This is a genomic window from Vibrio sp. ZF57 (assembly GCF_001691235.1).
Classification (GTDB): Bacteria; Pseudomonadota; Gammaproteobacteria; order Enterobacterales; family Vibrionaceae; genus Vibrio; species Vibrio crassostreae_C.
The window spans coordinates 1-57671 of record NZ_MAKD01000076.1; the positions used below are offsets into that span (position 1 = coordinate 1).

At 45.4% G+C, this 57671-nt stretch carries 49 protein-coding genes and 2 pseudogenes (1 of these 51 running past the window's edge); 17 read left to right on the top strand and 34 right to left on the bottom strand.

Features of this window, described 5'->3' with window-relative positions; translation table 11 throughout:
• Positions 1 to 66 precede the first annotated feature (66 nt).
• The 7 genes from rpsA to A6D97_RS10730 all read right to left on the bottom strand — a co-directional run bounded on the left by rpsA (position 67) and on the right by A6D97_RS10730 (position 8854).
• On the bottom strand, positions 67 to 1737 hold the full coding sequence (gene rpsA / locus A6D97_RS10700; protein ID WP_010439921.1) for a 30S ribosomal protein S1: 1671 nt from the start codon (positions 1735 to 1737) through the stop codon (positions 67 to 69).
• A gap of 106 nt (positions 1738 to 1843) precedes the next feature.
• Positions 1844 to 2524, bottom strand: a complete 681-nt coding sequence (gene cmk, locus A6D97_RS10705) for a (d)CMP kinase (RefSeq protein ID WP_017060237.1) — start codon at positions 2522 to 2524, stop codon at positions 1844 to 1846.
• A 292-nt stretch (positions 2525 to 2816) separates the two neighbouring features.
• Positions 2817 to 3563, bottom strand: a complete 747-nt coding sequence (kdsB, locus tag A6D97_RS10710) for a 3-deoxy-manno-octulosonate cytidylyltransferase (protein WP_065584347.1) — start codon at positions 3561 to 3563, stop codon at positions 2817 to 2819.
• Entirely contained in the window at positions 3563 to 3742 is a 180-nt protein-coding gene (locus tag A6D97_RS10715; protein WP_004736429.1) for a Trm112 family protein, read from the bottom strand. Before A6D97_RS10715 ends, kdsB begins: the two co-directional genes overlap by 1 nt.
• On the bottom strand, positions 3723 to 4730 hold the full coding sequence (gene lpxK, locus A6D97_RS10720) for a tetraacyldisaccharide 4'-kinase (RefSeq protein WP_029235494.1): 1008 nt from the start codon (positions 4728 to 4730) through the stop codon (positions 3723 to 3725). The genes A6D97_RS10715 and lpxK overlap by 20 nt, the downstream gene beginning before the upstream one ends.
• Before the next feature lie 13 nt (positions 4731 to 4743).
• Entirely contained in the window at positions 4744 to 6492 is a 1749-nt protein-coding gene (gene msbA / locus A6D97_RS10725; protein WP_065584348.1) for a lipid A ABC transporter ATP-binding protein/permease MsbA, read from the bottom strand.
• Positions 6493 to 6523: 31 nt separating this feature from the next.
• Positions 6524 to 8854 (bottom strand): DNA internalization-related competence protein ComEC/Rec2, encoded by a 2331-nt coding sequence (locus A6D97_RS10730; protein ID WP_065584349.1) that lies wholly within the window; start codon positions 8852 to 8854, stop codon positions 6524 to 6526.
• 17 nt (positions 8855 to 8871) lie between these two features.
• On the opposite strand from A6D97_RS10730, the gene A6D97_RS10735 reads away from it, so the two are divergent.
• On the top strand, positions 8872 to 9384 hold the full coding sequence (locus A6D97_RS10735; protein ID WP_017065303.1) for a DUF2062 domain-containing protein: 513 nt from the start codon (positions 8872 to 8874) through the stop codon (positions 9382 to 9384).
• Positions 9385 to 9608: 224 nt separating this feature from the next.
• Here A6D97_RS10735 and lolE read toward each other — a convergent pair whose 3' ends face one another.
• From lolE to lolC, 3 genes are read right to left on the bottom strand one after another with little or no spacing between them, the layout of a single operon-like run.
• Positions 9609 to 10853, bottom strand: coding sequence for a lipoprotein-releasing ABC transporter permease subunit LolE (gene lolE / locus A6D97_RS10740; RefSeq protein ID WP_065584350.1), 1245 nt, complete (start codon positions 10851 to 10853; stop codon positions 9609 to 9611).
• Positions 10854 to 11546, bottom strand: coding sequence for a lipoprotein-releasing ABC transporter ATP-binding protein LolD (gene lolD / locus A6D97_RS10745; protein WP_017060230.1), 693 nt, complete (start codon positions 11544 to 11546; stop codon positions 10854 to 10856).
• Positions 11539 to 12747, bottom strand: a complete 1209-nt coding sequence (lolC, locus tag A6D97_RS10750) for a lipoprotein-releasing ABC transporter permease subunit LolC (RefSeq protein WP_065584351.1) — start codon at positions 12745 to 12747, stop codon at positions 11539 to 11541. The genes lolD and lolC overlap by 8 nt, the downstream gene beginning before the upstream one ends.
• A gap of 227 nt (positions 12748 to 12974) precedes the next feature.
• Here lolC and A6D97_RS10755 point away from each other — a divergent pair, with 227 nt between their 5' ends.
• The 4 genes from A6D97_RS10755 to A6D97_RS10770 all read left to right on the top strand — a co-directional run bounded on the left by A6D97_RS10755 (position 12975) and on the right by A6D97_RS10770 (position 18526).
• Complete coding sequence (locus A6D97_RS10755) at positions 12975 to 13544, top strand: hypothetical protein (RefSeq protein WP_017065300.1); 570 nt, start codon at positions 12975 to 12977, stop codon at positions 13542 to 13544.
• Between the two features lie 6 nt (positions 13545 to 13550).
• Complete coding sequence (gene mfd, locus A6D97_RS10760; RefSeq protein ID WP_017066779.1) at positions 13551 to 17012, top strand: transcription-repair coupling factor; 3462 nt, start codon at positions 13551 to 13553, stop codon at positions 17010 to 17012.
• 63 nt (positions 17013 to 17075) lie between these two features.
• On the top strand, positions 17076 to 17843 hold the full coding sequence (locus tag A6D97_RS10765; RefSeq protein WP_065584352.1) for a peptidoglycan binding protein CsiV: 768 nt from the start codon (positions 17076 to 17078) through the stop codon (positions 17841 to 17843).
• A gap of 137 nt (positions 17844 to 17980) precedes the next feature.
• Positions 17981 to 18526: a GNAT family protein gene (locus A6D97_RS10770; protein ID WP_017060225.1), complete on the top strand. Its 546-nt coding sequence runs from the start codon at positions 17981 to 17983 to the stop codon at positions 18524 to 18526.
• 111 nt (positions 18527 to 18637) lie between these two features.
• Here the strand turns inward: A6D97_RS10770 and A6D97_RS10775 are convergent, their stop codons facing one another.
• The 7 genes from A6D97_RS10775 to hinT form a co-directional block, all read right to left on the bottom strand.
• A complete protein-coding gene (locus A6D97_RS10775; protein ID WP_009847154.1) occupies positions 18638 to 19927 on the bottom strand; it encodes an NAD(P)/FAD-dependent oxidoreductase in 1290 nt (429 codons plus the stop codon).
• A gap of 512 nt (positions 19928 to 20439) precedes the next feature.
• Positions 20440 to 20979, bottom strand: coding sequence for an alpha/beta hydrolase YcfP (gene ycfP / locus A6D97_RS10780; RefSeq protein WP_009847155.1), 540 nt, complete (start codon positions 20977 to 20979; stop codon positions 20440 to 20442).
• A 108-nt stretch (positions 20980 to 21087) separates the two neighbouring features.
• Positions 21088 to 21942 (bottom strand): phosphotransferase, encoded by an 855-nt coding sequence (locus tag A6D97_RS10785; RefSeq protein ID WP_017060224.1) that lies wholly within the window; start codon positions 21940 to 21942, stop codon positions 21088 to 21090.
• A 185-nt stretch (positions 21943 to 22127) separates the two neighbouring features.
• Positions 22128 to 22718, bottom strand: coding sequence for a penicillin-binding protein activator LpoB (gene lpoB, locus A6D97_RS10790; protein ID WP_017060223.1), 591 nt, complete (start codon positions 22716 to 22718; stop codon positions 22128 to 22130).
• 86 nt (positions 22719 to 22804) lie between these two features.
• The gene (locus tag A6D97_RS10795; protein ID WP_017060222.1) at positions 22805 to 23188 is read right to left on the bottom strand and encodes a YcfL family protein; all 384 of its coding nucleotides are present in this window, start codon (positions 23186 to 23188) and stop codon (positions 22805 to 22807) included.
• A complete protein-coding gene (locus tag A6D97_RS10800) occupies positions 23188 to 24579 on the bottom strand; it encodes a hypothetical protein (RefSeq protein ID WP_065584353.1) in 1392 nt (463 codons plus the stop codon). Before A6D97_RS10800 ends, A6D97_RS10795 begins: the two co-directional genes overlap by 1 nt.
• 296 nt (positions 24580 to 24875) lie before the next feature.
• Complete coding sequence (gene hinT / locus A6D97_RS10805) at positions 24876 to 25226, bottom strand: purine nucleoside phosphoramidase (RefSeq protein ID WP_017060220.1); 351 nt, start codon at positions 25224 to 25226, stop codon at positions 24876 to 24878.
• Between the two features lie 277 nt (positions 25227 to 25503).
• On the opposite strand from hinT, the gene A6D97_RS10810 reads away from it, so the two are divergent.
• Together A6D97_RS10810 and A6D97_RS10815 are read left to right on the top strand one after the other, a co-directional pair.
• Positions 25504 to 27495, top strand: coding sequence for a methyl-accepting chemotaxis protein (locus A6D97_RS10810; protein WP_017060219.1), 1992 nt, complete (start codon positions 25504 to 25506; stop codon positions 27493 to 27495).
• A 197-nt stretch (positions 27496 to 27692) separates the two neighbouring features.
• Positions 27693 to 28859 (top strand): DUF1887 family protein, encoded by a 1167-nt coding sequence (locus A6D97_RS10815; RefSeq protein WP_017065293.1) that lies wholly within the window; start codon positions 27693 to 27695, stop codon positions 28857 to 28859.
• Between the two features lie 213 nt (positions 28860 to 29072).
• Here A6D97_RS10815 and udp read toward each other — a convergent pair whose 3' ends face one another.
• The 4 genes from udp to A6D97_RS10835 form a co-directional block, all read right to left on the bottom strand.
• Positions 29073 to 29831: a uridine phosphorylase gene (udp, locus tag A6D97_RS10820; protein WP_065584354.1), complete on the bottom strand. Its 759-nt coding sequence runs from the start codon at positions 29829 to 29831 to the stop codon at positions 29073 to 29075.
• Between the two features lie 282 nt (positions 29832 to 30113).
• Positions 30114 to 32471: a zinc/cadmium/mercury/lead-transporting ATPase gene (locus A6D97_RS10825; protein WP_065584355.1), complete on the bottom strand. Its 2358-nt coding sequence runs from the start codon at positions 32469 to 32471 to the stop codon at positions 30114 to 30116.
• A gap of 153 nt (positions 32472 to 32624) precedes the next feature.
• Positions 32625 to 34088 (bottom strand): MATE family efflux transporter, encoded by a 1464-nt coding sequence (locus A6D97_RS10830; protein ID WP_065584356.1) that lies wholly within the window; start codon positions 34086 to 34088, stop codon positions 32625 to 32627.
• A 195-nt stretch (positions 34089 to 34283) separates the two neighbouring features.
• Positions 34284 to 34700, bottom strand: a complete 417-nt coding sequence (locus tag A6D97_RS10835) for a CBS domain-containing protein (protein ID WP_017060213.1) — start codon at positions 34698 to 34700, stop codon at positions 34284 to 34286.
• Between the two features lie 302 nt (positions 34701 to 35002).
• Here A6D97_RS10835 and A6D97_RS10840 point away from each other — a divergent pair, with 302 nt between their 5' ends.
• Positions 35003 to 35236 (top strand): hypothetical protein, encoded by a 234-nt coding sequence (locus tag A6D97_RS10840; protein WP_017060212.1) that lies wholly within the window; start codon positions 35003 to 35005, stop codon positions 35234 to 35236.
• 167 nt (positions 35237 to 35403) lie between these two features.
• Positions 35404 to 35700 carry a hypothetical protein gene (locus A6D97_RS10845; protein WP_029235295.1) on the top strand — a complete coding sequence of 99 codons (297 nt, stop codon included), beginning with the start codon at positions 35404 to 35406 and terminating at the stop codon, positions 35698 to 35700.
• Between the two features lie 97 nt (positions 35701 to 35797).
• Here the strand turns inward: A6D97_RS10845 and A6D97_RS10850 are convergent, their stop codons facing one another.
• Positions 35798 to 36784: a glycosyl transferase family protein gene (locus A6D97_RS10850; RefSeq protein WP_081324522.1), complete on the bottom strand. Its 987-nt coding sequence runs from the start codon at positions 36782 to 36784 to the stop codon at positions 35798 to 35800.
• Positions 36785 to 36951: 167 nt separating this feature from the next.
• Here A6D97_RS10850 and A6D97_RS10855 point away from each other — a divergent pair, with 167 nt between their 5' ends.
• A complete protein-coding gene (locus A6D97_RS10855; protein WP_017066785.1) occupies positions 36952 to 37560 on the top strand; it encodes a TetR/AcrR family transcriptional regulator in 609 nt (202 codons plus the stop codon).
• Positions 37561 to 37683: 123 nt separating this feature from the next.
• Positions 37684 to 38178: a peptidylprolyl isomerase gene (locus A6D97_RS10860; protein ID WP_017060208.1), complete on the top strand. Its 495-nt coding sequence runs from the start codon at positions 37684 to 37686 to the stop codon at positions 38176 to 38178.
• Between the two features lie 130 nt (positions 38179 to 38308).
• Here the strand turns inward: A6D97_RS10860 and A6D97_RS22355 are convergent.
• Positions 38309 to 38431, bottom strand: a pseudogene (locus A6D97_RS22355) (cytochrome c); the annotation flags it as partial.
• Here A6D97_RS22355 and A6D97_RS22030 point away from each other — a divergent pair.
• Positions 38423 to 38548, top strand: a pseudogene (locus A6D97_RS22030) (MarR family transcriptional regulator); the annotation flags it as partial. The pseudogenes A6D97_RS22355 and A6D97_RS22030 sit on opposite strands and share 9 nt — an antisense overlap.
• A gap of 100 nt (positions 38549 to 38648) precedes the next feature.
• Here A6D97_RS22030 and A6D97_RS10865 read toward each other — a convergent pair.
• The 4 genes from A6D97_RS10865 to A6D97_RS10880 form a co-directional block, all read right to left on the bottom strand.
• A complete protein-coding gene (locus A6D97_RS10865; protein ID WP_017060207.1) occupies positions 38649 to 39515 on the bottom strand; it encodes a DMT family transporter in 867 nt (288 codons plus the stop codon).
• A 110-nt stretch (positions 39516 to 39625) separates the two neighbouring features.
• Positions 39626 to 40723 (bottom strand): alkene reductase, encoded by a 1098-nt coding sequence (locus A6D97_RS10870; protein ID WP_017065285.1) that lies wholly within the window; start codon positions 40721 to 40723, stop codon positions 39626 to 39628.
• 14 nt (positions 40724 to 40737) lie between these two features.
• Positions 40738 to 41115 (bottom strand): lactoylglutathione lyase, encoded by a 378-nt coding sequence (gloA, locus tag A6D97_RS10875; RefSeq protein ID WP_017066787.1) that lies wholly within the window; start codon positions 41113 to 41115, stop codon positions 40738 to 40740.
• Positions 41116 to 41319: 204 nt separating this feature from the next.
• Positions 41320 to 42255 carry a LysR family transcriptional regulator gene (locus tag A6D97_RS10880; RefSeq protein WP_065584357.1) on the bottom strand — a complete coding sequence of 312 codons (936 nt, stop codon included), beginning with the start codon at positions 42253 to 42255 and terminating at the stop codon, positions 41320 to 41322.
• A gap of 690 nt (positions 42256 to 42945) precedes the next feature.
• Between A6D97_RS10880 and A6D97_RS10885 the strand changes: the two genes are divergently transcribed.
• From A6D97_RS10885 to A6D97_RS10900, 4 genes are all read left to right on the top strand, one after another.
• On the top strand, positions 42946 to 43557 hold the full coding sequence (locus A6D97_RS10885; RefSeq protein WP_017065282.1) for a hypothetical protein: 612 nt from the start codon (positions 42946 to 42948) through the stop codon (positions 43555 to 43557).
• Positions 43557 to 44546 (top strand): biotin/lipoyl-binding protein, encoded by a 990-nt coding sequence (locus A6D97_RS10890; RefSeq protein ID WP_012604427.1) that lies wholly within the window; start codon positions 43557 to 43559, stop codon positions 44544 to 44546. The genes A6D97_RS10885 and A6D97_RS10890 overlap by 1 nt, the downstream gene beginning before the upstream one ends.
• A gap of 310 nt (positions 44547 to 44856) precedes the next feature.
• Positions 44857 to 46833 carry an alkyl sulfatase dimerization domain-containing protein gene (locus tag A6D97_RS10895; protein ID WP_065584358.1) on the top strand — a complete coding sequence of 659 codons (1977 nt, stop codon included), beginning with the start codon at positions 44857 to 44859 and terminating at the stop codon, positions 46831 to 46833.
• A 166-nt stretch (positions 46834 to 46999) separates the two neighbouring features.
• Complete coding sequence (locus A6D97_RS10900) at positions 47000 to 47488, top strand: hypothetical protein (RefSeq protein WP_017065279.1); 489 nt, start codon at positions 47000 to 47002, stop codon at positions 47486 to 47488.
• Between the two features lie 142 nt (positions 47489 to 47630).
• Here the strand turns inward: A6D97_RS10900 and cyoE are convergent, their stop codons facing one another.
• From cyoE to A6D97_RS10935, 7 genes are all read right to left on the bottom strand, one after another.
• The gene (gene cyoE / locus A6D97_RS10905) at positions 47631 to 48503 is read right to left on the bottom strand and encodes a heme o synthase (protein ID WP_065584359.1); all 873 of its coding nucleotides are present in this window, start codon (positions 48501 to 48503) and stop codon (positions 47631 to 47633) included.
• A gap of 8 nt (positions 48504 to 48511) precedes the next feature.
• The gene (gene cyoD, locus A6D97_RS10910; RefSeq protein WP_004736302.1) at positions 48512 to 48823 is read right to left on the bottom strand and encodes a cytochrome o ubiquinol oxidase subunit IV; all 312 of its coding nucleotides are present in this window, start codon (positions 48821 to 48823) and stop codon (positions 48512 to 48514) included.
• Positions 48823 to 49440 carry a cytochrome o ubiquinol oxidase subunit III gene (gene cyoC / locus A6D97_RS10915; RefSeq protein ID WP_010439790.1) on the bottom strand — a complete coding sequence of 206 codons (618 nt, stop codon included), beginning with the start codon at positions 49438 to 49440 and terminating at the stop codon, positions 48823 to 48825. Before cyoC ends, cyoD begins: the two co-directional genes overlap by 1 nt.
• Positions 49430 to 51517, bottom strand: a complete 2088-nt coding sequence (cyoB, locus tag A6D97_RS10920; RefSeq protein ID WP_065584360.1) for a cytochrome o ubiquinol oxidase subunit I — start codon at positions 51515 to 51517, stop codon at positions 49430 to 49432. The genes cyoC and cyoB overlap by 11 nt, the downstream gene beginning before the upstream one ends.
• A 5-nt stretch (positions 51518 to 51522) precedes the next feature.
• Complete coding sequence (cyoA, locus tag A6D97_RS10925; RefSeq protein ID WP_083190227.1) at positions 51523 to 52419, bottom strand: ubiquinol oxidase subunit II; 897 nt, start codon at positions 52417 to 52419, stop codon at positions 51523 to 51525.
• Positions 52420 to 53152: 733 nt separating this feature from the next.
• Complete coding sequence (locus A6D97_RS10930) at positions 53153 to 56251, bottom strand: efflux RND transporter permease subunit (RefSeq protein ID WP_065584362.1); 3099 nt, start codon at positions 56249 to 56251, stop codon at positions 53153 to 53155.
• Positions 56252 to 56259: 8 nt separating this feature from the next.
• Positions 56260 to 57372, bottom strand: a complete 1113-nt coding sequence (locus A6D97_RS10935; protein WP_065584363.1) for an efflux RND transporter periplasmic adaptor subunit — start codon at positions 57370 to 57372, stop codon at positions 56260 to 56262.
• 236 nt (positions 57373 to 57608) lie between these two features.
• Here A6D97_RS10935 and A6D97_RS10940 point away from each other — a divergent pair, with 236 nt between their 5' ends.
• Positions 57609 to 57671, top strand: the beginning of a protein-coding gene (locus A6D97_RS10940) for a TetR/AcrR family transcriptional regulator (RefSeq protein WP_004736309.1). Its footprint extends 552 nt past the window's final position; 63 of the gene's 615 nt are visible here — the first part of the coding sequence; the start codon lies at positions 57609 to 57611; the stop codon falls past the right edge of the window.

Sequence of the window (57671 nt, forward strand, 5' to 3'; positions counted from 1 at the left end):
AAAAAAAAAGGAGCCTTACGGCTCCTTTCTTGGCTAGATAGCTATAATTCTCTTAATGAGAAGCTATTATTCGCCTTTAGCAGCTTTGAATGCGTCTGCCATTGCGTTACCGAACGCGCCTTCTTCAGACTTGTTCAGTGAAGCCATTGCTTCTTGCTCATCAGCTTCATCTTTAGCTTTGATAGATAGGTTGATTACGCGGTTCTTACGGTCTACACCAGTGAACTTCGCTTCAACGCTGTCGCCAACGCTTAGGATTAGAGATGCATCTTCGATACGGTCGCGAGAAACTTCAGAAGCGCGGATGTAACCTTCAACGCCTTCGATTAGCTCGATAGTAGCGCCTTTCGCGTCAACTGCAGTAACAGTACCGTTTACAAGAACACCTTTCTTGTTGTCAGCAACGTATGCGTTGAACGGGTCGTTTTCCATTTGCTTAACGCCAAGAGAAATACGCTCACGCTCTGCATCTACTGCTAGAACAACAGCAGAGATTTCGTCGCCTTTCTTGTATTCACGTACAGCTTCTTCGCCGGCAGCGTTCCAAGAAATGTCAGATAGGTGTACAAGACCGTCGATACCGCCTTCTAGACCGATGAAGATACCAAAGTCAGTGATAGACTTGATCTTACCAGTAACTTTGTCGCCCTTAGCTTGCATTTCTGCAAATGACTGCCATGGGTTAGCTTTACACTGTTTCAGACCTAGAGAGATACGACGACGTTCTTCGTCGATATCAAGAACCATAACCTCAACTTCGTCGCCAACATTAACAACTTTAGAAGGGTGGATGTTCTTGTTAGTCCAATCCATTTCAGAAACGTGTACTAGACCTTCAACGCCTTCTTCGATTTCAACGAAGCAGCCGTAGTCAGTTAGGTTTGTAACACGACCAGAAAGCTTGTGACCTTCTGGGTAACGCTTAGCGATTGCTACCCATGGATCTTCGCCTAGTTGCTTAAGACCTAGTGAAACACGAGTGCGCTCACGATCGAACTTAAGAACTTTAACTAGGATTTCGTCACCAACGTTAACGATCTCTGATGGGTGCTTAACGCGCTTCCAAGCCATATCTGTGATATGTAGAAGACCGTCAACACCGCCAAGGTCAACGAATGCACCGTAGTCAGTAAGGTTCTTAACGATACCTTTAACTTCAGTACCTTCTTGTAGAGTTTCAAGAAGTTCGTCACGCTCAACACTGTTTTCAGATTCGATAACAGCACGACGAGAAACAACAACGTTGTTACGCTTCTGGTCTAGCTTGATTACTTTGAACTCTAGCTCTTTGTTTTCTAGGTGAGCAGTGTCACGGATAGGACGTACGTCTACTAGAGAACCAGGAAGGAAAGCACGGATACCGTTAAGTTCAACAGTGAAACCGCCTTTAACTTTACCGTTGATGATACCAACAACAGTTTCAGCTTCTTCGCAAGCTTTCTCAAGTACGATCCAAGCTTCGTGACGCTTAGCTTTCTCACGAGAAAGTTGAGTTTCACCGAAACCATCTTCAACAGCGTCTAGAGCTACGTCTACTTCAGCACCAACTTCAACTTCAAGTTCGCCAGCAGCGTTCTTGAATTGTTCAGCAGGGATAGCAGATTCAGACTTAAGACCAGCGTCTACAAGAACGAAACCGTTCTCGATAGCTACTACAGTACCTTTAACGATGCTGCCTTGTTGGAATTCAGTTTCAGATAGAAACTCTTCAAAGAGTTGAGCAAAAGATTCAGTCATTATTTAATCTTCAATAATTAAACGTCCATGGGTATCCTACCGCATGGGGTTGATAAATTCGCCGGTCATCATCCTTGCGACCAACGTTCGTACTAGCTCGGCGAAATTACCCAGCCAGTTTCGATTCAATATAGTGTAGTGCTTTTTCTACTACCTGCTCAATATTCATTGAGGTGGAATCAAGCACTAGAGCATCCTCTGCAGGGCGAAGTGGCGCCACTGGGCGATTACGATCTCGGTCGTCTCGCTCTTGGATCTCGCTCAAAAGGTCGTCAAATTTAACATCTAACCCCTTCTGTTGCAACTGTTTAAGGCGGCGACTCGCACGCTCTTCAGCACTTGCATCTAAAAATATTTTCGCTTCAGCTTCAGGAAACACAACCGTTCCCATGTCACGACCATCTGCAACCAAACCAGGCGCAGCGCTGAATGCACGTTGACGACGAAGCAGTGCTTCGCGAACGCGAGGTAAAGCAGCAACTTTTGAAGCCGCCATGCCTGTCTCTTCTTTACGAAGTTCACCAGACACATCTTCACCTTCTAGGATAACCTTAACTAAGTCGCCTTCAGCAATAAACTGCACGTCTAAGTGTGTAGCAAGCGGTACTAAAGCATCCTCTGATTCAGTATCCACACCATGGTGAATTGCCGCTAAAGCCAATACGCGATAGATCGCGCCTGAGTCTAGAAGATGAAAGCCTAGCTTATCTGCTAGCAACATACACAGGGTACCTTTACCTGCACCACTTGGTCCATCAACCGTAATCACTGGGCTTTGAGAAGGCATCTTTTACTCCACGTTTTGTCGTAAGTTTTATTCTGTACTAGCGATTCGCCACTACTTTATAGGCGGCATATTATAGAGAAAAATTGGAACTCGAGCGAGGTAAATCTCAGATAATTCCGTGTTGATGATGCATAAACCAATGCAACTATCCCAATATCCGTTTGCTTAGGTCAATAAGACACACACGCGCTTTTCGATAGCGCACTTTTCGGTAGATAGAAAAAAGCCTCGCAATAGGCAAGGCTCATGATTTTTCATTTTGTAGAGCAAACAAGAATTCGCTCAAAGAAGCTTAACCAATAATAGCTCGAACCGCTTCTAGGTCTTCAGGCGTATCAACACCAGCCGCAGGTGCTTCCGCCGCAACGTCTACGTGGATTTTTTCACCGTACCAAAGTACTCGTAATTGCTCTAGGCACTCAATACGTTCAAGAGTGCTTGGTTCCCAATTAATGTAGGTATTGATAAAACCCGCTCGGTAAGCATAGATACCAATATGACGAAGCAAAGGAGATTCCGCTGCAGTACCGTTGTTCGCGTAAGCATCGCGATCCCAAGGGATGGTTGCTCGGCTAAAATACAAGGCATAACCGTCTTTATCGGTTACAACTTTAACGGCATTAGGGTTAAACACTTCATCAGCATGAGTGATTTCCACACCTAACGTTGCCATCGGAGCTGTACTGTTAGCAAGATTGTTGGCAACCTGATTAATGATCGAAGGTGGGATAAGTGGCTCATCACCTTGAACATTCACGATAATATGATCATCAGGAATATTCATAACTTCAATCACTTCAGCTAGGCGTTCAGTGCCCGATTCGTGATTCTGTGATGTCATACAAACGGTCGCGCCAAATGCTTTAGCCGCTTTTTCAACTCGAGCGTCGTCGGTAGCGATAATAACGTTATCGGCACCCGCTTTCATTGACTGTTCGTATACCCATTGAATCATCGGCTTTCCACCAATGTCAGCAAGTGGCTTCCCTGGTAAACGGCTCGATTGGTATCTTGCAGGTATAACAACCGTATAAGACATTACTTACCCTCATCCATAGAAACGGTGCGAGCTTCAGGTTCTAAAAGAACAGGAATACCCTCTTTAATTGGGTAAGCAAGGCGATCAATTTTACAAACAAGCTCTTGCTTATCCTTGTCAAAAGTTAGTTTACCTTTACATACAGGGCAAGCAACGATCTCAAGTAGACGGTGATCCATAGTATTCCATAACCTCTTTTATTCTTTTTAAAATTTGCTGTTGCGAATCTTCATCGAACTGCGCAGAAACTGGAAGATACCACCAGTTATCTTGAGCATATTCTTCGCATTTTACAGCGTCTTTTTCTGTCATAATCAGATTCATACCTTTCTTAGCTAAGGCATGAAGTTCATCTTTATCAAAATCTTGATGATCGGCGAAACCCTGTGTGAATACCACATCACCATCAAGATCTTCCAATGTTTTAAAAAAGCGCGGTGGGTGGCCAATACCGGCAAAAGCAACCAGCTTCTGTAATTCTGCCACAGACCTTTTCTGACCAGTCTTTAGGTTAACCGCTTGGCTTGGAAGCAAAGACATCGAGAACTCTCGCCCATGCGCTTTACCGCCATTGTTAACCAAAAAGTCGACTTCATCTAAACGAGATACAGGCTCTCTTAACGGGCCTAAAGGAATTAGGCATTCGCTACCAAAGCGTCTTGCGCCGTCGATAACTGCAAATTCAATGTCGCGTTCAAGCGCATAATGCTGAAGGCCATCGTCAGTGATAATCACATCAACACCTTTGCTCAGCAATGCTTTCACTGCGTTAGCTCGCACAGGGTCGACTGCGACTGGCGCACCAGTTCGCTTACGAATCAAGCGAGGTTCATCACCCGAATGCTCTGCTGGCGTATTTTCATTCAACACTAACGGATAGCTTGGTGCTTTTGCACCGTAACCACGAGACACAACTCCAGGTTTAAAGCCGTGAGCCTGAAGCATTTCTACTAACCAAATCACAACCGGGGTTTTACCATTTCCACCAGCGGTAATATTGCCCACAACAATAACAGGTAAAGGCGGGCGGTAGGTCTCTTTCTTCCCAGAGAGGTAAGCATCACGACGTTGACCACTAATCAATTTGAACAGCAGACTCAGTGGCCACAATAGCGGCCAGAGAAGATATTTCAACGGGTGATTGTTAAACCAAATCTTTTCGATCACAACAAAACCTAATTTATCCGCTGAACTGAATTCGGTGTAATTGTGCATAAGCACCATCATGCGCGATTAGCTCAGCATGTGCGCCCCTTTCTACAATATGACCATCATCAACCACTAGAATCTCATCAGCTTGCTCGATCGTAGAGAGTCGGTGTGCGATAACTAATACTGTTTTGTCTTTCTGCAGTTCTTCTAGTGCAGATTGAATCGCTCTCTCTGACTCGGTATCCAGTGCAGACGTTGCCTCATCAAGAATCAAAACTGGTGCATCTCTCAATAGCGCTCGTGCAATCGCAATTCGCTGTCTTTGACCACCTGATAGATTACCACCATTCTCGCCAACAACCGTATCAATACCGTTTTCCATGTTTTCGATAAACTCACTCGCATGGGCAAGTTTAGCTGCATGTTCAATCTGTTCGCGGGAATATTCATCGTGTGCGGCGTAAGCGATGTTGTTCGCGACCGTATCATTAAATAGGTGCACATTTTGAGATACAAGAGCAAAGTGCTCCCGCAGGTTTCTCAATTCGTAATCACGAATGTCGTGGCCGTCAAGCTCAATTGAACCTGAGTCTACATCATAAAAACGAGTAAATAGGTTGGCAATGGTACTCTTGCCCGAGCCAGAACGCCCAACAAGCGCAACCGTTTTACCTTTCGGTATATTGAAGCTGACCTTATCAAGTGCTGGTTTCTCTGCTCCTTCATAAGTAAACGTGACATCTTTTACTGCAACTTCACCCGTTACAGATTCAGGCTTCAACGTCCCTTTGTTTTGCTCAGTATCTAGATCCATCAAACCAAATAGAGTTGTACTCGCTGCCATACCGCGTTGGAACTGAGACGTTACACTAGTTAGTGCTTTTAATGGGCGCATTAAGCCGAACATCGCAGAGAAAATAACAGTAAATGTGCCGGGGGTTAACTCAGCTCGAATAGAGTCAAAGCTAGCTAAGATCAACACAGTCACAACGGCAACAGACGCAATCATCTGAATTATTGGGTTAGCGGCTGCTTGTGCTGTTACTAACTTCATACTCTGTTGGCGCATTTGGTTACTAACTTGATCAAAACGTTGCTTCTCTATGTCTTGACCACCATAAGTTAGAACTACTTTATGTCCTTTCAACATTTGCTCTGCAGACGACGCCACATGGCCCATACTTGTCTGCATATTTTTAGAGATCTTTCTGAATCGCTTAGAAACTATGGTAATAGCCCAAGCGACAACGGGTGCGACAGCAAATAGAACTAGAGACAACTGCCAGCTATTCCAGAACATCAGCGTCAACAAGCCAATAATACTTGCACCTTCACGGACAATACTGACTAACGCCTTACTGGTTGCTGCAGACACTTGCTCTGAATCGTAAGTAATTCGAGATAGCAATGCGCCTGTCTGTTCTTTATCGAAGAAAGAAACAGGCATGTGCATGAAATGGCTGAAAATTTTACGACGAATTTCCATCACCACATTGCCAGAGACCCAGCTCAAACAATAGGTTGAAACAAAGCCACTGACACCACGAATAAACATCATGGCAAAGATAATAATAGGGAGCGTGCGTAAAAAGTCAGATTCAGCATTACCAAAGCCTTCATCAAGTAACGGCTTTAGTAAGGAAATCATATAGGTATCAGAAACGGCATTTATGATAAGCGCAATTACCGCAACACCTAGGCCGGCCTTATATAGTCGAATATAAGTCCAAAGTCTTTTAAATGTGACCCAGGTAGTTTCATCTGTTTGTGTTGACATAGAATCGCTTAATTTTCTCACAATAATCTCTCTATTCTACTCCCTTACGGAGCATCTGCCTATACCACTGCCCGCCTTGTTGTTCTCTAATCGCATGATACTGCCAACCTTCTTTGCCAAGAGTGATGGTTATTTGTCCGCTTTCTCCAGTATCAAGCCAAGTACTCCCCGCTTCCTGATAGCGTTCAATAACAGACTCACTCGGCATTCCCCACTGGTTGCCTTTGGCAAGAGAAGCTATCGCCAGCTGAGGAGACACCGCCTCAATAAACGACTTAATCGATGACGAATCGCTGCCATGATGCGGAACCAACATAACATCACTCCTTAGCTGTTCTCCTTCACGAGCAAGTAACCACTCACTTACCAGTTCAATATCACCAGTGAGCAACATTGAGAAATCAGCACTATGATCTGAGATCTTGACCACACACGAATGTGGGTTATACGCCCTCTTTACTTGCTTAGGCGGCCACAACACCTCAAAAACAACATCTTGCCAGTTCCAAACCTCTCCAATAGTACATGTTTGAATATTAGACGGGGCTTGAGTGATAGATTGGCGTTCTTGAATAATGTTCTGACTGGTTCTTATCCACTTTGGCGTATAGTTCTCAAGTAATGCCGGATAACCACCAGCATGGTCAGAATCGAAATGACTCACAATCACGCCTTCTAATTCATAAATCCCCCGCTGATTCAAAGTAGGAATCAACAAAGACTCAACAACCGAGCCTCCTGGCCACGCATTGCCAAGATCATAAACAACAATCTGATTGTTCTTTTCCAAGACCAAAGACAACCCATGCCCAACATCCAAGATATCAATAGTTAGTTTGTCTTGCTGGGGTTTGCTGAACTCCCACCACAGCACAAACACTGCAGTTACCAATATCGATAATGTTCGCTTGAAATACCGACTAACAAAGCTCAAAAACAAGATAAGGAATACTGATAATGCAATCGTCTGATTATCGACTTGGATCCAAAATCGCTCAGAGAAAGGAAGACTAAATACGAGAGGCTCAAGCGATAAGTCGACTAACTTCCACAGCTGACTGACCAAATCATTGTCTAGCGCTGTTATACCAACCACGCCAGACACTGACTCCGATATTAAGCTTAGAAACATTGCCAGAAACAACAGCGGGATCGTCACCATCGATACCCAAGGCAAAAGGAACAAGTTGTAGAAAACAGAGACTAAACTGACTCCTTTGAAAAACAACATCGAGGAAGGCGCGATAAGGAATGTCAGCATCAGTTGAAGCTTAATAAGTTGGAGTGCGTGGTCGATAAATGTAAAGCTTGAAGCTGAGCGCTGAGTATTACAGGCGATATAGAAAACAGCGCCCAATGCACCAAAGGACAACCAAAAACTGCTCGACAAAGCTGAAAACGGCCAAATCAGCAGAACCACGCACACACTTAAAGTAACATACCGAAGCAAACTGATATTTTGCCCACGCCACAAGAAATAACTCGCGATAACGCACATCACCAAAGCTCTCAAAGTTGGCAGCGTGAATCCAGCAAACCAACTATAGAAATACGCCAAGCCGAGCCCGAATATTGTAGGTAACCAAAGAAATGAAGGGGAAAGTAACCTTAATATCTTGCCAATCTGATAGCCGATACCAAAGGCAATCCCAATATGCAGCCCCGAAATAGCCATCAAGTGAATCAGGCCACTGCTTTTAAGCATATCCCACCGCTGAGGCGGAATAAGGTCTCGATATCCAAAACTCAAAGCGATAATGAGATCTTGATTTGCCAGCAGACTTAACCTTTCAAGGCTGGCTTCAAACCATTGGGCGCGTAAGTTGGTGCTAGAATGAATTCGGTACTTGGTATCTGCTCTGTAAGTTGCATTGGCAACCACGCCAGCACTAAACAAGTACTTTTCTCGGTCAAAGCCGGCTTCGTTGAGTTTGCCCCATATCGGCTTTATTGAGGCCGATAAATAGACATCATCTCCAAGCGTTAGCTTGAAAGGAGTAAACAAACGCAATTTTATCAATTGAGGAAAGATTAATTTTTCGCCGCCAATTGATCTGACTACTATTACGCTTTCAAAACCGTGGCTATTTTCACTAAAAAGGCTAACAACCGACGCATTTATGGTAGTATTCTGCCCTGATTGGAATAAGCGACTCGTTTGTATTTCAATCGCATTCCCTAGGCAGATAACTAGTATCAATGCTGTTACTGGACCTCTTGCACTCCGGAAAACGCTATACTTTGTTGGTGCTAGCAGTAACAACAGCATCAATGGTGCCCAAACCCAATGTGGCATCACAGGCCAGAAGCTGGCAGACACAACTGTCGCAGCAAATGAAATCAAGAACCAAGTGTTAAACAAGAGAGTAGCTTCCTCCTATGCCAAGAAAGTTTATCAAACGATTTATGCCTGACCATGATCTAATCAAGCGTCAGAAAGCATTGAAAGTTTTTGGCAATGTTTTGTACAACCCCAACTTATGGTGCCTTAATCGTCGCTCTGCGGCTGGCGCGTTTGCTGTTGGGTTATTCATGGCGTTTGTCCCTCTACCAAGTCAAATGATTATGTCTGCAGGCCTTGCTGTCGCATGTGGCGTTAACCTGCCTTTAGCTGTCGCACTTGTTTGGATCAGTAACCCGGTTACCATGCCTGTTCTCTTCTACTTTGCTTATAAAGTCGGGGCGTTTGTTATGCATGTGCCACCGCAAACCTTCCATTTCGAATTGTCTTGGGACTTCATCTTGGCGCAAATGAGCACTATAGGGCCTCCGTTCTTATTGGGTTGTCTGATTTGTGGCGTGGTTTCAGCAATGATTGGCTACTTTGGTATTCGCGGTTTATGGCGCTACTCAGTAGTAAGAAGTTGGAAGAAGCGACAAGCAAGGCACTGAACGCCATTTCTTGTTATTCAATCTAACCTTGTATGCGCTTCACTTAAAACGTACACAAGTTAAAATCGGATGAGCTACTTACCTCTGCAAGATTGGCATGTAACGAAAGTCGTAAAGAACACGAATTGAATTCAATAAAAAAGGATCCCATCAGGGATCCTTTTTTGTTTATGCCGTTAGTCTATCGCGCAACGTGACGTTTACTTAGCGTATAACTTCGAAAATTACTTCGAGCTAAGCACCGAGGCCGGGTTTAGCTTAGCCGCTCGTGAGGCTGGATACCATGTCGCCAGTAAACTCAGCACAATCGCAGTGCCGGAAACCACAACAACATCCGTCATATCAAGTTGTGATGGCAAGAAGTCGACAAAATAGATATCACCGGACAAGAACTGGTGATCGACCAACTTTTCAAGTCCTTTGATTAGTGTCGTGAGATTAAGAGCGACTAGCACACCTATTGCACTGCCCACTAAACTGCCTAACACGCCTGAGAATACGCCCTGCCAAACAAAGATGCGCTTCACAAGGCCGTCTGATGCACCCATGGTTCTTAAAATCGCGATCTCTGATGCTCTGTCTTTTACTGCCATCATTAGCGTCGAGACAATATTGAAACAAGCCACACCAATAACCAGTACCATCACCAGATACATGATGGTACGAACGAGTTGGATATCTCGATACAAGAAACCAAACTTCTGCTGCCAGCTTCGTAGATACACATACACATCAAGCTGATTGCCCACTTCACGCACAATAGAGTTCGCGTTCAGCACATCGGTCACTTTTAAAGAGACTCCAGTTACCGCCTCACCTAAGTTGGCGTAGACCTGAGCATCACCAATCGGAATCAGAGCCAAGCTGTGGTCAATCTGGCCATTAAGCGTCAGCAAGCCAACCACTTTCACTCGAACACGCTTTGGCGCCTGAACCTTCACAGAACCGTTTACCGCTGGAATCATCAAAGTCAGATAATCACCGACTTTCGCACCCAGCACATTCGCTACACCAGAACCTAAGATGATTTGTTGTTGCCCTGCTTTAAACTCACTCCAAGCTTGCTTATCGATAAAACTCGACAGGCTCGATACTTGTTGCTCAAGTTGTGGGTCAACGCCGCGAACTTCAATTGCTTTGAGTTCTTTGCCCTTTTCAGCAAGCGCTGTAATTTTTACATAAGGCGCAGCAGCAACGACTTTATCGTGCTTAATCGACTCCTCAATCACGTGCTCCCAACGAGTCACAGGCTCATTCACGCCTTCAAATTCACCATGAGGAATGACAGAAAGTACTCGTGATTGAAGCTCTCGCTCAAAGCCATTCATCGCAGATAAGCCGATAATGATCACCGCGACACCAACCGCAATACCAATGGTCGAAGACAATGAGATGAACGACACCATCTTGTCTCGTTGTTTCGCACGGCTAAATCGGCCGCCTATCAATAGAGATAAAGAGGAAAACACTTAGCTCTCCTCTTTTTCTACGTTGACCAGTAAACCATCTTGCATGTGAAGTTGGCGATCCATCTTACCGGCAAGTTCACCATCGTGAGTCACGACCAAAAAGGCAGTATCGTATTCACGGTTCAGTTCACGCATTAAGTCGTAAATAGACAGTGCGGTGTTATGGTCAAGGTTACCGGTTGGTTCATCCGCCAACACTAGCGCAGGCTTATTCACCAATGCACGAGCAATCGCCACACGTTGCCTCTCGCCACCAGAAAGCTCTGAAGGTCGGTGGTCCACGCGGTGACTCAATCCAACTTTGTCCAACAAACGTTGTGCTTCTTGCTTTGCTTTAGCGGGCTTTTCGCCGCCAATCAATAACGGCATCGCCACGTTTTCTAAAGCTGAAAAGTCAGATAGAAGATGATGGAACTGATACACAAAGCCAAGATGCTGGTTGCGAAGCTTCGCCTGCTTATTCGAACTCAAAGATGCTAAATCTTGACCAAGAAAACTCACACTGCCCGCAGAAGCATCGTCTAATGCGCCTAAGATATGCAGTAAGGTACTTTTGCCCGAGCCAGAGGTACCGATGATTGCTACTAGCTCACCCTTTTCGATGTCAAAGCTGACTCCCTTGAGCACCTCAGTATCTAACGAGCCTTCACGGTACGTTTTACGGATATCATTACATTGAAGAAAATTACTCATAACGAAGGGCCTCAGCAGGTTTCACAGACGATGCACGATAAGAAGGGAATACAGTGGCAATCAGGCTAAGTGCAATAGCCAGAACCACAACAACAGCGATTTGAATTGGGTTAATCAAAATAGGTAACTGACCACCAAACGAGAATAGAGCAACACCCATCGCTTCTAAAATCGGGTTAAGGTTCATTGCCAGAACAACACCTAGTGCGCCGCCGGATAGTGCGCCAATCACGCCACTACTCGCGCCCTGAACCATAAAGATGCCCATCACTTGGCCGTCAGTCATGCCCTGAGTTTTAAGTATCGCGACCTCAGATTGTTTCTCCATCACCACCATAATCAGCGCAGAGATAATATTAAATGCAGCAACCCCGATGATCAGACCAAGCATTAGGCCCATCATGTTTTTCTCCATACGAACCGCTTGGAACAGCTCGCCACGTTGGTCACGCCAATCGCTCCACAACCATCCATCAGGTAAGGGTTGGTTCGATAGTTCCGCGACTTCAAATGGGTCTTCAAAAAACAGTCGCCAACCTGAAATGGTGTCTGACTTATAACGCATCAAACGCCCAGCATCTTGGATATCCGTCACCATAAGTTGGGCATCAATATCCGAGCCCGTATTAAAGATACCAGCTACGGTGAAATTACGTTGGCTAGGAATACGCCCCAATGGTGTGTATTGACTCGCGCTGGTCACCATTAGACGAACTTTGTCGCCCATCGATACTTTTAGGTTTCTCGCCAGAGTATGACCAAGAAACAGCTGATATTGCCCAGCTTGAAGTGAAGACAAGCGACCCGCGATTAAGTGGTCTTGAAGTGGATCATCAGAATTGGGTTGGATGCCAATCAAAAGGCCAGCAGAAAGCTGAGCAGGGCTCTGAATCACTGCCTCACTGCGAACAATCGGTTCAACATGACCATTAAGCGAAATTTGTTCTGCGAAGCTTGGGGCTTTTTCAGAAAGTGAGGTCGTGCCTCCTTGTTCATAAACCACCGCTTGAGGAAGAACACCAAGAATTCGGTCTTTTAACTGCGCTTCGAATCCATTCATTACCGATAAAACAGTAACCAAAGACAGCACACCAATGGTGATACCTGCCGTCGACATATAAGAAACAAAACGGCTAAAGCGATCACCTGAACGGCCTTTCAAATAGCGTAGGCCAACAAACAACGAAATAGGATGAAACATACTTTGAACCATCTAAAGGGGATGCGGGTTAATGTAACGGGTATTGCTGTTACTGTGTAGGGGTTAATTGAAAATATAGAGTGAATTAACTCAATTAGTTAGGCTTGAAAAACAGAACCTTGTCAAATAGCCAGATTTCAAACAACTATTTGAGACTTTCAATTAACTGACCTTGATTACTGCGGCCACATAGCGATAATCAATAGATCACTTCAAGGAACTAACGCATGACAGAACAAGAGTTTTTCACCGTTCACCATAGCCTTACCGCTAATATTGAACCAATGGACAGCGGCTTCACTTTACCTTCTCAAATTCAATTCGAATCTGAGATCCCAGCACCATTTGTGGTGGCAAGTGAATTTAGCCAATTGGATCTGTTAGCTGACAGCGCTCGAGCGGAACTGAAAAACAGCGACTTGAAGAATGTCACCAGTTTATTGGATGCACAAAACTCAAAATTAAACCTCTTGTTGAGCTTTATGTTATCGCAGCAAGATGATGAGAAATTTCGCACTCACACCTATTCATTTGGTGCGAGTCAGTTTTCCTGCTTTTCAAAAGCAGACATCGAACCGGGTCGCTTAGTAAAAGCCAAACTTTTTCTAGAGCACCCAGCTGCAGCCATTTATTGCTACGCAGAAGTATTTGCTAGCGAGGCGAAAGACTCAGGTTTCGAAATCAAATTTAAATACGCTCATCTTCGCGATACCGACCAAGACCTGCTAATTAAAGCGGCACTTTATCAACAACAGAAACTCTTGCGTCAACGCTCTCTAGACCGAGATAACAAGTAAATTAACATGACCAAAAAATCCATATTTACACTACCTAAACTTAAAGGTGCCGGTGACAAAAAGCACATCGGTAACCTAGTCGGTTCGTCTCTCGCTCTTGCCATTGCCAAACTCGCAGAGCAACACAACAGCCATACCGTCTTGGCAGTACCCGACCCACAAGTGGCGCTTAAGCTTCAATCTGAAATTGAACAGTTTACGGCACATGAAGTCGCATTATTCCCTGACTGGGAAACGCTGCCATACGATAGCTTCTCGCCGCACCAAGAGATCATCTCAGATCGTATCGCACGCCTTTACGCACTGCCAACATTAAAAGATGGCATCACGATCGTTCCGATCAGCACGTTATTGCAACGCCAGTCACCGCGAGACTTTTTGCTACAACACACGTTAATGGTGAAAACGGGCGATCTCTACTCGCTTGAGAAACTTCGCCTACAGCTTGAAAAATCCGGCTATCGCTACGTTGATCAAGTGTTTGGCCCAGGTGAATACGCAAGTCGTGGTTCGATTCTCGACCTGTTCCCGATGGGCAGCAAAGACCCGTATCGTATCGATTTCTTCGATGATGAGATCGATACCATTCGTACCTTCGATCCTGAAAACCAACGTTCTATTGAAGACATCTCTGAGATCCGCCTGCTGCCTGCTCACGAATTCCCAACCTCGGAAACGGCAATTGAAGATTTCCGTATTCGTTGGCGCCAACAGTTTGATGCCCGCCGCGAACCAGAATCGGTTTATATGCAGGTATCTAAAGGCACATGGCCTGCTGGTATTGAGTATTGGCAACCACTGTTCTTCGATCACACAGAAACCTTGTTTGATTACGTTGCCGATGAAGCGCAACTGCTGATTCTAGGTGATGTCGAGACTGCAGTAGACTCATTCCTAACGGACGTTGCTCATCGATACGAACAGCGCGGTGTTGACCCATTACGGCCACTTCTCACGCCTGAACAACTGTGGCTGAAGAAAGACGAGCTGTTCGCACACTTCAAACAGAAGCCACAAGTCAATCTGAGCTTAGATTCAATTGAAGAGAAAGCTGGACGTACCAACCTTCCGGTTGTGTCTCTTCCTGATCTCAGTGTTCAGCATCAAAATAAAGAACCTTTAGCTAACCTAAGAAAGTTCACAGAAGCCTTCGACGGCAAAGTAGTATTTTCGGTTGAATCAGAAGGTCGTCGTGAAGCGCTGAGTGAACTGCTTCGTGGTATTAAAGTACGACCAAGCGAAGTTGAAAACCTCGATGCCTCAATTAAAGGCAAAGACAAGTTCAGCCTCATCCTTGGCTCTGCTGAACACGGTTTTATCCATGAAGAGCAAAACATCGCCCTTATCTGTGAAAGCGACCTGTTGGGTGATCGCGTTGTTCAGCGCCGTAAGAAAGACAAAAAAAGTGTTAACAGCGACACTGTCATTCGTCACTTAGCCGAACTTAAACCAGGTCAACCTGTAGTGCACATTGACCACGGTATTGGTCGCTACATCGGCTTGCAGACACTCGAAGCCGGTGGCATGAAAACCGAATACGTGACACTTGAGTACCAAAACGATGCCAAGCTGTACGTGCCCGTTGCGTCTTTGAACCTTATTGGACGTTACTCTGGTGGCGCCGAAGATTCTGCACCGCTACACAAACTAGGTGGTGAGGCGTGGCAAAAAGCGCGTAAGCGTGCCGCTGAAAAAGTACGTGACGTTGCTGCAGAGCTGCTGGATGTTTACGCCAAGCGTGAGCTTAAACCTGGCTATAAATTTGTTTTAGATCGCGGGCAATACGCAACCTTCAAATCTGGCTTCCCGTTTGAAGAAACCGATGACCAAGCGATGGCCATCAATGCTGTTATGTCTGATATGTGCCAAGCCAAAGCCATGGACCGTTTGGTGTGTGGTGATGTTGGCTTTGGTAAAACCGAAGTCGCGATGCGTGCAGCATTCGTTTGTACCGACAACAGCAAACAAGTAGCGGTTTTAGTTCCTACTACTCTACTTGCTCAGCAACACTTCGAAAACTTCCGTGACCGTTTCGCCAACTTGCCGATTCGTGTTGAGGTTCTATCCCGATTCAAATCAGCTAAAGAGCAAAAACTAATCATGCAAGATGTCGCCGACGGTAAAGTGGATATCCTAGTCGGGACTCACAAGCTGCTTTCGAGCGATATTAAGTTTAAAGACCTAGGCCTGCTGGTTGTCGATGAAGAACACAGATTTGGTGTACGTCAGAAAGAGAAAGTGAAAGCGATGCGTGCGGATGTCGATATTCTAACGCTTACTGCGACACCGATCCCGCGAACGCTGAACATGGCAATGAGTGGCATGCGTGACCTTTCGATCATCGCTACACCACCCGCACGACGCTTGGCAATTAAAACCTTCGTTCGCGAGAGTGATGATGCCATCGTCAGAGAAGCGGTGCTGCGTGAAATCATGCGTGGTGGCCAGGTTTACTTCCTACACAACCAAGTCGACACGATTGAGAAAACAGCAGAGTCATTGCAAAAGCTGATTCCAGAGGCGCGCGTGACTGTAGCTCATGGCCAGATGCGAGAGCGCGAACTGGAACGCATCATGAATGACTTCTACCACCAGCGCTTCAACTTACTGGTGTGTACAACCATCATTGAAACCGGTATCGACGTACCAACGGCAAATACCATCTTGATGGACAGAGCCGATAACCTTGGTTTAGCACAGCTGCACCAATTACGTGGTCGTGTAGGTCGTTCGCACCACCAAGCTTATGCTTACTTGTTAACGCCACACCCTAAAGCAATGACCAAAGATGCGATCAAGCGATTGGATGCGATAGCTTCGCTCGAAGACTTGGGCGCAGGCTTTACCCTAGCAACTCACGATTTAGAGATTCGTGGTGCGGGTGAGCTGTTGGGTGATGAACAGAGTGGTCAAATCCAGTCGGTTGGTTTCACCTTGTACATGGAGATGCTTGAACAAGCGGTTGAAGCGTTGAAAGAAGGTCGAGAGCCTTCGCTTGATGATCTATTGCGTGAACAAACTGAAATTGAGATGCGTCTGCCTGCACTATTGCCAGACGACTATATTCCAGACATCAACACGCGTTTATCAACATACAAACGTATTGCGAGTGTGAGTGACACCGACGAATTGGCAGAGTTGAAAGTCGAGCTGATTGATCGCTTCGGCCTTCTGCCTGATGCAACCAAGAACTTGTTATCAGTTTCTGAGCTAAAATTAGCCGCAGCGTCTATCAAAGCGAAGAAAATTGAAGCCCACGATAAGGGTGGATTCTTAGAATTCTACCCGGATGCTGACATAAACCCGACCTACCTTGTTAAACTGTTGCAATCTCAACCGCAAAAGTTTTCAATGGAAGGACCAACAAAGTTCAAGTTTACGATACCATTGGTCGACAGACGGAAGCGAATTCAATTTGTTAGTGATTTATTGGGCGAATTCAGACAAAACTTGCTGCCTTCAGCATAAGACCCAATCCACTTGCACATATAAATTATCCAGCCGGTAGTTCGGCTGGAAGACGGAGTAAAAATGAAAAGACTGATCCCACTGCTACTATTGTTCGTCTCACTGCCAAGTTTGGCGCAGAGACAATTTGATATAGAAGTGATCATTTTTAAGCGCGCTGTTGATGCAGAGAAGGTGAACGAATCTTGGCCAAATACACAGCCTAAGATTTCACTTGAGCGCGTTGGTTCATTTCAAGATACCCAATACCGAGCAAAGAAAGGCGTTCAAATGCTACCTTACTCGGAATACAAGTTAACGCCTCAGAAAGACAAGCTACGTAAACACGCTGGCTTTGAAGTTCTGATGCATACCGCTTGGCGTCAAGGCGACCAAGGCAAGAGCTCTGCCCCTGTTTTCCATATTCAAGCAGGTAAAGATTTCTCTAAACAATTTAATGCTGATGGATCTGAAAAAGGCACAATCACTGCAGGCAGCGCTGATGGGTTCCAAGAAGAGACCATTGATAAGCCACTATACGAATTAGACGGCAAGCTGCAAATCTACGTTCAGCACTACCTATACGCTGAAACGACCTTGGACTTAAAAGCGCCAAGCGTTCGTGAAGTGACTCTACAAGAGCAACAAATTGAGCTAGATTCACCAGTAAGTGGCGCAGAAAGCAACGTCCAAGTGGGCAACCTAACTGAAATTTCTCCGACGGTTGAAGTCCAAGAGTTCCTTAAGAGCTACCGCATGGACCAAAAACGTCGTATGCGCAGTACAGAAACTCACTACCTTGACCACCCACTTCTTGGAATGGTGATTCAAGTTAGACGTGTAGCGCAGTAAATTACTTGCCGATTCGGCTATAATTATATAAATAATTCAATCCGCCCTCCTAGTGAGGGCGTTTTATTAAGTGCTATCTATCTTTATTCTGTACTGACTTTCTTTGCTCAGTACTTACACGTTACTTGGTACGCTCTATGAGCCCTGAATTTCAGATCAACACACAAAATCTTAGCCTTAAAATCATTGAGGCCTCAGATGCTCAAGAATTTTCTCAGCTGGTTAAGTCCTCCCCTAGCTTGCTGCCATGGGTCGACTGGTGTCATAAAGAGTTTTCTATCGTCGAGGCCGAGAAATTTATTCTGGCAACTCGCCTGAACTGGGTGAAAGCCGATGCGTTTGGCTTTGGCATCTTTGAACGAAAAAGCGATAAGTTAGTCGGTATGGTTGCCATTAATGAGCTTTACCACACCTTTAATATGGCGAGTTTAGGTTATTGGGTCGGTGATGACTTTCAAAGGAGAGGGATCGCCAAAGAAGCGATGTTCGCCCTATTTGAATTTTGTTTCGCGCAACTCAAGTTAACGCGTTTGGAGATTGTCTGCGATACCGAGAACCTACCCAGCCAAAAGTTGATCGAGAAGTGTGGCGCTGAGCGAGAAACCATTGCCCAGAATCGATTTCTGTTTAACGGTAAGCCGAAAGATGGCGTGGTTTATTCTGTGCTACCTCCAACGTCTTAACAGCAGAAATGAGTTCAACACCTGCGATAATCCATAATCGACACGATCAAAAAAGAGCTCCGAAGAGCTCTTTTTTATTATCAGCGTAATGCTCTGAGAAGGCTTACCTGATTAGTGAAGCTTTAGGTTTGGACGAAGTACACGGTTAATACGACCAACCAGCATCATCAGTGATGTTTTGATTAAGCCGTGAAGCGCCATCTGGTGCATGCGGTACAAAGAGATGTAAACCACACGAGCAATACGACCTTCGACCATCATCGAGCCTTTCGTCAGGTTACCCATCAAGCTACCTACCGTAGAGAAACGGCTAAGTGAAACCAGCGAGCCTTTGTCTTTGTAGATGTAGTCTTTCAGGTCACGACCGTTCAACTTAGCAATGATGTTGCTGAATGCACAGCTTGCCATTTGGTGAGCCGCTTGTGCACGTGGCGGAACGAATGAACCGTCTGCTTGTGTACATTGCGCCAAGTCACCGATTGCAAAGATGTTGTCATCCAGTGTTGTTTGCAGCGTGTTCTTCACAACCAACTGGTTGATACGGTTGGTTTCAAGACCACCGATATCTTTCATGAAATCTGGTGCTTTGATACCTGCTGCCCATACCATGATTTGAGCTGGGATCTTGTCACCATCTTTGGTTGTTAGGCCGTCAGAATCCGCCTGAGTCACCATCGTATTCGTACGAACGTTCACACCAAGCTTGGTTAGCTCAGAGTGTGCTGCACTTGAAATACGAGGAGGTAGAGCTGGAAGAATACGCTCACCCGCTTCAACTAGGTTTACGTTCAGCTTGCTTGAATCTAGGTCGCCGAAGCCGTAAGTACGAAGTTCTTTAACGGCGTTGTGTAGCTCTGCAGAAAGCTCTACACCAGTTGCACCAGCACCAACAATCGCGATGTCTACCGTGCCTTGACCGTTCTTAGCGTGAAGCTTTAAGAACTGATTGTTCATTTCTGTACGGAAACGGTGTGCTTGCTCTGGGCTATCAAGGAAAATACAGTTGTCACGAACGCCTGGAGTGTTGAAGTCGTTTGACGTTGAGCCTAGCGCCATCACTAGAATATCGTATTCAAGTTCACGGCTTGGCATCAGCAGTTCACCGTGCTCGTCTGTAAGCTCGCTTAGTGCAATCACTTTACGCTCACGATCGATGTCGTTCAGGCTGCCCATTTGGAAATCGAAGTAATGGTTTTTTGCGTGCGCACGGTAGCTTAATGCATCAACACCTTCATCCAGTGAGCCCGTTGCTACTTCATGAAGTAATGGTTTCCATAGGTGGCTTGCTTTACGGTCTACCAGAGTAATCTGGGCACGTTTCTTACGACCTAAAGTGCGGCCTAGCTTAGTTGCTAGTTCTAAACCACCAGCACCGCCGCCTACTACGATAATTTTTGTCACAATGACAATCCTCTACAAAATGAATAAATGGGGTTCGGCTCGATTACTCCAACCGATAAATTCTATGTATCTACTCGGCCTTGAATGCGAAGGCTGTTACAAATTGGGTTACCGCGAAAAAGAATAACGACAGCTCACCGAGTAGTTAGAGGGGTTACAAACAACAAATAATGGTTTGTTGCTTTGCTCACGTGGATATAAAAGGTGACTACCTGAGAGGCAGAACACAAATTATGGGCAAGTTTTTTCACTCGCTCTCAATTTTTTTTGATATTTGTCAAAATATTTTGCTTGGGAACATTATATATAGCAAAAAGATGACCGCAACAAAAAAATCCTTACCCTCAATGAGGATTCGCGACTAATTAGTTAACGTTTGCGCAAACTGATCTATAAATGCACAAACCGACCGATAAAACATATACAACTACTTTATCAATACCAATCTCTAAGATTCAGATGTGAAAAAGCAGCACTCATTGAGCACTGCTTTTATAAAACATCTGGATTGATTAAGCGTTTTTGAACGCTTTCATTGCTTGAAGATGTTGAGAGATCTTTTTGAATTTATGACTCTCTTTCTCATCCCAGATTACATCATAGTAATCTTCTAGCGCGGCAGCTGTTTTGGTATTGTCGTGAATTTCATCTTCACGAGAAAGCACCACTAAACAGCGTCCTTTGTTTTTCATACGGTACTGAGCAACACATTTAGTTGCGATGTCTTCGTACTCTTCTGGACGGTCAATTCGACCTACCATGTTGTTCTCAGGGTGCAGATTAGGGTTGAACACCACCTGCTTAATCCCACATAAGAAACCAATACGCTCAGACCAAAAACCACCTAAACCTACACCACAAATAATGGGATGCGGATCATCGGATTGCTCTATCACCTTATGCACTTCTTTTAGCAGATGCTGCATATCGTGTTTTGGATGCAAAGTACTGTAGTTGATGAAACGAACGTCATCATCAATGAATTGCAACTGCAGTATTTTTTCGTGATTGCCCGGGCTTGTTGAGTCGAAGCCATGTAGATAGATAATCATTGTACCTCCCCCGTTGAATATTGGTACGTTTTGATCAATCTAACACGAAAAACAAGGTTTTAAAGGTAACAGCTGAGAAATTATATTTTTCACTTCCTAAACGTGATCCTAGCTACATAAAGTGTGACTCAGAGCCTCCGCTTCACGCAGATAACTTTCATCGCCCCAAAGCTGATGAGCAAGTAAATACCATAGCATCGCCATCATCTGGCTTCTTGGTAACCATGCTTCTACACCATCAAGCCAAGGCTGAACATCATGGATTCCTCGCAGCTGACAGTACTTCTCAACCGCTTCTGTGACTGGCGCGCCAGCAACCGCAATGGTTAATGTCAAATCGAGCCTAGGGTCTGCGAGCGCAGCGTATTCCCAATCAATAATCTTAATGCAGTCACTGTTTCTCACTAGGTTATAACCACCTAAGTCAAAATGGCACAAAGACAGGTCAACATTGGTAATACTCGGAGCCACGCGCCACTCTTGATAAATCTTAGTGCAGGCTTCGGTCTTATGAATCGCATCAAGCTGCAGCCAGTAATGGTCGACTCGCGCCGTGAAACTGAATGGTTGCAGTGGTAATCGCGCAGTATTAACCAGATGAACAGAGATCAGCGTTTTCAACAGGTCATCGAGTTCTAGATCTTCGTAAAGTGTCTCACCCGCAATCCACTCAACCAGTAACCCCTGCTCATTCACTACCATTGGGCTTGGCCCGATACCGAGTCGCTCAATGGCAGACAGCACTTGGTACTCTTCATGGCGAGAAATGAAGAACGCTTTGGTGATAGGTGTGGTTGGCCGCCAAACATACGCAGTACCATCGGCATCGACCAACTTCCAACATCGATTGGTCAAACCGCCTGTTAATGTCTGTGCTCTAACTGGAGGCTCAGAAAAGTAACCGTCAAGCGAACTCAAACTGGTATCAAGAAGCTTAGCCTCAGACCAAGAAAAAATTGCCATATTTACTCCCTATAAACGTCTTCATTCCCTACAAAAAAGACACTGACCAAAAGCCAGTGTCTCTTCATAAACAGCACATCATGCACTGCATTGGCGTGTGACCAAGCTATACGCTGTCAAGATTAAGCGCTGCCAATACTAGACATTGTCAAATCCGGCTGCGCATAGTTGGCAAGTAAGCGAAATTAAAGGCCTAGTAGGCTCTTAGATTGTTGCTTACGGATTTCAGTCTCGTCAGCCCATTCAATCAAGCCAGACTCAAGATCCATTAGACGCATCGTCATTTTGTAGTATACGTCTTCATCGCTACCCGCTTTCTTAACGATGCTTGATAGGTTGCCGTACAGCATGTACTGAGCACCAACCATTTTACCGAATTGAATCGCTGAACTTTGGTTTACAAGCTCATCGTTGTTTTGGAAGTTCAATTGGTCACGAACAGACTCTACACGGTCCATATCAACGAAACGGAACTTACCAGAGTTCAGCATCTTAGTACTGATAGTGTCAGTGATTGACTCAGTATCGATGTGCTCACTTGTTTTGTTCTTGATTCGCTCTACAAACACGATTGGACGCTGTTCACGAGTAATGTAAGACACAGAACCAGACGCCATCATGCTATCGACCATTTCACCCGCAATCGTTTGAAGGTCAGTTGAACCGAAATCGATTGTCGTGGTTTCTACTGCTTGTGCATCACCGTAGCTTACCTTGTTTGAACAACCGCCTAAAATAACCGCTAAACCTAGTAGCGCAATGACACTCTTTTTCATTTTGTTTCCTCAACTTATCACTGAGCGGGGTTACCCACACTCTTAAATTCTTGTATTTACGAATCATGAGACCCGTTTAATCTAACTTACTGCTCTCGGAACTGGACTCTGAACTGAGTCGCTTTCGGGTTTACCGACACTTCCGACAACGAAATACTTTCAAAACCACGAACAATCGCTTGCTTCCAAGGACCTTGTTTAAGGTTGACCTCAAGCCCGGCATCGTCGTACCAGTAAAAACGATAAAGAATATGTTGATCGCCTTTATAGTTACTGTTTAAACGAACGATTCCTCGCGTATGACCGTCGACCAGATCGGTGCGAATATCTTCAACCTGTAAACGGCTGCCCAATACCTTGTCACCAAAGAAAACGTTCTGAGTCAGACTATCGACCCTTACGCCAGCTGTATTATCAGCACAACCAGCCAGAGCCATAACCGCTGCTAAGCTCACTAACCACTTTTTCATTACAGCCTCCCTAGCTGTTTATGCCACATTGTTGCATTGTTTCCTTGTCGAGAAATCCACACCAAGGTGGTCTGCCCTTCTCGAATATCAAAGTCGTACGTTTTAGCGCCCGCTTCCAACGTATATTGACCGCTATTTGCTACAAACGTACTGCTCTTAATCTCTGCAGGTAATGATTGCCAACTGCGAGTGTCTGGTTGCTCTGTCAGTGTGTTCCACACGTTGAACAGAATATTACCGACATCATCGCCTTTGGTTGCTTCTTTTCGAATGCGATCTTTCGCGACTACACGTAGCGCTTGGCGAATAACAATGCTTGTCATACGTTCCGATAGATCGTTCTGCGCCATCGCGTTTACATCAGTGATCAAATGTTCTTGTAGCGGCTGTCCGCTGATTCGCAAGGCAGAAAAACGCTCTACGTTTTGACTTGGGTAATATGGCAGCGCAAGAGAGTATATTGCCCCCTGATCGCGACTGTCATAAACAGGCAAATCCAGTCGCCAACTGTCCATAGCTTGCACAGCGCTCTGCTCTTGAAGAACAATCACTCGCCCTTCACCTGCACTAAGTTTAGAAGATTGCTTATAGCGTTTTTCTAATGTTGCTAAATCTTGTCGCATCCCTAAACGAGCGGCTGTTGCCATGGTTCTATCGATGATTTCTTGGTTATCTGGCATCACAGCCAAAGCACGACGATAGTCAACGTAGGCGCTGTTTAAATCATTTGACGCTTCATAAAGCAGACCAGACAAGAACATCAGATACGCATTCTGTACTGACTGCAGTTTCTTACCCGCATCAGGGTAATTGGCAAGGATGCTACCCACATTGGCAGACAAGCCTTGCCTCTTCGCATCGCTGGCTGCTTTGTCTAACTCAGCCTCGCGTTGCTTCTTCGCTTGTTCTTGAACTTGGTTGGCGCGACGCATTTCAATCACCGCACCTTCTAAATCGTTTTTCTTGAGGTAATTTAAACCGAGATACAGATGAAGAAAGCCCAACTCGTAATCGGCTGGCACATACTCGGTAATATTGTCATTCACAGCCAACGCACCCACACTGGTTGCACTGTCTGAGATTGAGATCACGGCTTTGCGTTGCTGCTCAGTAACCGCCTGATCAGCCACTTCAAACGAAGCCTTACTCTCAGGGTATTTTTGATCCAGCAGATTAATTCTGCCTCTTTCAAAGTTATCAAGGATGTCGCCTGCCGCGTAATCTGGTAGCTCTTGCTGAGCCTCTGAATAATCTCCAGATTTAACGGCTTGGTAGATCGCTTTGTTTTGTGCGCTGTAATGACTGAACAGGCTTCCTGCAGACATACTCGCACAACCTACGGTCAACGCCGATAACAGGGCAATGGAAGCGAATCTAAACTGTTGCTTCACTTATCGTCTCCGTGCATGTTTAAAATGCCAACTTTATTAGGGTCTGCTGACCTTTAATGGTCTCATTATCAAAACGAAACGCGTTGTAAAAAGGATCTCAAGCCAGTTGAAACCCTACTGATTTAGCCTCTGCCTAGGCGATGCCGACGTTCAGACAACAGATAGAACTTAAAGTTGGCATACAAACTACAAATTTTCCAACTAACTACTTGTGTTAACCCACTAATGAGCGCGTTTAAACTAGCTCATTAGCTTTCATTAACTCGTTAGCTTTTCATTAGCTCATTAACTTTTTATTAGCTCATTAATAGGGGGCCAAGTGGACGGCCGCCAACCAAGTGCATGTGAATATGATAAACCTCTTGGCCACCGTGAGAGTTACAGTTCACGATAAGACGATAGCCATCTTCTGCAATGCCCTCTTCTTTTGCTAACTTGCGAGCAACAGTAAACATGCGCCCCATCATCGCTTCATCTTGGACTTCAACATCGTTAGTTGTCGGAATCAGCTTGTTTGGGATGATTAGGATATGGCTTGGCGCGCGAGGGTTAATATCGCGAAATGCGGTTACTAAATCGTCTTGGTATAGTAGATCTGCTGGGATTTCTTTGTTGATGATCTTAGTAAAAATGGTTTCTTCAGCCATGTTTCTCTCCGATAAAACATTTATTTTTTAATGCTTTGAGTATGCGCTATGCCGCATCAAACCACAATAAATCTGCTTTAAAGCATAATAAAAAACACCGTTCAAATCAAAGAAAACGAGCCTTAGCTCTCAAGAATGGCATGTTGGTTATAACTGAGCGCTATTTTTGACGTGTGCGTCATAAAATGCGTAAGCCGAGCTCAATAGAATGCTGATAATTTTGTTAGTTTTACTTTGACCTGACATTAGGTCTGCATTTTTATTTAGGGAGAAAGCCATGAAGGGATCTGTGATCAAGCGTATGTACGCTGGTTTCGCACTGATCATCATCATGTTCGCAGTCACGATAACCATCATGATGAACAGCATGAATCAGATACACAGCAATTTTGAGAGTGTCTCAGAAACCTCATTACCACTTGTCGCGCTTTCAAATCAAACGAGTGTTCAATTGCTTTCTGCTGATAAGTCATTCAAAGATTTCTTAACCACACAAAACGCTGAACGCATGTCTGCAATGCGTACAGAATTTGCTGCATCACAAAACTCGTTTTCAGAAGTTCTCGGTAGTTTAGAAGCGGCAAGCCAAAACAATGCTTCACTTGTTGAACGTATCGCGCAATTAAGAGCAATGGAAGAACGCTACTTCGCCGAAGCTGACGAAGCGATGAACAACTACGTCGCGATGTTCGAAGCACAAGAACAAGTACAAAAAGCGTCTCGTGACTTCCAACGCTTACATTCAGAATTAACCGTTGGTATGAAAGAGTACGTTGCCGACCAAAAAAGCATCTCTGTAAAAGTGATGGCAAAGAGCTACTTCATCAAACTGCAAGACGCAGAAGTTATTACCTCTGATGCACTTGCTAGCTCTGATGTTGCCTTCGTTCAAAAAGCCGTTAACCAAAACAAAAAGGCCGTTACTCATCTTAACTACGCTTATCGAGGTCTATCAACACAACTACCAGCACTTAAAAATGTCTTCGATGAGTCGGTTCAGAAGTTCACCAAAGACGTTGGTCAGAAAGGTGGCGTACTAGACAAACACAACAACTACCTACAAGCCAAACAAGCGTTGTACGTGAACATCGCTAACCTAGCTCTAGAAGTTGACCAAGCGATGGCTGTTTTGGACTCATTCAACGTGACCGCTGAAGAGCAACTTAACTCATCACTCGCTGACGCAAGCAGCATCTACGACAAAGGCCTATTCAACGCGATTGCCATTGGCATTGTTGTGACTGTGTTCGCTGCTGCGATTGGTTACCACATTGCACACAGCGTACGAGAGCCATTAACTCGCATCCTCGGTACATTAGAAGGTCTAACTGAAGGTGATATGACTCAGCGTATCGATATTCGCTACGACAACGAATTCAGCCGCGTGAGCCGTCACATCAACACCTTGGCTGACAACCTGCACAATATCCTTGTGAAGTTGAATGATGCTTCAGATGACTTAACTAAAACTGCAAGCGTCAACCAGAAGACGTCATCTGAAACGCAGGCTCAATTGAACAGCCAACGTGAGCAAACCGCGACTGTTGCGACCGCAATGACAGAGATGTCTCATTCTGTACAAGAAGTGGCGAACAGCGCGCAAAGCTCACTCACCATGGTTCAACAAGTAGAATCGGCTTCTGAGTCTGGTCGTCAGATCATGAACACCAACATCAGCACCATTAATCAGCTTGAAGTTCGCCTTACTGAATCAGTGGGCGCTGTAGGCGAGCTACAACAGATGAGTAGCCAGATTGGTTCAATCCTTGACGTTATTCGTGGTATTGCTGAACAGACCAACCTACTTGCACTTAATGCGGCAATCGAAGCAGCGCGTGCAGGTGAACAAGGTCGTGGTTTTGCAGTCGTTGCCGATGAAGTACGAGTGCTAGCACAGAAGACCACTCAATCAACCTCTGAAATCGAGACTATGATCAGCAATCTGCAATCAAGCTCGAAAACTGCAAGTAACGTAATTGAAAGCTGTATGAGCGATATGGACATGTCGGTTCAACAAGCTTCAAGTGCAAACAGTGCGATGGAAGAGATCCAAGCCTTGATTCTAGAGATCAGCCACATGAGTACACACATCTCTCAAGCAGCCGCTGAGCAGAGTGAAACGTCTGGTGATATTGCACGCAACATCGAAGACATCAACCACATCGCAGATAAGAGTTACCAAGCGATGTCTTCAATTGCGGAGGCAAGCCAAAACCTAACAATTTTGGCGAATCAGCAAGGTGATTTAGTACATCAATTCAAACTATAGATAAATGAAGAATCGATAGATATTTAGTGAGATTGTTGAGACTTCTTACCCAATAGTGGTGACTAATTGAGCTAGGGCAACTTTTATCAAGGGTTGCCCTTGTTTTTTATGAGCTTTGTCATTATATGATTATTAAGGCTTGCTGCTTCCCGTTTTTTCTTTCACCTTTATGAGCGAGCCGCTATTAAGGAATTTATATGGCTGTTCATGTTGGCATTATCGATCAAGACCCCATTCGCTTGCTCACCCCATTACTTGATAACCGAACGGTCAGCACTCACATCGTGTTTATCGGTGACAAAAATCAAGTCAGTATGTACAAACGTTTAGACAGCGTTTTGCACAAGCGCGACATTACGAGTGAGTTTTTCGAAATTCCGACCATCGTAAATACATCTGTCATTAAAGAATCTATCCAAACCCTTGCCGAAGACCTCAAAGCACGCGGTCAAGAAGTGAAGCTCAACGCAAGTTGTGGCCTCCGTCACCGCCTACTTTCTGTGTACGAAGTATTCCGTACTTACCACTGGCCAATCTTCGTGGTTGAACCAAATAGCGACAAGCTTTGCTGGTTGTACCCTAATGGTAAAGAAGACGCACAAGTTCAAGACCGCATCACTATCGACGACTACCTAACTGTGTTCGGTGCTCGCGGTGAATTCAGCGATGTTCAGCTGTCTCCGCAACTGGATCAGAAACTTTATGAACTGGGTGAACGTTGGGCAAGTAACGCACTCGAACTAGGCCCTGGCCTTGCGACATTGAACTACCTAGCAACGACCTGCCGTAAAGAACAAAAACTTGATGTAGGCCTATCTGAGAAGCAACAAGGCTATCGCGAGCTCAACATGCTGCTGAGCGATTTGGTTGAAGCTAAAATTGCGACTTACGACAATGGTATTTTGACCTTTGCCAACGAAGACGCGCGCCGCTTCTCAAACGGTGAATGGCTTGAAACATTGGTTCACAGCACAGTTAAGCAGATCCAAGATGACATGCCGACCATTCAAGACCGTTCTTTGAATGTTCAGGTATACCGTCAACTGGGTGAACGTGAGGTTCGTAACGAGCTTGATGTTGCCTCTGTGGTGAACAATAAGCTGCACATCATCGAATGTAAGACCAAAGGCATGCGTGATGATGGTGATGACACCTTGTACAAACTGGAATCGCTTAGAGACCTGCTAGGTGGCCTACAAGCACGTGCAATGTTAGTGAGCTTCCGCCCTCTTCGCCATAACGACATCACACGAGCTGAAGATCTTGGCCTTGCATTGATTGGCCCTGACGAATTGAAAGATCTTAAAACACACCTAACGGCATGGTTTACAGCTGCGGGTGGCAGTGAAGATCTAGAGTACTAAAAACCAATAAGCTCATGAGAGCTCAATGCTCTTAAGCAGATTGTTAAAAAGGCGAATGACGATTAAGTCACTCGCCTTTTTTGTTGTCTGTTTTCTCTATTGATTACTTTCAGACGGCACAAAAAAATGGCCGCATCATACGATGCGGCCATTTTCAAAATTTAATGTCACTTGAAGACTTAATGCTCTCTAAAACTCAGAGCACTTTAAGACTTAAAGCATTTTACGAGCGGCTTCTACAACCACTTTGATTGAACGTGCTTCTGTTACTTTTAGAGTGTCGTGATCAGGCGTCTCTTTTTGAGTACGGTTGATGATTACACCAGCAACACAACCTGCTTTCAGACCAGAACTTGCACACATAGTTAGCAGTGTTGCAGATTCCATCTCGAAGTTTAGAACGCCCATGTCTTGCCATTCTTGCATAGAGCCTTGGAAGCGCTTAACAACGCGACCAGAGAACGTGTCGTAACGCTCTTGACCTGGGTAGAACGTATCGCTTGATGCCGTTACGCCCATGTGAACTGTTGCACCTGATTCATCAACTGCCGCTTTCATTGCTGTTGCAACTTCAAAGTCAGCCACTGCTGGGAACTCCATAGGAGCAAAGTGTAGGCTAGCGCCGTCTAGACGAACAGAACCTGTAGAAACAATCATGTCACCCACGTTTACGTGAGGTTGGATAGCACCAGTCGTACCAACACGTAGGAAAGTGCGAACACCAAGTTGAGCAAGCTCTTCAACTGCGATAGAAGTCGATGGACCACCAATACCTGTTGAACATACAACAACTGGTTTGCCGTCTAGCTCTGCGCGGTAAAGCGTGTATTCACGGTGACTAGCAAGGAATACTGGGTTCTTCATCTCTTCTGCAATTTTTTGCACACGAGCAGGATCACCAGGGATGATCGCAAGAGTAGCACCGTTAAGATCTGCTTCAGTAACACCTAAGTGGAAAACAGCTTGAGACATAGTTCGCTCCTTTTGGCTTATTGGGCTTTTTACCCTTATTTAAGCTCATAGTAAATTCGTGGGGTACGAACACACTCTAACCAAGCTCATTACAAAATGAAGTGACACATGTCACATGAATGATCGCAACAATAATTCAAGTTTCACAAAAAACCGATTGGCATCACAAAAATAAGCAATCCGCACGCCTATGTTGCATACTAATGAGACAAAAAGCGCCTTTAACGTATTACCGCTAAAGGCGCTTTTATATTAAGAATGCTCTATGTCGGTGAGCTCGATTTAGTCCGCTTTAGATTTAAATCGAAGCAGACGCAATGCGTTCAATGTCACCAATGCAGTTGCACCACTATCCGCTAAAACTGCCACCCACAAACCGGTAATACCTAACAAGCTTGTCACCAAGAATACGACCTTCAAACCAAGCGCAAGGGCTACGTTTTGACGGATGTTGTTCATGGTCGCTTGCGACAGTTCAATCATCGCTGGCAGCTCAGTTAAACGGTTATGAGTCAGTGCTGAATCCGCCGTTTCCAAAGCGACATCCGTACCACCACCCATTGCGATGCCGACATTCGCCGTTTTCATTGCTGGTGCATCATTAATGCCATCACCGACCATCGCCACGTGCGACTGTTGAGATAACTCCTCAACGTAAGATACCTTGTCGCTTGGCAATAGGCTTGCCTTGTACTGCATACCAATCTTGCTACTGATCGCTGCTGCACTGCGCGGATTATCGCCGGTCAACATGATAGATTGAATACCTAATTCATTAAGTCGTTCAATCGCAAGCTTAGCGTCACTGCGTAACGTATCTTGCCAAGCAATCAGACCAATCACCGTCGTAGCTTGCTCTGTTGATTCTTCTTGATCTTTAACCTCAAGAGCAACCACAACCGTCTTGCCCTCACCTTCTAATGCTTCTACCTGAGAAACCACATCGGAACCAAGTTCGAACGTGACTTTAGACGGTGACAGAACCTGATACTTAACACCATCAACATCCCCTTCAACACCACTACCAATCAACGCTTTCTTGTTGTGTGATTCAGGAATCTCAATATTCAGGTCTTTTACTTTAGCGACAAGTGACTGCGCCAACGGGTGAGTAGAGCCAACTTCAATCGCCCCAACCACACGCAGCATCGCGTCTTGTTGCCACCCCGATAGAGGTTGAATATCCGTAACCTGAGGCTTACCTTCGGTCAGTGTGCCTGTCTTATCGAAGGCGATGGTTTGGATTTTACCAAGCTGCTCTAGCGCTGCGCCGCCTTTAATGAGCGCGCCACGTTTCGCTGCTGCTGCTAAGCCAGAGGTAATCGCTGCAGGAGTCGAGATAACCAAGGCACACGGACAAGCAATCAACAATAGCGCTAGGCCACGGTAAACCCATGTTTCCCATGGCTGCGCAAACAACAATGGTGGTGTGATGATGACCAACAGAGCCACTACCATCATTAACGGTGTGTACCAACGGCTGAACTTATCGAGGAATCGCTCTAGTGGTGCTTTACGAGACTCTGCTTCTTCAATCAGATGAAGAATGCGATCGATCGCGTTCTCACCCTGTTTTGAAGTGATGGTGATACGAACCACTTTATCGACCACCACAGCGCCAGCCATGATGCTATTGCCTTCGATGTGTTCAACAGGAACAGATTCACCGGTTAACGCACTTTCATCAAAGCTTGCCGCGTCTGTAATCAATTGGCCGTCAGCAGGTAAACGAGAGCCCGCGGCCACTTCAATCACATCACCTGGAACCAGTTCACTGACTGCGACTTCTACACGCTCGCCGTTGATGATCTTAGTCGCGTTTTCTGGTACCAATGCCATTAGCGCTTGAACGCCACTTCTTGCTCTTGATGAAGCAAACGCTTCTAAGCGCTCACCAATCAAGAACAACAATAGAACCATCGCTGCTTCCGCAGTTTCGCCAAGGTACAAAGCACCCAGCGCGGCAACACTCATTAAGGTTTCAATAGCAAACGGTGTACCTGAACGCGCCAGCTGAACCGCTTTCTTCGCCACCGGATATAAACCAAGCAGACAAGTTACCGTAAACAAGCCTTCACTTAATTGAGGTGAGGTGATTTTTACAAGCGCCGCAAACAGCATTGCCGCTGCAATCGCGATAATCTGTAAATTAGGTTGGATATAAGCTTGCCAAAAAGTCTCAGGTTGTTGTTTTTCTTTCTTTGAACCGACTTCCGTAAGAGGGAAACCCGTTTTGATAGAGACCTGTTCAATGGTGTCAGCAAGGCTTTCATTATCGAATTTCACAACCAGCTTTTCGGTAGCAAAGAGAACCTTCGCTTGAATAACACCGTCAATATTGCTGATCGCGTTTTCTATTTTTCTTGCACAAGCTGGGCAGTCCATTCCGGCAACCAGCCAACTTTTCGAAAATTTGGCATCGAGAGATAAAGTTGAGGACTGACTGTCTTCTTCTCCACTATCCGACGAACTACAACAATCATCTCCAGACGATGACGAAGCAGCAGAAGAGCTACAACAACCAGATGAAGTACCTGCTGCTGTGATGCTTGAAATTTTAGGGCTAGAGCAACTTGCTCCTGCCGCTTGAGGTTGAACGTCCACTTTTGCTGAGCGGCACGCTGCATGTTTTGCGCACATAATGTATCTCCTTAATACTCAAAAGCCTTGAGGTTGTTGCTAACTTACGAGCAACAGAACCTTAAGTTCATCAAAAGTATAAACCTTGGAGGCTACTCCAAGGTCAAGAAGAAGTTTTCAAGAAAACAAAAATATTATGCCAGCGCCGATGGCTTACTGAGATTTAAGCTCCGCACACTCTTCACGGTTAGCGGATACATCATCAATAAGAACCGCATCGTGTGAACAGAATGGCTGAGTGTTCAAGCTGACAATCGACACATCATCTTCCACTGGATCAACTTGAGATCCTTGCATCAGTTCAGCGATATGATGTCGAAGCACCAAGATACCTAAAATTCCGAACAAAACATTACCCAAAGCTTGACCATAGAGAACACCCAAAGCGCCATACCATTGCGAACCTAGATATACGAACGGCAGAGTACCTAACGTCGCTTTACCCAAATTCAATGCTGTCGAGTAAAGCGGTTTACCTAGGTTGTTGAAAGACGTGTTGGCAACAAATAGTGCACCGTTAAAGGTGAAGGTTAACGCCACATAGGTACAGAAAGCCGCCACAATTTTTGCTGCATCACCTTGTAAGCTAAAGCCTTGAATGACATAACCTTGAACGAAGTACAACAGAATACAAACAGCGATGGTGTATGCCGTAGTAACCAGCAATGAGTTATTGAGTGTTTCTTTTACTCGGTCCATGCGTTCAGCACCAAAGTTCTGACCAATGATTGGCCCCACAGCGCCAGACAAGGCAAAGATAACCGCAAAACAAACTGGCGTCAGACGACCTATCACGGCAAAGCCCGCGACAAAATCCTCACCATACTGTGCGATACCCGTTGTCACAATCGCATTACCGATAGGCGTTGCGGTATTGGTGATAATCGCAGGCAGCGCAATCGCCAATATTGGTCGAATATTAAGGCGCCATTGCACAAAAGAAGGGGGAGCCACCAGCTGATGGCTACGAATAAGAGGGTAAAGCGAGAAGAACAACACCGAGAAACGAGCGACAACCGAAGCGATAGCCGCCCCTTCGATGTTCCAACCAAAACCAAAAATAAACAGAGGATCGAGAATCGCGTTAACAATGCCGCCAGACAAAGTTGCCCACATCGAACGCTTAGCATCACCTGCCGCTCTTAAGCCCGCACCCGCTGCCATCGCTAACGCCAAAAATGGACCACTAGGTAGCAAAATCTGTAGGTAAGCTTGAGCGCGTTCGGCTGCAATGCCTTTGGCGCCTATCGCGGCTAGCAGCTCTGGAATATAAGCGAACATGATTGCAGTTATGGTTGAACTGATAACAAACGCAGTCAGCATGATACTGGTGCTTAGGTTTCGAGCGTGCTCTTGATTCTTGGAGCCGATGGCTTTGGACACTAATGCGCCCATGGCAATGGAAGTACCGATAGAAACGGAGGTAGAAAAGAAAGTCAGCGTACCTGCAAAGCCTACCGCAGCAGCCAATTCGACCTGTCCGAGCATACTGATAAACAGCATGTCGAGTAAGTCGACCACAAATAACGCCATCAAACCGACAGAGCCAGCCCCCGACATCACCAATATGTGGCGCATCGTTGAACCTTCAATAAACTTTGCCGTTTGATTTGACATGAAACCTCCAAAAGTTGGAATACCCAAGAGCTAAAGCCCAATCAGCTGTTCAACAGTTCAACAGTTCAACAGTTCAACAGGCTAGGGATCCACAAAGAGAGGATCGACCAAGAAAAGCGCTATACAGAAAAAAGGCGCTAGTGCGCCTTTTTTCAATTGAGAGTATTGAGAAAAATAATCGTTCTTAACACGCTACTATACCTGATGTTTGAAGCATTCTTCCAAGTTCTTGCCAATTGCTCTCAAAACATCAGTTCTGGTGATAATACCCACCAGTTTTCGATTATCGATCACAGGGTATGCTTTAGGTTTTCCAACCTGCATCATGTCCGCCAATTCAATAATGGATAAGTCAGGTGACACCGACAGCACTTCTTGGTACATACAGTCACCCACAAGGTGTGTGTCTTGGCAGAAGTAACTGACCTTCACAAGTTTCTCGAGTAAATCCTGCTCTGAAAGGAAGCCAATCACTTGTTCGTTATCATCGATTACGGGCCCACCCATATGGTGGCTACGCATCACTTTGTCTAACGCTAGACTTAACGGCATATCAGGAGTAAATGTCACAACCTGCTGCGTCATGTAATCTTTCACTTTAATAGAATGCATTGCGTTCTCCCTAAATACTTTGCGTCATATATTTTCTATCTTGTTAAGTTAATTGTTGTCTAAAATCTTGATTTTACTAAATGGATTTCAACAATTTTATTGATAGGCAAAACCTAACAAGACAAAAAAGTGAGACAAACAAAGGGTTGAGCACGTTTTCGAACGCCAGAAAAAAGAAAAAAAAGAGCCCTTACAAAGCCTTACTTTCCCTTGCTTAACCTTACTTAGCCGAGCTAGCCTGCGTAAATAAACCCTGTAATCTTCACCTCACTAATAATTAGAAATCCCGTTTTAGGAAGTTTATGCAACACGACAACAACATGTACGCGTATATTTACGCAGGTAACGACGGCACAGAAAACACACTCATCGCCACTATCGATAATCAAGAAAAACCGCTGATATCAAGCTGCGTTGATGAGATAAAACGCATGTCATGCTTAGCCATTGATTTAGCAGCAAAACACGACCTAAAAGTGAAGCTGGTGAAATATCAAAGAGAACAAGAGATCGACTTCGGCCTATTCGTTAAATAGTGAATCCGACACTGATTTGGTTAATCTCTAACTGGCAGCCATAGTAGCATTAGCAAGCGCAATAGCCGTGAATGGCTGCCGAATTCGACCTGACAAGCCTAACGGGTAAAGGCTATAATGATCAGACGGCGCCCTTGCCGATTTTCATTGTCCAAATACGGTTTACTATGTCTTCCCAAACCCCACCTAAAACGTATCTAACGAATTCCTTATCTAAGTTAAAAAGCTACTTTAGTGAGTTATTGGATTTCCAATCACGCATTTGGGTGGTTCATATCTTTGAAGACTCTATTACCGATCAGTCGTTTGTGATTAATGAAGATGGCTTTAAAGAACCGCTAGAGTGGATGAAAAAACGTGATTACCAAGCGAGAATGCTTGATCGTGTTGATAAGATGAAAATCTCACAGGTGATTGAGATTCAGTTCGAAGACAAAATGCATCGCTTGATGCGAGTGAAGTAGCTTTATTGTTTGGGCGTTCACGAAAAGCCCTTGCTAGAAATCAAGTATAAAAAGGCCAGCGCTCGCTGACCTTCTCTCATTGATTACAAACCACCATCTAACGCGCACAATACTCATGCCACAGGCGCACCGCTTTCTGGTATGCCTCAGTTTTATCGTGCGTTTCTGCAAAGAGAATGGCTGTCATGCTGTCGACAACGGTATTCGCCATTAGCGCCATATCTTCAGCCGATGTGCCAAGTACACATTGACTAGGAAGTGGCAGCTCTAGGTTCATCATCTCTTCCCAGTAGAACGATTCGACTTTGTCAGGAGAGCTCATCCATACCGTTTGGCTAACTTTAGGATTATATTCCGACTCACCGTTCATCCCTTTGAATGAAATCACCGAGTGGGATTTATTTCCGATAACATGCTCAACTTCCGCATGAAGTTGTGGAAAGCCAGGATGGAAACTGCCACGCAGACCTAAACGGCCACCACCAGGATTCAATGCTCGAACTACCGTGTTAATTGGTGTTCTCAAACCGTAGCGGTGTTTCCAACCAATCATGGTTTGTGCTTCGGGCGCAAAGTTAGCTAGCGGTAAATAAGCAATGCCGTCTTGTTCAAGAATCGACTTAGCATGTTCAGGGCTCTCAGCACTTTGCACACCGACATCTTGCAAATGGCTTTCAACGTGCGTCCTACCGCTCGGCTTATCCATATAGCCATGCATTAACACTTTATAGCCATTGTCAGCTAAGATTTTTGCCGCCAACAAGTTCCAAGGCTTGCCACTGGCGTTATCGTTACGCTTACCTGCATAACACGGCCAATCAATATCAGCGCCTAAATCTGGCACTCGAGATTGAAACGCTTTTACAAAGCCAGCGATCTCTTCATTGGTTTCATTCTGCACACGAATCAACATCAGTAGCATAGCCATTTGGTCGTCACCGACTTCTCCGCTTAAATACTCATCCATGATGCGGTAGGCTTGTTCGAACGATAAAGGCTTACGCCCTCTTTCTCCTCGTCCAACTGTACGAATACACTCTAAAATACTACTCATTGATTGTTTATTCTCTTCCGTTGATATCAATAAAATTCGAATACACTTTCGATTCTATGATACCCACCGTGCATTGCAAAGCGATTCAGTTGCTCTCGACCGAATTACCAATACGCGGATTGGTGTTCTAAAAGTAAACTTACTGGTGTAAAATTAGCGTATGTAATGCTAACCGCGACATATTGAGTAGTATCCCGATGACTGTAAAAAAAACGCTGAGCCAAAGAAAACGTGAATCGATCGTTGCCGCTGCTATCGCAGAGTTTACTGAGCATGGCTACAAGGCCACCAGCATGGATAAAATATCGAGTCGCGCAGAAGTATCAAAGCGTACCGTATACAATCACTTTGCCAGCAAAGAACTGCTTTTAGATGAGATTCTAGACAGCATTTGGAGCAAAACTCTGGCCGCAACGCATTTCCCATATCAAGCAGAACTGCCACTTGAAGAACAGCTTTCCTCGATAGCCAATCAAGAGCTTGAGTTACTTGAGTCTGAAGGCTTCATCGACCTGTCACGCGTTTTGTTCTCAGAGTATTTCCATAACGCAGAACTGGCGCATCAAGCGATGGAAAAATATTCCCAAGCAGAAAGTGGACTTACAACCTGGATTAAAGCCGCGTTGGCAGACGGTCGTTTAGTAGAACTAGACCCACAATTCGCCTCCACGCAGTTCATTGGTCTGCTTAAGTCTTTTGCGTTTTGGCCGCAAATCATTGGTCATGTGCCGTCACCGGATGCTGCACACAAGCAAGTGCTCATTACTTCAAGTGTCGAGATGTTCCTTAAACAATATCAGGCGTGATTTTGGTGGTTGACGAGAATTCAACCACAATAAAACCATCACTGGTATCCGCTGTTATTTTCCCTATACTGCAACCCACTTTCGTCATTACGACTCAGTAAAACTTCAACTTTAGGTAGCCCTATGATTACTTTCACCACCAACTTTGGCGATATCGAGATTGAACTGAACCTTGAAAAAGCGCCAGTAACGTCGAAAAACTTCCTTAAATACTGCCAAGACGGTTTCTACGAAGGCACGACATTTCACCGTGTTATTGAAGGTTTCATGATTCAAGGTGGTGGTCACACTATCGACATGACAGAAAAACCAACTCGCGCCCCAATCGTCAACGAAGCAAACCGTGGTTTGAAGAATGTGATTGGTTCTGTGGCAATGGCTCGGACTGATGCACCACATTCTGCAACGGCGCAGTTCTTCATCAACCTTGATGACAACGATTTCCTAGATCACACCTCAACAACCAATGCTGGCTGGGGTTACGCGGTATTCGGTAAGGTTTCAGCAGGTATGGATGTGGTAAACAAAATTGCGAAAGCACCAACAACCATTCGCTGGGGACACGAAGATGTGCCTTGCGAAGATATTGTGATTACAAAAGTCACTATTCGCGACTAATTCATTCACGTCCTTTCCCGCCCCTAGTGCATTCGAATTGATGGCATAAAGAAAAGAAGGCTGTGCGATAGGACTATGGTGGTAAGGGTTCGACTTTACCACCTGTATTCAAAGCTCGTTGTTAGAATAGTTACCAGCGAGAACGATAAGTACGGTGACACCCTTTGCACGTCTTATTCGCAGAATTTAACCCTTGCTCTGCACTCGACAAGTCTTGTTCAACACTCGCCTGATAAGGCTCAGAAAAGCACTTGAAGAACAACTCGTTCCTATCCCCGTTCGTTTAAACAAAGAGTTGATGAACGAGTTAGATGCTGAAGAGCAACAACAAATGCTCAAGCTACTTCAGAAAGTAGTCGCGGCAATCTGATCTTACCGCGTTCACTGCTTAGCAAGCTTAGTGCTTAGAAATTATTACACTCTGAACGTGTATTGAAAAACAACCCACACTCGGCCTTGCGCCGAGTGTTTTATTTTCGTCTCGACCATTTGATATAGCAAAATAGTGAAGCAATGATCACCGCCCCACCGAGCAGCTTCTGCATCTCTACACTTTCGCCAAGCACACTCACACTTAACAGCAGCGTCCACACAGGCTCAAGAATCATGATCAATGCCGCCACTTCCATGTTCACGGAGTGCTGACCGACCGTTTGTAGCAAGTAACGAATAGACGTTGCGATCACCGCAGAGACAATAAACCAGAAGACTAAAGTTTTGGTGATTTCGAACTCCGGCTGAGCTGTCATAGAAGCAAAGGCTAAACCACTCACACCCACCACAAACAGTTGCACACAGATTGATGCGATAGGCTTGATATTGGTAATCACACGCTTGTTCATCACAAAGTGAACAGACAACAACATCGATGCTAGTAAGAAATAAATCTGACTCTGCTCAACATGCCAGCCGTTACCCAAAGTCAGCAACAGCATGCCAATAATCGCGATCGGGAAAGACATCCAAAACGCGCGATTAGGCTTAACTCGAAACAAAATCCAAGACACAAACGGTGCAATGATCATGGCTAAGCTCATGATGAATGCCCCTTCCGACAAGCTTTCAGTCACCGAAACTGCAAACACCCATACCTGCAATGAGGCAGACAACAACAAACCCACGCCGCAAAGAGACAGAATCTGCTTAAACGAAAGCTTACGAATATGGTGAATACAAAATGGCAGAAGAATAAGACTCGCGACGAGGAATCGCACACCAATGAACACTGGCCCAGGCATTTCTAATACCACCAGCTTAGATGCAATCCATCCCACCCCAGCTAGCAGGGTGGCAAATAGAAGGTAAAGCTCTCCGCGCATCGCTTTCACGTTCATCATTTTACTTAGTCCAATAACAAAAAAAGCAACCCGACTCTGCAAGGTTGCTTTTTATAAACATTCAACAGGATCGAGATACTATCTCAATACTCTGCTTCAGGCAGCTGTTTTTAGCCTGCGTATTCTGGGTAATCCGTTAAACCCTTTTCAGCACCACCGAACAATGTGTTTGGATCGTGCGCTGCAAGTGGGTAACCATTTTGAATACGAGCTGGTAAATCTGGGTTCGCAACGAATGGACGACCAAAACCAACCATGTCAGTTACGCCTTCAGCAACGGCTTTTTCGCCACGCTCGCTATCGTATTTACCCGCATAAATAAGGACACCCTCGTAGGCTTCACGAACTGCTGCTTTAAATGCTTTTGGCGTTTCAGGTGCATCGTCCCAATCAACTTCTGCAATGTGTAGGTAAACAATTTTGTATAGGTTAAGTAGTGCTGCCGCCGCTGTGTAAGTCTCTACTGGTGTAGCGTCAACCGTACCATTCAACGATGTGAACGGAGCAAGGCGTACACCAACACGGTCAGCACCAATCGCTTCAACCATAGCTTCAACCACTTCGCCTAGGAAACGTAAACGGTTTTCAATTGAACCACCGTATTCGTCAGTGCGGTTGTTTGCTTCAGAATCGATGAATTGGTTGATTAAGTAACCATTCGCTGCGTGAAGTTCGATACCATCAAAGCCTGCTTCAACCGCATTCAAAGCCGCTTGGCGATACTGTTCAACCACCTCTTTGATGTCTTGTTTCGTCATTTCACGAGGTTCAACCACATCAACAAAGCCCGGTTCATCAGTACCGTTATCGATGAATACCTTTACGTTTTGTGCTTTAAGTGCAGAAGACGAGATTGGCTGTTCACCACCAATGTTGTCTGGGTGTGTTACACGGCCTACATGCCAAAGTTGAGCGAAGATAACGCCCTCTTTTTCATGTACGGCATCAGTCACTTTTTTCCAACCAGCGATCTGCTCATCAGAATAGATACCCGGAGTCCAAGCATAGCCTTGACCCATAGGTGAAATTTGTGTGCCTTCAGCAATAATCAAACCTGCAGAAGCACGCTGAGCGTAGTAAGCCGCCATCATATCGTTTGCTGAATTACCAGGTTGCGTTGCGCGAGAACGCGTCATCGGTGGCATAACAATACGGTTTTTAAGCTCGATATTACCAAGTTGAATTGGTTGAAATAGTGCGTTTGTCATTGTTATATCCTCGATTAACCTAGTTGAATCAGTTCGATTTGGTAGCCGTCTGGGTCAGTAATAAAAGCGATATGAGTTGAGCCGCCTTTCACTGGACCCGCTTCGCGAGTGACGTTGCCACCTAGCGATTTGATTTTGTCACATGCTGCGTAAATATCTTCTACACCCAATGCCAGATGACCAAACGCGCTGCCCATCTCGTACTCATTCGTATCCCAGTTGTACGTTAGCTCGATAGTCGTGCCGCCTTGCTCATAGCCAACAAAAACCAATGTGTAGCGGTACTCTTTGTTTTCGTGGCGTTCAAGTTCCTTCATTCCCAATACCTTGGTGTAGAACTCGATAGACTTGTCTAAATCAGTAACTCGGATCATTGTGTGTAGGAATTTCATATTTCGCCCTTTTTTAGCCCAGCAACCTGAGCCGATATAATCGTGAGTGGAGGTTACCCACTTCTTTGTTAGGGTTAATATACGAGCTGACAGCAAATAAATGAAATTATCATAAATTCTCATTGTGATAATTTTTTATTATAACTCACTTAATACAAGTGATTTGTTAAGAAGATATTTGGCAAACAAAAGATAGGGCGACGATCAGAAAGCGGAGCGCCAACTGTTTAGTGATTTAGACATGTCATTAGTCGTATTGATGATCTGCTCTCTCAACCACTTATGTGCCGGATCGGTGTTCTGTTTTTTCAACCAAATGAGGTAATGAGAGATAGGCTGATAATCGAAAGGCGGTTTGAACAACTGTAACCCAAGACGTTCCTGATACTGGTTCGCCATAGAAAGCGGCACAACAGTGATGTAATCAGTCTGGCTACACAGCATTAGGTTACTGGCCATAGAGCTGCCGTGAATTACAATTTTACGCGAGGATAAGTCTAACGAAGTGTAGTGAGTCAAACTTCTTACTTGGCGACGTGTTCTGGCTAAAACCGCATGTTGCTCACTGAGATATTGCGCCTCGGTGATCTCACCTTTGATCCTAGGGTGCCCATTTCGGCAAACAATCACAAACTCACTGTCGTAGAGCTTTTCGCTCATCATGCTTGAATGCTCAGGCAACACAATGTCGATCATCAAATCAAACTTCTGAGTTAATAGATCCTCATGGACTTGATCATCACTATCTGGTTGGTCATACACCTCAAGAGATAAGCCTTGGTTAGATAACTGAGAAAATCGATCGAGCAACATCCACTTTAAATGTTCGGGAACCGAAGCCACAAACCTGCGCTCTGTACTCGCTTCATCAAACCCAGCCATACCTTGAAACACGCCGTTGAGCTCGTGTATTGGCGCTTTGATTTGCTCATACAAGCTTTGCGAGTAAGCAGTAGGCACAACCCCTCGCCCACTGCGCACAAACAACTCTTGGCCAATTCCATTTTTCAGTCGGCCGAGCGCAGTGCTGATCGTCGATTGATTGGTATTCAAATGATCGGCAGCCTTACTCAAACTGCCCTGCTCCATCACCGCTGAAAACACAGCCAATAAGTTAAAATTCGGAATGTCATTACTCATGATTCAGTGCTCATTTGGCGATAGATTTAATTATCTTATCGTAAAAGCGATAGAATGAAACAACGGATGCTCATTGAGAAAACAAAACTGAGAAGGAAGCATCATATGGTAAAGAGCAAAAATGTCAGAACAACTCACCCTAGACTGGTCGGAGTATTCAATATTTCCGTCCTGCCTTATTGATACTTTTATAGCCACTTCTATGATCCAGGCTAATTAAATAGACATATTTTATAAGCCGAGTTTGAGCCTGTTCAAATAAACCCACCTCACGTTTAAGCAACCACTCAATTCATCGTAATTACGATAATTCAATATCGCAATAATGCGTAGATAGCACCAGTTACACTTCCTATTATTTCGCCAACAAATCAATTCTTAACCTAAACAGAAAACCTAAAAATGTGTAGATGATGGTGTTGCACACATCACGGAAGACGGCCTTAAAACCCAATGCAGCAAACGAACCTATCAATGGTAAACGTTACTTAAGAATGATTTCGCCAGGTGTTTTTAACACTCTATTCGCGAGAATGCGTTGTCTACGTGGTCAAAGCGATTTTTAATTGTCATCTAGTACTTTTGACTCAGTAGGTCTATACGGTTACGTGAGTTCAACACCTCTTTCAGATGTCTTCTAAAAGTCTTGTACCAAGGCTGCACTTTCTCTCTCCTTATTTAGGTTGAGATATGAACTTTATAAAAATCGTTTTCCAGAAAATCTGGGCCGTTGTGATGGTCTTGATTAAATTCTGCCTGTTTATGGCAGTGATGTTTGCGGGAGCATGGGCTCTTGCACCATTAGGCACAATCCATTCTAAAGACATCGACATGTCTCAATTCAACAATCATCCCAATGAAATGATGATGAACTTCTTCCAGATGGAGTCCTTCTCTGGTTACTTGTTCTCAGTGACCATTGCTGTGGTTTTAGCCGGTGTTTACGGCATGTGGCAGTTGCATGAACTGGGTGTGCATAAAGCAAAAGAGCACAAAAGCGCTCACGTTCAAATCGTGTTTGCACTGTCACTTTGCGGACTCTTCATCAGCAAAACATTCTGGGTTATCGCATTGGTTATCGCATTGGCGAACTGGAAACATATTGGTCAATCACTGAGTGATGTGATTCGCCGTGGTGTTCAGCCTAAACAAGACGCGACCAATACAGAGACAGCCGCAGTCCACGTATCACCTGAACAACCGGTAACAGAACCGTCTTCAGTAGAGCAATCTTCAAAAGAACAGGCTTCAGAAGAAAAGACTCCAACAACACCATCCGCTACAGAAAAAGAGGTCGCATAATGAAAGAGATGATGATTCCATACATCCTAATTGTATGGTCACTGTTTGCGACAGGCGCACTTAAGAAGAACTTCAAGAACTACACATGGGCTGCCATTGGTGGCGTAACGATTCTTGCGGTATTAGCGGTAATCTCTCGCTTGTGGGCACCCGTTGATCTAACCAACTCAACCACAGTGAAAGCACCACACGCGGTAATGTCACCGATCTTTGGCCAGCAGATCGACCAAGTGCTTGTTGAACACAACCAAATGGTTAAAGAAGGCGACGTAATTTACACACTCGTCGACATTGACTCAGCCGCAGACAAAGCAAAGATCGAATCTTCAATTGTTCAGAAAGAAGAAGAGATCAAGCAAATGAATCGCGACTTAGAGCGTGCTGAAACGTCACCTGAAATTTTCAATATGCGTGACGTAGAAAAGTACGACTCTGATCTTCGAGTGCTGCATGCTGAACTGGTGTCGTTAAAAGCCGATTTACAAAAAGTAAATTGGGCGCAAGAGAAAAAGACCATTAGAGCTGAGTTTGATGGTCAGGTATCGATAGTGAATATTGCTGAAGGTTCTGTCATGGGTAACATGCACCTCTACAACACCAGCAAAAAGTTTCTTGAGATGCGTATTTCAGACCAAACTTATGGCTATGTTCAAGTAGGAGACTTCGCTGAGTTCTTCGTTGATGCATACCCAGGCCACGTGTTCCGAGCAAAAGTACACAGCTTTAATGCCGGTACCGGTGAGTCGAGTATTTCTCCACTTCAGGGGCCACAAAGCGTCGGTCAACACGTGGTAAGAAACGGCAATGGTTTAGGTCGTACTATCGTACTTGAGATCATTGAACCAGAAGGTTACAACATCCCTATTGGTTCAACTGGCGCGGCTTGGATCTCAGCTGAGAAGCCACATCCGTTCTGGGGCTTCATCGATGTAATCGGTGCAGCAACGGTTCGCCTACAATCTTACAAGTCATACTTAGGTGCTTGGTAAACGATTAGCTCTTGATAAGCAATTAAATATTCAATGATTTGGCTGTTATTCACTCGTATCACAGCCACTCATGAACTAGCGACTAATTGTAAAACAAATGCCCTGAATTTCAGGGCATTTTTGTATCTGTTGCAAGCTCATTTACTAATTGATTTAGATCAAAATTAATCGCCAATACAATCGTTTATCAAACAAATCATCGAAAAAACGTTAGATTGAAATATTATTAGCGCGTAGATAGCGACCTCCCCCACCTCTATCATTTGGCTCAAGAAATCCAATTCCTGTATCCAAATATAAGGTCACTACCATGACTAATACATTCAAAAAAATGGCGCTTCCTGTTGCTATTGCGAGCACTCTACTTGCTTCTGGTTTTGCATCTGCAACGCCAACTGTAGAAGCGACATCGAAAGTCGGCCAAGAACTTCAGACGGCAAATACTGCGCAATACCAAAACATTGATCTTGATGCTCGCTACAAGAGCGAGGTTCTATTCGAACACAAATCAAACATGTTCTGGGGAAAAGGCGAACGTATTCAAGTTGTTTCTAAAACAGGCGATTCTCTAGCTTACACTGCTGAGTCTGACCATGTTCACCCAATCCTCACCAAGCATGGTCGTAAAATGGACCAAGCAATCATCAAAGTAGATGACAACGTATATCTTGGTTACGGTTTCGGTCTAGATACACCCGTCATGATTGAAGGTACGGACGGCATCATCATTGTTGATCCAGGCGAGTCGGTAGAAATGGCTCAATCGGTTAAAGAACAGTTCCGTCAAATCACCGACAAGCCGGTTAAAGCAATCATTTATTCTCACAACCACATCGACCACATCTCTGGTGTGCGTGCGTGGGTGACTGACGAAGAAGTGGCATCAGGTGAAGTAAAAATCATCGCTGAAGAAGGCCTAACCGCTGCAGTGGCTAACTGGTCTTCAAACCTAGGTACTCTATTTGGTCACCGTACTTCTTACACAGGTGCTAAGCACGTAGAAGAAGGCGAGCACGGCACAGTAAACGACGGCCTTGGTCCGCGCTTCATGCAAGGTGCTATCTCGTTCATCGAACCAAACCTGCTTGTACCAAGCCAAAGCCACATAGAAATCGAAATTTCTGGCGTGAAAATGCACATCGAGAACGTGCCATCTGAAACTAAAGATGAGTTAGTGGTTTACTTCCCAGACCAGAAAATCCTGCACGCGGCTGAAGTACTTCAAGGTGAGAACTTCCCTAACCTTCACACCATCCGTGGTACTAAATTCCGTGACCCATCAATGTGGTTCAAGGGCATCGACGTAATGCGTAAGTTCGACACTGAGATCATGATTAACTCTCACGGTCGTCCTGTTGAAGGCAAAGAAGCGGTAGCGGATGTACTAACGGCTTACCGTGATGCAATCCAATACACACACGACCAAACGATTCGTCACATGAACAAAGGTATGACGCCAGACGAGCTAGTTGAAGTGGTTAAACTTCCTAAGCACCTTGCAGAACACCCTTGGTTGGGTGAGCATTATGGTACTGTTGCACACGCTGTTCGCCAAATTTACGTAGGCTACAACGGTTTCTTCGAAGCCGATCCGTGGCAACTAGAGCCAATGGCTTATGAGCAGCGTGCTAAAGCTTTCGTAGAAATCATGGGCGGCCGTGATAACATCATCGACACAGCAAAAGCAGCGATGAAAGCAGAGAACTACACTTTTGCAGCGGAGATTCTTTCTTACCCTATCACGGTAAACAAGCAAGATATGGAAGCTCGTGAGATGAAAGCACAAGCTTACAAAGCATGGTCTGCCGATCAAGTGAACATCAACTGGCGTAACTGGGCGTTGAATGCTGCAGCTGAACTAGAAGGTAATCGTGACTTCTCTAACATGATCAGTTTTGCTTCTGTAGACGTTCTAACTGCCCTACCAAGTAAACAAATCTTCGATATGATGACATCGACGTTAATCGCAGAGAACACGCTAGATGTGAACACTGCGCTAACTTACAACTTCTCTGATACCAACGAGTCATTCACTATCGAAGTGCGTAACGGTATTGCTCAGCTTCATGAAACGGCACTAGAAGGCGCTGATGTTCAAATCAACACTTCTCGTCAAGTATTGAACCAAATCTTGATGGCTGGTCCAAACGCTCAACAAGTGATTGGTACCAACATGCAGTCTGGTGCGTTTAAGTTCTCGAATGGCGACATTCAAGCCTTTGGTCTATTCATGAGCTACTTCGATAAGCCTCTTTCCCCTGAAGAGCTGATGCTTATCGTTCGTTAACTGACACACGTTAGTTAAGGGCTCGCTAGGATAGCAAACGGATAAACATAGGGACCCTTCGCGGTCCCTTTATCTTTTGCTTATTATATAATTCAAACTCCTCCGCTCACATCAACTTTACTGATGGCGTGATGTGAAATATATACGTTCGACTCAAGGTTTCTAGATGCTAAAACGTTTCGCTCTGCTACTTTCACTCAGTTCATCTTTGGTTTTTGCTTGCGGCCTGCATCAAGATACTGGACTTAGCTTGATCACTGAACCGGGCTCTCTCGAAGTCTTTGGCAACATAATCAATGCAAGACAAGATGACGAATTTGGCAATTTAAATAAGCCTGATCATTTCCGCCTTTTTGCGATACAAGCAGCACTTGGCAAAGCACATCCAAACAAAATTGAGTTCAATCTATTTGAAGCAATCAAAGGCCACTACAGCGAAATCAGCTTTGCTAAAGGTGTCAAAGTTTCAGGAAGAGATACATTACCAACCGAGGAAGATTTACTTCTGATCACAGAGTTAGACGTGTTCGATGCGCTAGCAACAGGAACCATTTCTTGGGATCAAGCAAGCTTGCAACGTTTAATCGTCATCAACGGCCCCCAAGATAAACGTGAGCAATTAGAAGCTTGGTTCAATGATATTTTTGAAGGGTAATAGCTAAAATCTAAGTAATTCAAGGCTGAATAGTTAAAGGGGGGAGCAACAAAGAAAAATAAGACAGATGACAAAAACAAACAATAAAAAGTCGTCAAACCCTCGGACTTCAGAACATTGAGGGTTCAACGACAAACTTAAATCAAAAAAGCGTAGGCAACGGAATCAACTCCAGCCCCAGTACACCACTGATGCTCATTACCACCAGCAGAGAGACCTTGAAGACGGTCTTTGACCACTGGATGTAGTTGAGGCAATCGACTTTGCGGAATGTCACTTTGGTCCACATAAAACAGACTGCTGCCGACACCGCTAGATACTCATAACCTGCTTCCCCGAGTAGGAACAGCGCCAATGAGACTGCGCAAAACGCCACCACATAGGCTTTCATGTGTTGATGTGCTTTATCGACGCCCTCTTTCACCGGTAACACGGGAATGCCTGCATCTCGATAATCTTGTATGCGGAACATCGCGATCGCGTACGAGTGTGGCATTTGCCATAAGCAGAACATCACAAACAACAATATCGCTTCAAGGCTGATGTAATTCGTCACCGCCAAGTAACCCACCAATGGCGGAACTGCGCCCGAAATACTGCCAACTAAAGTGCCGTAAACCGATGTACGCTTGTACCACATGGTGTAGAAAAAGACGTAAAACACATAGCCAAGCAACACCATGACCGCAGAGATCGGATTAGCGAACTGAAACAGCAGCGCTGTGCCTGCTAGCAGTAAAACCAAGGCATAGACGAACGCTACATCTGTATTGATGTTTCCTTGAACCAATTCTCGATTTTGTGTGCGCTTCATCTTTTGGTCGATGTCTCGATCAAAGATGTTGTTCACAACACAACCTGATGCAATCACAAGTCCCACACCCGCTAATGTTGTCAGTAACAACATCGCACTGGCTGGTTCTGTTTTTGCGGCGAGGAAGAACCCCGCCGCAACAGAAATCAGGTTGCCGAAAATGATGCCCGGTTTGGTGATAGACAGATATCTTTTCAGCATACCCTAGCCTACAACTTCATGTTGACGTTCATGTTGTAGATGATCCATACCGAGCCAGCGATAAGAATCAATACAACAATGGCGGTAAACATCAGTGACACCAAGTTCCAACGCCCATCGGAAGATTTCGCTTCCATATGTAAGAAGTACTTAAAGTGCACAAAAATTTGCACCAACGCGCAGCCGAACAAGATCACGTACGTTTCTGTGCTTGGTAACACATGCGCCCACACGATGTAGAACGGAATAATGGTGAGAATCAGTGACGCAATAAAGCCTTTCACATAATCCGTTGCACCACTGTCTAGATGCTGTTCCATTACATCACCCCCATTAAGTACACGATGGTAAATACACAAATCCAAACGATATCAAGGAAGTGCCAGAACAAGCTCAAGCACTGGAAGCGCATCGACATGTTGTCGTTCAAGCCTTTGGTTGAAAGTTGGTGGTACGCCACCGCCATCCAAATCAGGCCAAACGTTACGTGCAAACCGTGTGTGCCAACCAAGGTAAAGAACGCAGAAAGGAATGCACTTTCTTGAGGGCCATAACCTTCTGCAATCAAATGATGGAACTCATACACTTCCATACAGATAAAGGCTAAGCCCAATACGAAAGTCACTTTGATCCAGCGCTTCAGTCCGGTCACGTCTTTGCGCTTCATCGCAATCATGCCAAAACCGAATGTGATACTACTGAACAGCAGCATCATGGTTTCGACAAACACGAACGGCAGTTCAAAGATGTCTTTACCTGTCGGCCCTGCAATTGATCCACTCTCAAGCACGGCATAAGTCGCGAAAAGCGTGGCAAACAGGACACAGTCACTCATCAAGTAAACCCAGAAGCCAAACAACTTGTTGCCCGCAGCTTCGTGGTGATGATCATGCGAATGTGCAAGATCATAAGTGTGTGACGGAGTATTAGCTTGCATACGTCGTCTCCAAGTCATCTTTATTGTCGTTATTATCACTATCAGCATCACCGTCAGCGCTGTTACCACGACCAGAATGATCGCCTTTCACTGACTGTTTTTTCGCTTCTGCAAGCTGCGCACGTCGAGCCGCTTCAATCGCTTTGATCTCTTCAACTTCCACGTAGTAGTCCACATCGTCGTTGTAGCTGTGTTGAATACACGTCACCACGATGCCCACTAAGCTTGCAGCCGCTAGCCACCAGATGTACCAGATCATTGCGAAGCCAAATGCCAACGCCCATGCAGACACATAAATGCCTGTCGGTGTGTTCTTCGGCATGTGAATACGTTCGTATTCTTCTTCCTGAGTTGGATCAAACTCGCCACTTTGCTTTTGATACCAGAACGAATCGATCTCATCGCCCTTAGGCAGTTTTGCAAAGTTATAGAACGGCGGTGGTGAAGACGTTGCCCATTCAAAGGTACGTCCGCCCCACGGGTCACCGGTTAGATCTCGGTTTTGGTCTCGGTCACGAACACTCACGTAAATCTGAACGAACTGACACACCACACCCATCGCAATCACGCCCGTACCTGCAGCCGCAACCGCCAGTAGTGGGAAGAACTCAGGGTTAATGTCTTGGCTCAAACGACGCGTCATGCCCATAAAACCAAGAGCGTAAAGCGGCAAGAACGCCATCAAGAAACCGATGATCCAGCAGTAGAATGCGCGTTTTCCCCAAAGCTCGTTCAGAGTGAATCCGGTCGCTTTCGGGAACCAGTAACCAATTGCAGCAAAACAGCCGAAGACCACGCCACCGATGATTACGTTGTGGAAGTGCGCAATCAGGAATACCGAGTTATGCAGAATGAAATCCGCACCCGGAACCGCCATCAATACGCCCGTCATACCACCAACGGTGAAGGTGATTAGGAAGCCCACTGTCCACATCATTGGCGTGGTGAAGCGGATACGACCTTTGTACATGGTGAATAACCAGTTGAAGATCTTAACCCCGGTTGGGATAGAGATAATCATGGTCGCGATGCCGAAGAAGGCATTCACATTGGCGCCAGAACCCATGGTGAAGAAGTGATGCAGCCAAACCACAAACGCTAAAATAGTAATAGCCACCGTCGCCCATACCAGCGAGGTATAACCAAACAATTTTTTGCGAGAGAAGGTTGCAGTCACTTCAGAGAACACACCGAAGATAGGCAAAATTAGGATGTACACCTCAGGGTGTCCCCATGCCCAAATCAAGTTCACATACATCATCACGTTGCCACCAAGGTCATTGGTGAAGAAGTGCGTGCCGATGTATCTATCCAAAGTCAGTAACGCGATAGTGACCGTTAGGATTGGGAAAGAGATGATGATCAGGATGTTGGCACACAGAGATGCCCAAGTGAACACTGGCATCTTCATCATTGGCATAGATGGAGTACGCATGCGCAAAATAGTCGCGAAGAAGTTCACACCCGTTAACGTGGTACCCACACCGGATATTTGCAGTGCCCATATCCAATAATCGACCCCGACTCCTGGGCTCGCCTCAATGCCAGACAGCGGCGGATACGCCAACCAACCCGTACGGCCAAACTCACCTAAGCCAAGCGACATGTTGGTTAGGATAATACCCACCACAAATAGCCAGAAGCTCAAGTTATTCAGATAAGGGAATGCAACATCACGAGCGCCAATTTGCAGCGGCACGATGATGTTCATCAGGCCGATAACCAGTGGCATCGCGACGAAGAAAATCATGATCACGCCGTGAGCCGTGAAGATCTGGTCATAGTGATGTGGCGGTAAATAGCCAGTCTCACCAGCTGCAGAAAGCAATTGCTGGCTACGCATCATGACCGCATCGGCAAAGCCACGAACTAACATCACCATCGCGACCGCAATGTACATGAAGCCTAGTTTTTTGTGGTCTACAGACGTAAACCATTCATTCCATAGGTATTGCCACTTACCGGCTTTTGTTACCGCATACACCACTAAACTACCCACTAAGGCGATCATGGTTAAGGTGATCAAAATAATGGGTTCGTGGTAGGGAATTGAGTCTAGAGTTAATCTTCCAAACATGACGATTATCCTTGGGTTTCCGGCAAACAGTTCATTGAACCAGGGTGCTGGGTCACGACATCAGTGAATAAAAATGGTGGGATACTAGAAAACAGAGTCACAGGTTCAGCCACACTTGGCGCGGCCAATGAACGGAACTGCTCCCAATCTTCAATACGATCAGGACTTGCTTTCACTTTCTCCACCCAGTTTAAAAACGCCACTTGATCAGGCAGAGCTGATGCGGTGAATTTCATCTGTGAGAACCCTTTTCCACTGTAGTTCGATGCAAAACCTTTGAAGTCACCTTCGTGGTTTGCAATCAAATTCAACTTGGTCACCATTCCCGGCATCGCGTAGATCTGCGAACCAAGACGCGGGATAAAGAATGCGTTCATGATGTTGTCTGAAGTCAGCTTAAACGTCACCGGAACATCTTTCGGGAACGCAACATAGTTAACCGTCGCAATGTTTTGCTCCGGATAGATGAACAGCCATTTCCAGTCCAGAGAGACCACTTCGATCACCATAGGCTTAACGTCACTCACCAGAGGCTTTGATGGCTCTAATTCGTGTGTTGTTCGCCAAGTGATGGTGGCTAGAATCGCGATGATGATGATTGGAATCGTCCATACCACTATTTCAATTTTGGTTGAGTGTGCCCAGTCAGGTGCATACTCTTCCGTGGTATTGCTCTCGCGGTATCGGTAAGCAAAGTAGATGGTCATCAGAATCACTGGGATGACGACAATCAACATCAGCAACAGAGCCGTGATAATCAGCTCTTTTTCCTGAACGCCAACGCTACCTTTTGGGTCGAGCAATGCGGAGTTACATCCTTCGAGCATCAGAACGGTTCCCAGCAAACCAATCTTCGACAAATTTGTCCTCGATAAAATGCGTTTATATCTTGAAGCTTCCATTAACTTTCTCGATGGTTATCCAGCCTCAGAACGAACGTCTGAGTACTGGTTGTCATGATCATTAGAATATTTATGTGTTGAGCATGTGAAACGCCGCATCTCAAAAAGCAATGCAATAAGGTTCGTTACTGCTGGGTTAAAACCACACAGAAAACATGACTTAATTGTTACACTTTGAAATACATTGTTACATTCGGCGCATTATGAAGAGTTGAAATTGAAAGCTCACCAAACAAACTTGGAAACTAACCTTCCATTTATGAAGACGAAAACTAAGAAGCAGTAAGCGATTAAGACACACATCAATAGCGTGCTACACAGATGGAGCCAGTACTGACAAGGGATTTAGAAAAAGTAGATAAACACTCGCGCGTCACCACTGCTCAGGGCAAGTTCAAGGTACATTAGAAAGAGCGAATAAATAGAAGTGTGACGCCCATCAAGATTGTGAATTCACATACCATTTACAAGGTATTCACTGGTTAGATTATTCAAAATACCCACTCATTCACCAGCAAGATAACCAAGCATTCATCGATGTACTACTGTGACGAATTGAAAGAATATTATGACTAACAGAAAGGATAATTTGACTAATTGAGAACGTTATAGCGGTGAAAAGAACAACACAATGGTAGGAATTGGGATGAATTTATCGAGAATAACAACACCATAATCGAGCAAGATACGGCTCGATTATGGGCAATTGAAAAGCAGTTAAATTAAAAAACAGTTATGCCGCTTGAGTCGCGATGGTTTTTCGCTGATTTCGAGTCATCAAGTGATAAACCACCGGCACAAAGTAGAACGAGATAAGCGTGGTTAACACAGTACCACCCACAATCGCGACCGCAAACGGAGGCCAGAAACCACCGCCAGCGATGATCAATGGCATAAAGCCGCCAACAGTCGTTATCGTGGTTGAGCTGATATGACGAGTACACGACATCACCGCCTCAACGACTGCATCGACATTACCGGATGAAGCTTGTTCATCGAGTTTCAATTCCGTCAGAATCACGATGGCAGCGTTAATCGCTAAGCCCGCAATCCCGAGCATGGCGATGATCACCGTAAAGCCAAATGGATAACCGAAGATCCACACCGACAGCAAGCCTAGGCCACCAGCCAATCCCGCCACCATGAAGATGATGCTACTCATTCGGAACGAGTTGAACGACATCACCACCACCAACACCATCAATACCACCACAACGGCGACATTCGAGATAAGGCTGTTAACTGAATTGTCACGCTCAGCGGATTCACCACCAAAACCAATCGTATAACCCGATGGCATCTGATAGCTTGCTAAGCGTTTCTGGAATTCATTAAGGACGGTTTGAGGTAAAACACCCGCTTCAATGTAACCTTCAATTGTGTTCACTCGTTGCCCGTTACGACGAGTAATCGCGCCGCGGCTAGTAGTTAATTCAAGTTCAGCCAGAGTCGAAACATTAATTCCCGTTGAGTACACCTCAGAGCTAATTGGCAAACGAATATTGCTTAAATGCGCTAGGCTTTCACGCGCTTCATCCGCGACACGAACACGGATTGGTACCGACTCACTGCCTTCAATCACAGAGCCACTTTCACGACCTGTCAGCGTAGTTTGCAGCATACCTGCGAACTGGTTCAATGAAATACCGTTCAGCTTTGCGGTGTCTTCATCGACCTTCAACCACACCTTAGGTGTACCCGGTTGCAGCGTTTCCCTTGTGTGCGTCACATGAGGAACACCCGCCAAAATCAATCGCACATCCTCACCAATCGCTTTCAACGTATCGAGGTTTTCACCATACACTCGCAGTTCAACGGGCGCGGTAAATGGAGGCCCTTGGTTAAGCTTACGTACCAAGATTTGTGCTTCCGGCACCTCTTCATCCAACACCTTTTGCAACTGTGGAATTAGCGCATTGGCTTGGTCAAAGTTCTCTGTTTTCACCATGGCTTGCGAGAAGTACGGCGCGTTATTTTGCCTTGCTTGCAGGTTGTAATAGAAGGATGGGAAGTTTGCGCCCACTAGCCAATCAATGCGTTCCACTTCAGGGTAACGATGAATGATATCGTCGATTTTTTCAGAGGTGTTTTTGGTGGCGTAAATGCTCGCTTGCGGCGGCATGTAAACCTGAATCTCAAACATGTCTCGGTCTGATGGCGGGAAGAATTGCTCAGTCAGCTGAGACATACTCCAGTAACCGGTAAACGGTACCAATAACACCAAAGCAATCGTGATGATTGGATGCGTGACACCAAAGCGGACAGAAGATGAGAACCAGCGCGTCAAAGCCGGGATTCTCAAACCCGTCATGTACCAATGGTGCTGCCCTTTCTTATCGACATCACTGAGTTGTTTCGGCAATAGCTTGGTCGCTAAGCCTGCGATTAAGGTGTGCGAGATGATGTAAGAGCCGATCAATGAGAAAGAAACGGTAATCGCAATACCACCGACAAATTCACCCGATGCACCCGGCATCAAGATAATCGGGGCAAACGCCAACACGGTAGTTAAGGTTGAGCCTAATAACGGCACCCATAAATGCTTCAATGCATTCATGGTCGCTTCAGCGCGCTGTTGCCCTTTCAAGCGATAAGCTTGAATGGTATCGACCATCACCACCGCGTTATCCACCATGATCCCGAGCGCCACAATTAGGCCTGTCACCGACATTTGGTTAATCGGCACACCGGTCATTTTCATGATCGACAAGGTCAATAATGAGGTTAACGGCAGAGAAATTGCCACTAAGATCGCGGCACGCACGCCTAAAGTGACAAACAGAACAATCAAGATCAGACCAAAACCGATCATCAAGCTTTTGCCTAAATCGTCTAAGCGAGTCTCGGTATAACCTTGCTGATTAAAGAGCACGGTCACCTTAACGTTACTTGGTAACTCTTGCTCAAATTTACCAATCAGAGCATTAGCTCGCGACGTCCAGTTATCAACTCGCAGATCAGGGTGCATTCTTGCCGCGACAATCACACCCGGCTCACCATCAACAATAGCAATCTGGTCTTGTGGGGTTTTCTCACCACGTTTCACCGAAGCAATGTCTTCCATACGGATGATGTGACCTTTGCTATCAGTGGCTATTGGCACTTGCTTAATGCGTTCAATGGAACCCAGTTCAGATTTAATTTCTAAGCCAAAGCGAGAATAAGCACTGACCAGTTCACCCGCCGAGTTCTTGGCGTCTGCCCCTTCGAGCGATTCAGCGATATTGGCGCTTGAACGCCCTAGAGCAGCGGCATCGGCCGTACGTAAACTGATTTGAATCTCTTCTTGCGGCATCCCGTATTCATCAACGAATTCAGTACCCGACAAAGTTCTTAGTCGCTTGGCGAGCTCTTTGGCATAACGGCCCAGCGTTAACCTATCAGGCTCGCCTGCACCAGACCAAGTTAGAGATGCGATGGTCGTGAAAGCATAAGTATGGTCGCTATCGAGATCAGGCGATTGAGCACCCGCAGGCAAAATGGATTCGATATCAGATAACTTGTCGCGAGCTTGGGACCAGACGGGTTCTGGCTCGGTGATGGTGTCATTAAGTTCTAGCGTGACAATCGATACGCTCGGCCTAGAGGTTGAACTCACCAATTTAACTTCACTCAGCTCACGCAGCTTGTTCTCGATTACCTCAGTAACCAAGGTTTCAACACGCTCGGCACTGGCGCCGGGGAAGCTGGTTGTGATGTTCGCGTAACGGTTGATGATTACTGGGTCTTCTGCACGTGGCAACGTCATGAACGCCGAAATACCACTCACCATCAGCAGCGCGGTCATCAAGATAAGCAGTCGAGTGTTGGAAATAGTCTCTATTATTTTCATACTATTACCTACTCAGCCGCACTGACTGGTTTCACGATTTGGCCCGGAACTAAGCGATGTAAACCACTGGCGATGACCTGTTCACCGTCTTCAATCGCCCCACTCACATACGCTTGTTGATTGTTGGCAAACAACACCTGAACACTTCTACGTTCAACCTTATTGTCTTCACCAATCACAAAGATGTTCCACACACCGCGCAATCCATCAATCAAACCCGTTAATGGCACCCAGTAACCTGAGTCATCAATCTGCTCATCAAATTTAAGGTAGGCAAGTTGCCCTTCCAATACCGATGATTGTTCAGGGAATAGGTAACGCAAACCGACACTGCGAGATTGGGTGTCGACCATTGCGCCGGGATTCAATAGCTCCACGGCATAATCTGTTCTCCCAACTCGGATGTTAGGCGAAGAAAGTGAGGTGACTTTTTGCATTTGGTGAGCAGGAATACCGATGAAGGCCTCTTTGCCCTCAGAAGCGAGCAGTGTAAGAGTTGGATTACCCACATTCACCACATCTCCGAGCGAAACAAAGCGCGTCGCGATGGTTCCAGAATAAGGCGCAAGCACTGTCGACTTCACCAATTTCAGTTCATTGCCTTTTACCGATGCATCGATGCGCAACAAGTTCGCCTGCAATACGCGTTGCTCACTGGTGAGAGAATCAATCTCCGCTTCGGCACTGAAGCCTTTCGCTTTCAATGAACGTTGACGTTTAAGGTTCGCTGCCACCAAACTCAATTGAGCTTTGACTTCTTCAGCCTGCGCTTTCAGTTGGCTAGACTCGGTTTCCAAAAGTTGGGTATCCAGTCTGATCAACGGCTGACCCGTTGTGACTGTGTCACCGACATCCACCAGAATCTCGTTTACTTTTCCGGCCAACTCGAAACCTAAATTGGCCTGTTGACCCGCCTTAACCACACCGACATATTCGCGTTGTACTGCATAAGAGGAAGACAGCGCCAAGGCCATCGTTTCCACGGTTAAAATAGTTTGGACGCTCGATGCCGTTTCAGAGGTTGAATCAACCGACTCTTGGGCTTGTTCCTTTTCGCCACATCCAACAAGAAAAGCCGACAACGCCACTGCCACTGCGCTTCCCTTCATCAATTTATACATACGTACTGTTCCTATGCGGTACTCAATTATGTTCTTTTTTTAGACTAACCAAATCAAACTAGACTGTCTAGTTTGATTGTGTTAAAAATAAGTTTCATCGTTAATGATTGATAAAACCATCACAAAAAGCATAATGCTTAGCGTAAAACGAGACACATAGAACTGAGCACCAACAGGCACCAAGCAAAGAGACAAACTAGGTAACGAGACAACACTAAGTAACGAGAAGCAAGCACGTGACTAAAATCATCAAGAGTGAACAGAAGAGATCGCAGATCTTAACCGCAGCCAGCCAACTT

Coding starts and splice junctions, on each gene's coding strand:
- msbA (WP_065584348.1), bottom strand. CDS start 6,492: ATGTCAACACAAACAGATGAAACTACCTGGGTCACATTTAAAAGACTT.
- A6D97_RS10810 (WP_017060219.1), top strand. CDS start 25,504: ATGAAGGGATCTGTGATCAAGCGTATGTACGCTGGTTTCGCACTGATC.
- lolD (WP_017060230.1), bottom strand. CDS start 11,546: ATGAGTAATTTTCTTCAATGTAATGATATCCGTAAAACGTACCGTGAA.
- cyoD (WP_004736302.1), bottom strand. CDS start 48,823: ATGGAACAGCATCTAGACAGTGGTGCAACGGATTATGTGAAAGGCTTT.
- A6D97_RS10900 (WP_017065279.1), top strand. CDS start 47,000: ATGCTAAAACGTTTCGCTCTGCTACTTTCACTCAGTTCATCTTTGGTT.
- A6D97_RS10840 (WP_017060212.1), top strand. CDS start 35,003: ATGCAACACGACAACAACATGTACGCGTATATTTACGCAGGTAACGAC.
- A6D97_RS10860 (WP_017060208.1), top strand. CDS start 37,684: ATGATTACTTTCACCACCAACTTTGGCGATATCGAGATTGAACTGAAC.
- cyoC (WP_010439790.1), bottom strand. CDS start 49,440: ATGCAAGCTAATACTCCGTCACACACTTATGATCTTGCACATTCGCAT.
- lpoB (WP_017060223.1), bottom strand. CDS start 22,718: ATGAAAAAGAGTGTCATTGCGCTACTAGGTTTAGCGGTTATTTTAGGC.
- A6D97_RS10885 (WP_017065282.1), top strand. CDS start 42,946: ATGAACTTTATAAAAATCGTTTTCCAGAAAATCTGGGCCGTTGTGATG.
- A6D97_RS10835 (WP_017060213.1), bottom strand. CDS start 34,700: ATGCATTCTATTAAAGTGAAAGATTACATGACGCAGCAGGTTGTGACA.
- A6D97_RS10870 (WP_017065285.1), bottom strand. CDS start 40,723: ATGACAAACGCACTATTTCAACCAATTCAACTTGGTAATATCGAGCTT.
- A6D97_RS10855 (WP_017066785.1), top strand. CDS start 36,952: ATGACTGTAAAAAAAACGCTGAGCCAAAGAAAACGTGAATCGATCGTT.
- A6D97_RS10830 (WP_065584356.1), bottom strand. CDS start 34,088: ATGTCAAATCAAACGGCAAAGTTTATTGAAGGTTCAACGATGCGCCAC.
- A6D97_RS10795 (WP_017060222.1), bottom strand. CDS start 23,188: ATGAAAAAGTGGTTAGTGAGCTTAGCAGCGGTTATGGCTCTGGCTGGT.
- kdsB (WP_065584347.1), bottom strand. CDS start 3,563: ATGTCTTATACGGTTGTTATACCTGCAAGATACCAATCGAGCCGTTTA.
- A6D97_RS10765 (WP_065584352.1), top strand. CDS start 17,076: ATGAAAAGACTGATCCCACTGCTACTATTGTTCGTCTCACTGCCAAGT.
- lolC (WP_065584351.1), bottom strand. CDS start 12,747: ATGTTTCATCCTATTTCGTTGTTTGTTGGCCTACGCTATTTGAAAGGC.
- hinT (WP_017060220.1), bottom strand. CDS start 25,226: ATGGCTGAAGAAACCATTTTTACTAAGATCATCAACAAAGAAATCCCA.
- A6D97_RS10895 (WP_065584358.1), top strand. CDS start 44,857: ATGACTAATACATTCAAAAAAATGGCGCTTCCTGTTGCTATTGCGAGC.
- A6D97_RS10770 (WP_017060225.1), top strand. CDS start 17,981: ATGAGCCCTGAATTTCAGATCAACACACAAAATCTTAGCCTTAAAATC.
- A6D97_RS10735 (WP_017065303.1), top strand. CDS start 8,872: ATGCCAAGAAAGTTTATCAAACGATTTATGCCTGACCATGATCTAATC.
- mfd (WP_017066779.1), top strand. CDS start 13,551: ATGACCAAAAAATCCATATTTACACTACCTAAACTTAAAGGTGCCGGT.
- ycfP (WP_009847155.1), bottom strand. CDS start 20,979: ATGATTATCTATCTACATGGCTTCGACTCAACAAGCCCGGGCAATCAC.
- A6D97_RS10825 (WP_065584355.1), bottom strand. CDS start 32,471: ATGTGCGCAAAACATGCAGCGTGCCGCTCAGCAAAAGTGGACGTTCAA.
- udp (WP_065584354.1), bottom strand. CDS start 29,831: ATGTCTCAAGCTGTTTTCCACTTAGGTGTTACTGAAGCAGATCTTAAC.
- cmk (WP_017060237.1), bottom strand. CDS start 2,524: ATGCCTTCTCAAAGCCCAGTGATTACGGTTGATGGACCAAGTGGTGCA.
- A6D97_RS10755 (WP_017065300.1), top strand. CDS start 12,975: ATGACAGAACAAGAGTTTTTCACCGTTCACCATAGCCTTACCGCTAAT.
- A6D97_RS10865 (WP_017060207.1), bottom strand. CDS start 39,515: ATGATGAACGTGAAAGCGATGCGCGGAGAGCTTTACCTTCTATTTGCC.
- A6D97_RS10930 (WP_065584362.1), bottom strand. CDS start 56,251: ATGAAAATAATAGAGACTATTTCCAACACTCGACTGCTTATCTTGATG.
- A6D97_RS10715 (WP_004736429.1), bottom strand. CDS start 3,742: ATGGATCACCGTCTACTTGAGATCGTTGCTTGCCCTGTATGTAAAGGT.
- cyoB (WP_065584360.1), bottom strand. CDS start 51,517: ATGTTTGGAAGATTAACTCTAGACTCAATTCCCTACCACGAACCCATT.
- A6D97_RS10815 (WP_017065293.1), top strand. CDS start 27,693: ATGGCTGTTCATGTTGGCATTATCGATCAAGACCCCATTCGCTTGCTC.
- cyoA (WP_083190227.1), bottom strand. CDS start 52,419: ATGGAAGCTTCAAGATATAAACGCATTTTATCGAGGACAAATTTGTCG.
- A6D97_RS10845 (WP_029235295.1), top strand. CDS start 35,404: ATGTCTTCCCAAACCCCACCTAAAACGTATCTAACGAATTCCTTATCT.
- A6D97_RS10890 (WP_012604427.1), top strand. CDS start 43,557: ATGAAAGAGATGATGATTCCATACATCCTAATTGTATGGTCACTGTTT.
- A6D97_RS10880 (WP_065584357.1), bottom strand. CDS start 42,255: ATGAGTAATGACATTCCGAATTTTAACTTATTGGCTGTGTTTTCAGCG.
- gloA (WP_017066787.1), bottom strand. CDS start 41,115: ATGAAATTCCTACACACAATGATCCGAGTTACTGATTTAGACAAGTCT.
- A6D97_RS10935 (WP_065584363.1), bottom strand. CDS start 57,372: ATGTATAAATTGATGAAGGGAAGCGCAGTGGCAGTGGCGTTGTCGGCT.
- cyoE (WP_065584359.1), bottom strand. CDS start 48,503: ATGCTGAAAAGATATCTGTCTATCACCAAACCGGGCATCATTTTCGGC.
- A6D97_RS10785 (WP_017060224.1), bottom strand. CDS start 21,942: ATGGCAATTTTTTCTTGGTCTGAGGCTAAGCTTCTTGATACCAGTTTG.
- rpsA (WP_010439921.1), bottom strand. CDS start 1,737: ATGACTGAATCTTTTGCTCAACTCTTTGAAGAGTTTCTATCTGAAACT.